The organism is Cytobacillus sp. NCCP-133 (genome assembly GCF_026011715.1).
Lineage (GTDB): Bacteria > Bacillota > Bacilli > Bacillales > Cytobacillaceae > Cytobacillus.
In genome coordinates, this window is record NZ_BRVM01000004.1 from 81,385 (window position 1) to 139,055 (window position 57,671).

Here is a 57,671-nt window from a genome sequence, read left to right on the forward strand (position 1 = left end):
AACTTTTTAAAGCTAATAAAAAAGCGGGAAAAAATCCCGCTTCTGTTGATTATCGACGTAAGCCAAGCTTATTGATTAACTCACGGTAACGCGCAACATTCTTGTTACGCAGGTAAGTCAATAGGTTACGACGCTTACCAACCATTTTCAAAAGACCGCGACGTGAATGGTGGTCTTTCTTGTGAGTACGTAAATGGTCGTTCAAATTGTTGATTTCTTCAGTAAGGACAGCGATTTGAACTTCTGGAGATCCAGTGTCGCTTTCATGAGTTTTGAACTCATTGATTAGCTCATTTTTACGTTCTTTCGTGATTGCCATCCGGTTCACCTCCTAAATTTCCAATCCCCTGTTACTGAGCAAGCGTCGGTGACTCGACTTGCCAAGCAAAGGTTCATTTGGTACGTTACTAAGAATACAACTATTTATGACAAAAAGCAAGGCTAAACCTTGTTTTTCTCAAAATATTGCTGTGCCTCCAGTTTATCTTTCCCGATTTGGTCAATGAGCTTCTGAATGCCGGAAAATTTTTGCTCACTTCTCAGATGCTTATGCCATTCAACGGTGACTTTTCTGCCATATATTTCTTCATCAAAATCAAATACATGGACTTCAATAGATGGCTTGTCTCCCTTTTCCTTATTGAAAGTAGGTTTGTGGCCAACATTGCAAACACCTTCATGCCACTTGCCATCGGTTAGAAGCCTTACGGAGTATACACCAAGCGGAGGGATGATGTATTCTTCCAAAAGGTCAATATTTGCGGTTGGAAAACCGATCGTTCTTCCTCTTTTATCCCCATGCACTACCAGTCCGGATGTTGTATAATGCCTTCCCAGCAGGTCCGGCAATTCATCTGTCTTCCCTTCCCGGATGTATTTCCTGATAAGCGTGGAGCTTATTTTTTCGTCTCCGTTTGAGAGCTTGTCAATGATAGAATATTCAAACTGGTTCCTTGAATGGAACAAAAGTGTTTCCATTGTACCCCGGCCCATACGTCCGTATGAATAGTCAAAGCCTGCGACAACATGCTTTGCATTAAGTCCAATTAAATATTGGTCAACAAATTCCTGCGGCAGGAGATTTGCAAACTCCCTCGTAAAACGGACAATAAACAAATAATCGATGCCCAAACTGGCCATAACGCTAATTTTATCCTGAGGAGGTGTTATATATTCTACATGCTGAACACTTTTTCCCAATACAACTGACGGATGGGGATCAAATGTCATCACAGCACTTTTTAAGCCCTTTTGTCCGGCAATTGCTTTTGCTTCTAATATGACTTTTTGATGGCCCCGATGAACTCCATCAAAATATCCAAGTGCTATTGCCATCTTGGGCATATCGTTTTTTTCTACTTCATGGGGATGAGATATATGAATTACTTCCATGCTATTATTTCACCTTTTCTCTACAGAGCCTAGACCTTTAAAAAAATAACAAAAAGAAAACCTTCTTTTTATATAAGTGTTTTATTGATCATTCCTTAATACTTTGACAGGCTTCATCAAACCTGGTTTTCGGGGATGATGTTCATATATAGCCAGCACCCGGCCTTCATTTGTCTCTACAGCAATCGGTCCTTTAGTATCAAGCAAATGGTCAGGGATAGTTAATACAGCCCCATTTTTTACTTTCTCTGCTACTTTATCACTTATTTGAAATTTCGGCAAATGAGAAAGCGCGGCTTCCATAGGAAGAAGAACATCTGCGATAGTACGTTGCTCCATCCTTTCTTCTATCTCCTCAAAAGTAAGGCAATCATCAAGTGTAAGAGAAGCTGATTTTATCCTGATAAGCTCTGACATATGTGCCGGGTAACCGAGTGCGCTTCCAATCATGACAGCAAGTGTCCGGATATACGTACCTTTACTGCAGGCTACACGGAAGCGGAATGTAATGTTTTCACCATTAAGAATTTCTCTGTCATCCAAAAGCTCAATCGAATAAATATGGACTTTCCTGGACGGCCTTTCTACTTCAATTCCCTGCCTGGCATACTCATATAACCGTTTGCCATTTACTTTTACTGCAGAAAACATCGGCGGAGTCTGGGTAATCTCACCGGTTAAGCTCTTTAATACACTTTCGATTTTTTTGCGTGTAATCGGCATAGTAACATCTTGCTTCTCAACAACTTCTCCTGAGGCATCTTCTGTCGTTGTAGAGAAGCCCAGTGTTACTTCCCCTTCATACGCTTTTCCTGACTCAGTTATATATTCAGCCACCTTTGTTGCCCTGCCGAGGCATATTGGCAGCACTCCCGTTACGTCAGGGTCAAGCGTGCCAGTATGGCCGATTTTTTTCATTCTCAAAATTTTGCGCAGCCTGAAAACACAATCATGGGATGTCATACCTCTTGGTTTAAATAGCGGTAAAATTCCTTCCATATTATGTACCACCTTATTTATTGTTTGGCTCTGTTAACCTTGCCTGTTTATTTCCGCTCCGGAGATCTCCTCAACAGGGTGCTACTAATCAACAACCAGTACTAACATAGCCTATGTTTAGAAAAAAATGGATAGACAATTGTGTCTATCCATTCAAGATTATTCTTTGTCAGTTGAACTGTCTTCATCCTTCGAACGGCCTTCATCCTGAATCTGATGAAGCAATGACTCAATGCGGTTTCCATAATCAATGGATTCATCAAATTCAAAAAGGATTTCCGGTGTTTTTCGAAGCCGGATTCTCTGGCCAATTTCAGACCGGATAAAGCCTTTCGCTTTAGCCAATCCGCGAAGTGTATTTTCCCTTTGTTCTTCATCTCCTAATACAGAGATAAATACAGTTGCCTGCTGGAGATCACCGGTTACTTGAACATCCGTTACAGTAACAAATCCTATACGCGGATCCTTGATTTTTCGGCCGATGATTTCGCCCAGTTCTTTTTTCATTTGTTCTCCAACTCGATTTGCTCTAAGGCTCATTTCTATTTCACCTCTTCTTAAAGCCACTCTAAATCAGTAATCGTACGTTCAATTTCGGGGAACGAATCGATCATTTTCAGCGCATTTTGCAGCTCATGTTCTGTTGAAACCTGGGTGGATGAAACAGTGACAATGGCAATTTTTGTTCTTTGCCAAAGATCCTGATAGTCCACCTCCGATACAGATATATTGTATCTCTGCTTCAAGCGGATTATGATACGCTGCAAAACAGCCCGCTTTTCTTTTAATGAATGTGTGTCATAAATGATGCATTCACAGGCAGCAAGGCCAATTACCATTAACGTTCCACTTCCTGCATTATATATGCTTCAATAACGTCGCCATCTTTTACGTCATTGAAGTTTTTAATGGTAATACCGCACTCATATCCCTGTGAAACTTCTTTAGCGTCATCTTTGAAACGCTTAAGGGCATCTACTTCCCCTTCAAAGATAACAACGCCGTCGCGGATTAGACGGACACCGCTGTCACGAGTGATTTTTCCATCTGTGACATACGACCCTGCAATCGTACCGATTTTGGAAACTTTGAAAGTTTGGCGGACTTCAGCTTGCCCGATGATTTTTTCTTCGAACTCTGGATCAAGCATGCCCTGCATCGCCAATTCAATTTCCTCAATCACTTTGTAAATAATGCGGTGCAAGCGGATATCTACGTCTTCTGCATCTGCTGCACGCTTCGCATTATTGTCAGGTCGGACGTTGAATCCAATTACAATGGCATTGAAGGCTGCAGCCAATGTGATATCGGACTCATTAATGGCACCCACACCTGTATGAAGGATACGAACATTTACGCCTTCTACATCGATTTTATTAAGGGCAGCTGTTAATGCTTCAGCTGAACCTTGAACATCGGCTTTTACAACGATGTTTAAGTCTTTCATTTCCCCTTGTTTCATGTGTTCAAACAAGTTATCAAGACTTACGCGCGTTTTTTCATTGCGCTGAGCCTGCAATGCCTGTGAAGCACGGGCTTCTCCTACTTGGCGGGCTGTCTTCTCATCTTCAAGAACAACGAATCGGTCTCCGGCTTGAGGAACATCGTTAAGACCTGTAATTTCTACTGGTGTTGAAGGTCCGGCGGTTTTAACACGGCGGCCTAGATCATTCACCATTGCGCGAACACGGCCAAATGTATTTCCGACAACGATTGGATCTCCAACTTTTAATGTACCGTTTTGGACAAGAAGTGTTGCAACGGAGCCTCGGCCTTTATCAAGCTGGGCTTCAATAACAGTACCTACTGCATTGCGGCCCGGGTTTGCTTTGTATTCTTCCACTTCACCTACAAGCAAAATCATTTCAAGAAGCTCATCAATTCCGTCGCCATTAATAGCTGAAATCGGAACAAAGATTGTTTCTCCGCCCCATGCTTCAGGTACAAGTCCATGCTCGGTCAATTCCTGCATAACGCGGTCCGGATTTGCTGCTTCTTTATCCATTTTGTTTACTGCGACGATGATTGGCACTTCGGCTGCTTTGGCATGGTTGATTGCTTCAACTGTTTGAGGCATTACACCGTCATCAGCTGCAACAACCAGAATTGTAATATCCGTGATTTTCGCACCGCGTGCACGCATTGTTGTAAAAGCGGCATGCCCTGGTGTATCAAGGAATGTAATTTTTTTGCCGTTTTCTTCAACCTGGTAAGCACCGATATGCTGAGTGATGCCGCCTGCCTCTCCAGCTGTTACCTTCGTATTGCGGATGGAGTCAAGCAAAGTTGTTTTACCGTGGTCAACGTGGCCCATGATTGTTACAATAGAAGGACGCTCGATTAAATTAGCATCATCATCTTCAGTAAAATACACTTCAAGATCAGTAGTATCCACTAATATTTCCTCTTCAACTTCAACACCATATTCACCGGCAATCAATTCGATCGCATCTTTGTCAAGATCCTGGTTGATGGTTGCCATAACCCCAAGCATGAATAGCTTTTTAATGATTTCAGAAGGTTCGCGGTGCAGCTTCTTTGCCAATTCCGCTACTGTCAGTGATTCGCTGAAAGTAATTTTTGAAGGAAGCTCCTTCACTTTCCTAGGAGCTGGGGCTGCCTGTGTCTGCTGCTGTTGTCTGCCTTTATTGTTCTTATTCTTATTGTTGTTTCGGTTATTGTTTCTGTTGTTATTGTTTCGATTGTTGTTATTGCCTCGATTATTGCCGGAGAAGCTTTTGCCTGGCTGGTTTCCCTGGCCTTGGCTTCTGTTTTCACCGGATTTTTGAGGCATGGCTTTAGGTCCTGAAGAATTTTTATCATCAGCCATATTAGCAGCCGGCTTTTGGTTCCCCTGTGGCTTTTGCTGATTTTGAGCTTTATTTTGCCTTTGAGTCTGCCCCTCATTCTTTGTGAAGATGCCGTCAAGCTTTTGAACAGCAGCCGGCTCTATCATTGTCATATGGTTTGAAACCTCAATATTCATATCTTTTAATTTTGTAATAACATCCTTGCTTGAGATGTTATGTTTTTTCGCATATTCATATACGCGCATTTTACTCATACTTTCACCCCCGCTAGTATTAATCGAGCAACGTTAACAGCTTCTTTGCAAATCCGACATCTAATACTGCCACAACAACGCGGGTTTCTTTTCCTATAGCCTGGCCGAGCAACTCCCGGTTTTCAATTAGCTTATAAGGAACCCCGAATGATTTACATTTATCTGTAACTTTTTTTGCCGTATTTGCGGATGCATCTGCAGACAGCAATACAAGCTTTGCTTTACCGTTTCTGATCTTTTTAACAGCAAGCTCTTCTCCCGAAGTAATTTTCCGTGCCCGATTGGCTAAGCCAAGCAATGACATCCATTGATTTGATTTCATTTGGATTGCCGTTTCTCCTTCTCTATTAACTCCAAGAGTTCTTCATAGATAGATTCATCTATAGAAACTTCTAAATGATTGGCTAAGACATTCTTCTTTTTAGCTAATAAAACTGCTTCCTTTTCCTTGGAAAGATAAGCGCCGCGCCCTGATTTCTTACCGGTCGGGTCAACAGAAACTTCTCCTTCTTTTGAGCGAACGATGCGAACGAGTTCTTTTTTTGGCTTCATTTCACCAGTAGCGACACATTTTCGCAAAGGAACTTTTTTACGATTGTTCACGATCATTCACCTCTTTCTCTATTCTTTTTCCTCTAAAAGTTCATCCTGAAAATCGAAGTCTGCATCATTGCCATACTCTTCGTCTTCATATTCATCATTGTCGAAGCTTAACAATGTTTCGTCACGCGGATAAATGCCGGAGTCACGGGCTTCCTTTTCTGACTTGATGTCAATCTTCCAGCCTGTTAGCTTAGCTGCCAGCCTTGCATTTTGACCACGCTTTCCAATTGCCAATGAAAGCTGATAGTCTGGGACAACAACCGTTGTCGCTTTATCCTCTTCATTTACAATAACATCAAGCACTTTTGAAGGGCTCAAAGCATTTGCAACGAAAACAACCGGATCTGCAGCCCACTTAACAATGTCAATTTTTTCTCCTTTAAGCTCATTTACTACAGCCTGGACACGAGTGCCCTTAGGCCCTACACATGAACCTACCGGATCCACCTCTTCATTGTCTGAGTGAACAGATATCTTAGAACGGTCTCCAGCTTCACGGGCAACAGATTTAATTTCAACAGTTCCATCATAGATTTCAGGAACTTCGATTTCAAACAATCTCTTCAGCAGGCCAGGATGTGTTCTGCTTACAAAAATCTGAGGTCCCTTTGTCGTCTTTTCTACTTTTGTGATGAAAACCTTAATGCGGTCATGGGGCTGATAATGCTCATTCGGCATTTGTTCGTTTGCAGGAAGGATCGCTTCAATCTTTCCAAGGCTCACATAAATGAACTTAGGATCTGTCCGCTGGACAATTCCGGTCATGATATCTTCTTCACGGTCGATAAATTCTGAATAAATGATGCCTCTTTCCGCTTCACGGACACGCTGTGTAACGACCTGCTTGGCAGTCTGTGCAGCAATGCGCCCAAAGTCCTTAGGTGTTACTTCCATTTCAACGACATCTTCCACATGGTAGTTCGGATTGATTCTTTGAGCATCCTCAACAGAAATTTCAAGGCGCGGATCAAACACTTCATCCACTACTTCTTTGCGTGCAAATACTCTCATCGTTCCATTGCCAAGGTTTAAATCAATACGCACATTTTGCGCCTGGTTAAAGTTTCTGCGGTAGGCTGATACCAATGCCGCTTCAATTGCTTCGATAATCACATCGCGAGAAATGCCTTTTTCTTTTTCAAGCAATGTCAGAGCATCCAAAAGTTCACTGCTCATGAGATTTATATCCCCCTTTGTTTCTCTTTTAAAAATGATCGGGAAAAGCCCCCATTGACCGAATGGCAAATTGCTTTGTTTAATAAAACAGCAAGTTTAAGTTTTAAACTTAGATATCTGTCTAGCTCCACAAGGAATACTTCGACAGCTTTAACATCGCACGACTAAAAGCGGTAGCTTTTAGGAGGAGCGCCTACCCCCTCGAGGTCACAATACGGTCCTCCCAAAAAGGCAAAGAGCGCCTTTTCGGAAGGCCCGTCTTGTGCTTTTCGGGGGTGGACAAGGCGCTTCCGCTTTTCTTAATAAGCAAGCCCGCAATGAGCCGTCATTAAAAAACAACGGCCAAACGGGCATTGGCTACCTTCTCATAAGGAATTTCCACATTTTTCTTTCTGGTTTTGACTTTCACTTCAACCGTAACGATTTCGCCGTCAAATTGTGTTAACACACCTTCGAACGTTTTTTCTCCATTAATCGGCTCATACGTTTTAATGAAAACATTCTTGCCGACTGCTTTTACAAAATCTTGATCTTTTTTTAGAGGGCGTTCAGCTCCCGGCGATGAAACTTCCAAGAAATAGTTGTAAGGAATCGGATCTGCAGCATCAAGCTTTTCACTTAGCCTTTCGCTGACAATTCCGCATTCCTCAATATCAACACCAGTTTCTTTATCAATAAATACGCGAAGGAACCAGTCTTTCCCTTCTTTTACATATTCAATGTCGACTAATTCTAAATGAAGCTCATCCACAATAGGGGTGACCAATTCTTCTACCGTTTCAGTCACTTTGCTCATTCATTTCCCTCCTTTTACTCGGATTGATAGCTCTTGTTTTTTCAGAAGTTTTATTTTGATATTCAGGAAAAAACCGTACACAACACGAAAGAGTGGGTTGCCCCACTCTTCCTTTTGCGAGAGTTATTCTTAGTATTTCCAATAAAACTATACCATATCCAATTTTTTTATGCAAATGGAAAGACTGTCAGCACAAGGGTTTGGAACATAATCAACCCTTTTTCCCCTTACATCCTAGAATAGAGACAGCTGGTTTTGCTCTGGTAGAGATTCCAGACAGCCGTGATTATCCAGATATTCGATAATCGTCTTAGATACTTTTCCGCGCTGCTGCAGATCTTCCTTCGAAAGAAATTCCCCTTGCTCTCTGGCTTTCACAATATTGAAGGCTGCGTTTGTTCCAAGCCCGGGGATGGAGTTGAAAGGAGGAATCAATGAGTTTCCATCAATAATAAACTCACTTGCGCTGGAGCGGTATAAGTCGACTTTTTGGAAGCTGAAGCCCCTCTCGTTCATTTCCAATGCAAGCTCCATTACTGTCAGCAGGTTCTTTTCTTTTGTCGAGGCATCAAGTCCCTTTGCATTTATTTCTTCAATGCAGGCCCTAATTGCCTGAGAGCCTTTCACCATTGCATCAACATCAAAATCCTCAGCGCGGACAGTGAAGTATGCTGCATAGTAAAGAAGCGGATGATGAACTTTAAAATACGCAATCCTGACTGCCATTAATACATAGGCTGCAGCATGGGCTTTGGGGAACATGTATTTGATCTTTTTGCAAGAATCAATATACCATTCCGGGACTTCGTTCTTTCTCATTTCCGCTTCCATTTCATCGCTTAAGCCTTTACCTTTACGGACTGATTCCATTATTTTAAATGCAAAAGCAGGTTCAAGACCTTGATAGATCAAATAAACCATAATATCATCACGGCACCCGATAACTTCACTCAAGTTACAAATGTTGTTATGGATTAATTCCTGGGCATTTCCGAGCCAAACATCGGTTCCATGAGAAAGACCAGAAATCTGAACAAGTTCTGAGAAGGTAGTAGGCTTTGTATCTTCAAGCATCTGGCGGACAAATCGCGTACCAAACTCAGGGATGCCCAGTGTCCCTGTTTTGCACATTATTTGTTCTTCAGTAACCCCAAGGGATTCCGGCCCGCTAAAAATCTTCATAACGACAGGATCATCTGTTGGGATGGTTTTTGGATCTATGCCGCTGAGATCCTGAAGCATCCTAATGACCGTCGGATCATCGTGGCCGAGAATATCCAGCTTTAGCAAATTATCATGAATGGAATGGAAATCAAAATGAGTGGTCTTCCATTCAGATGTCCTGTCATCAGCAGGGAACTGGATTGGCGTGAAATCGAAAATATCCATGTAATCAGGAACAACGATGATTCCGCCGGGGTGCTGTCCTGTAGTCCGTTTTACTCCTGTACAGCCGGAAGCCAGCCTATCAATTTCCGCCCCGCGAATTTGCAGGTTATTATCCTGCTGGTATGCTTTAACATAACCATAGGCCGTTTTATCGGCTACCGTGCCAATGGTACCCGCACGATACACATAATCTTCACCGAACAGAACTTTCGTATAATTATGGGCTCGAGGCTGATATTCACCCGAAAAGTTCAAGTCGATATCTGGAACTTTATCCCCTTTAAAGCCAAGAAACGTTTCGAAAGGAATATCATGTCCATCTTTTTTAAACTTTGCTCCGCAGTTCGGGCAATTCTTATCTGGCAAGTCAAAACCTGAACCAATAGATCCGTCATTGAAGAACTCGGAAGTCTTGCATTCCGGACAAACGTAATGCGGAGGCAGCGGGTTTACCTCAGTAATTTCCGTCATAGTGGCGACAAATGAGGATCCTACTGACCCACGTGAACCAACCAGGTAGCCGTCATCCAGCGATTTTTTTACGAGCTTATGAGAAATTAGGTAGATAACAGCAAAACCATGTCCGATAATACTCTTTAGCTCTTTTTCAAGGCGTGCTTCAACGATTTCAGGAAGCGGATCACCATATATTTTTCTGGCCATTCCATAACTCATGCTGCGCATTTCTTCATCTGCGCCTTCAATTTTAGGCGTATACAAATCATCCTTGATCGGTTTTATCTCATCAATCATATCCGCAATTTTATTGGTATTCTTAACAACTATTTCCTTGGCTATCTCTTTTCCGAGGAAAGAGAAGGCATCGAGCATTTCATTAGTTGTTCTGAAGTGAACATCAGGAAGCTTATGACGATTCAGCGGATTAGCGCCACCCTGGGAATTAACGAGAATCTTTCGGTAGATTTTATCATTAGGGTTCAGATAGTGTACATTGCCCGTGGCCACCACCGGAAGCTCGAGCTTTTCCCCAAGCTTAACAATATTGCCGATAATCTCCTCCAGGGCTTTTTCATCTCTTACAAGTTCCAGCTCCAAAAGATGCGCATATACTTCTTTCGGATGTACTTCAAGGTAATCATAGAATTGCGCTGTATCTTCCACTTCATCAGGTGATTTCTGCATCATGCCTTCAAATACTTCACCTTTGTCACATGCAGATCCAACCAAAATTCCTTCACGATGCTTTTGCAGCACAGATCTCGGAATACGGGGAACTCTGTAGAAGTACTCAAGATGAGCAATTGATACAAGCTTAAAAAGGTTTTTAAGGCCTGCTTCTGTTTGGGCAAGCAAAGTGCAATGATATGGTCTTGCACGCTGAAAAGCATTTCCCTGTCCCATATTATCATTAAGTTGATCATGGAATTCGATCCCTTTTTCGTCTGCATTCTTCAGCATTTTCAAAAGCAGATAACCGGTTGCTTCAGCATCGTAAATCGCACGGTGATGCTGGGTAAGTTCAACATCAAATTTTTTCGCAAGTGTATTCAGACGATGATTTTTCATATCTGGATATAAAAAGCGGGCAAGTTCGAGTGTATCAATAACCGGATTGGCCGCCTTCCCTATTCCGATCTTTTTATAGCCGACATTTAGGAAACCCATATCGAATGATGCGTTATGGGCTACCAAAACAGCGTCCCCGGTCCACTCATGGAATTTTTGCAGTACTTCTTCTACTTCCGGTGCATTTTCCACCAGTTCATCTGTAATTCCCGTTAAATTGATCGTCGTAGCCGACAGCTGATGATGCGGATTTGCAAAGGATTCGAAGCGGTCAATAATTTCGCCATCATGGATCTTCACTGCCGCAAGCTCGATAATGGTATCGTAAACAGCGGATAAACCTGTCGTTTCAACATCAAATACCACATAAGTATCTTTCGATAATTGGCGGTGGGCGTCATTATATGCAATCGGCACACCATCATCAACGAGGTTGGCTTCTAGGCCATAAAGAATCTTAATGTCATTCTTTTTGCCGGCACTGTACGCTTCTGGGAAGGATTGCGCCACGGCATGGTCAGTAATGGCAATAGCCTTATGCCCCCATTTTTTCGCCTGGGAAACAAGAGCGTTCACAGATGAAACTGCATCCATTTGGCTCATAGGGGTGTGAAGGTGCAGTTCAGTCCGTTTTTCATCGGTAGGAGCAGTATCTTGTCTCTGTATCGGTTTTATTTCATTTATATCGTTGCCGATCATTACCAGATCGCGGACAAACGTATCATTCTGTATGCTTCCTCTGACCTTAAGCCACATTCCTTTTTGAATGTGCTGATATAGGGCTGCATCTTCCTTGTCACGCGAAAACATCTTTACAAGAATGGAACTGGTGTAATCGGTAATTTTAAATGTTAACAGTGTCCTGCCGCTGCGGAGTTCTCTGGTTTCAGCAGCAAATACGTAACCCTCAATGGCTATGCGGCGCTCTTCATCCATAATATCAATCAATTTGCGATAATCTGCATCATCTTTAATTGTAAGACCGATCGTAAGAGGGCCTTGTGGAGCTGAAGGATCGGCTGATTCTGCTTCAGCTTCTTTCTTCTGCATTTCAATTGCGGCCTGGAGTCCACGCTCCTGATCTTCTTTGCGTTTAGCTTCCATGTATTTCTCATATTCTTCATTAGTTCCTTCTGCAGAAACTTCTGTATCAACTGTTAATGCCGGAAAGCCAAAAATTTGAAATACATCAGAAATGGTTCCTGCATACTTTTTCTTGATCGAAAGTCCTTCTAATTCATTTCGGACTTTAATGATAATCTTATTGCCCTGAACAGAAGGAACTTGCTCATTCAATAGTTTAATGAGCGGCGGCGCCATTCCATCCATCTCCTGAATGCAGCTTTGCCAGTATTCCAGAACAAGCTGTTCGGTAAAATCCTGATCTTTTACTGAAATGTTATAGGAGACTTCTGCAATATGGGAAAATGACTTTTCCAGTTGTTCAGTGAAGCGGCTATACACACTGCATGGCAAAATCCGTGTGAAAACAAAATAAAAATGCCATTTTCTTGACTGCCTTTCAACTACGACCCTTTCAATCTGGGCATCGTGAAAGTGCTGCACAAAGGCATCTTCTGTTAGCTGCATCTGCTGGAGCAAGAGCTGAAATCTAGAAGGTTCGCTCATCTTTCTCTCTCCCATCCAATTTTAATCTTGATCTCTATTTTTATGTGCAAATCTTATACTTTCCGTTAGTGGTTGATATATATTCAAAAAGACAGACAAACCTAATTATAACATATTGAGAAACCTGTTGATTGAAAAAACGGATCCCATTTTGGAATCCGCTTTCTCTTATACTTACAAAGAAACATTATTGGAACAGGCTTCACATGGGCCTGCAATGCCAAATTAGAGTTCTGACATTAACTCAGCAATCTTTTCAGGAAGCTGATCTTTATGAATTTCCTGCATATCACCAGTTTTTCTAACCTTTACTTCCACAATGCCTTCAGAAGCCTTTTTGCCAACTGTAATGCGGATAGGCAAACCAATTAGATCAGAATCCGCAAATTTGACACCTGGACGTTCCTGACGGTCATCCATCAGCACTTCATAGCGATTCTGCATCAATGTTGAATATAACTCTTCCGCAAGCGCAGCCTGGGCTTCATCCTTCATGTTAATCGGAACTAGGTGAAGGGCAAATGGCGCTAGAGCATTAGGCCAGAAAAATCCATTTTCATCATTGAATTGCTCAGCAACAGCAGCCATGGTCCGTGATACGCCTATGCCGTAGCAACCCATAATCATCGGCTGAGCTCTGCCGTTTTCATCCAAATAGGTCGCTTCCATCGCTTCACTATAACGTGTACCAAGCTTAAAGATATGGCCAACTTCAATTCCTTTGGCAAATTGAATAGTACCTTGTCCATCTGGGGAAGGATCTCCCTCTTGAATGAATCGCAGATCAGCATATTGGGTCACAATGAGATCGCGTTGAGGATTTACATTTATTAAATGATATCCTTCTTCATTTGCACCGCACACCCCATTAACAATCGCTTCTACTGCATGATCGGCAATAACCTCAATATCTTTCACGCCAACAGGTCCGAGTGAGCCCACAGCACAGCCCAGCACTTGCTTCGTCTCTTCAGCACCTGCAAGATCTATCGTAGCAGCCTCAAGCAGATTTTTTAGTTTGATGTCATTTACTTCATGATCTCCGCGCACAAGAACGAGAACATATTTATCATCCACTTTAAACAGCAGCGTCTTAATGCATTGCTTTGAAGACACATTCAGGAAAAATGATACCTCTTCAATTGTTTTTTGGTTATCTGTTTCAACTTTTTCAAGCTGCTTAACTTCTTCATCGCTTTTCTTATATTCAGCGATGACTGGAGCCATTTCGATGTTAGCTGCATAATCCGAAGTATCTGAATAGGCAATCGTATCTTCCCCCACATCTGAAAGAACCATGAATTCATGTGTATCTTTACCGCCCATTGCACCTGAGTCTGCAATAACAGCCCTGAAATTCAAGCCACAGCGTCTGAAGACATTTGAATAAGCAGTGTATAGCTTATCATACATCTCATCAAGGCTTTCAAATGAGGAATGGAATGAATATGCATCTTTCATGATAAACTCACGGCCCCGCAGAAGCCCGAAACGAGGCCGCTTTTCATCTCGGAATTTCGTCTGAATCTGATAAAGAGCTAAAGGCAATTTTTTGTAGGATTTTACAGCATCACGAACAAGGCTTGTAATTACTTCTTCATGGGTTGCACCCAAAGCGAACTCCCGCTCATGACGATCCTTCATCCTCATTAGTTCAGGTCCGTATGTATACCAACGTCCAGATTCCTGCCAAAGTTCTGCCTGCTGCAGAGCAGGCATTAGAAGTTCAGCAGCTCCCGCATTGTCCATTTCTTCTCTGATAATAGATTCTACCTTTTGCAGCACTTTTTTTGCCAGCGGCATATAGCTGTATATTCCGCTGGCGTTCTGACGAATAAAGCCTGCTCTCAACAGCAGCTGATGGCTTCGTATTTCTGCATCTGCTGGTACTTCTTTTAGGGTAGGGATAAGCGTCATGCTCTGTTTCATTTATTAGCACCTCTATTTTTATAATCAATTGTGTAATCTATCTGCCGCCTGAATAAAAGAAGGGTCATCCTGTCCTTCTAAAAAGCGTTCATTCCGCTTCCTGATGGCCGACCCTTCTTGAATGAAGCAATGTAGATTTTACAGGAAAAATCTTTGGATATCATTCCAGGTGACTACAAGCATCAGCAGCATCAAGAGGGCAAAACCGATAAAGTGAACCATTCCCTCTTTATGGCGGTCAATCGGCTTACCTCTTACTGCTTCAACAGCAAAGAACATTAATCTTCCCCCATCAAGAGCCGGTATCGGAAGCAAGTTCATAATGCCCAGATTGATGCTCAGAATCCCAGCCCATTTCATCAGGTAATAAATGCCTGATTTTGCTACAGTATCTGTTGAAACATAAATGCCTACTGGGCCTGATAATGCATCAATTGAAAACTGTCCAGTTACCAGCTTTCCTAGCATTACGAAAATTTCTTTTGTCCAGAAATAGGTTTCTTTAGCTCCATAAGCAATGGCTTTTAATGGAGATTTCTCCATTGGGCTATAAACGCCTATAATCCCAATTTTTTCCCCTTCCACTTCCTGAACCTTTGGCGTTACAGGGATGGATAGTTCCTGACCATTTCTGTCCACGGAAAATTCAAGTTCTTCATTAGGATTTTTGCGAATGATTTCAACTACATCAGACCAGCTTGAAATTTCAGCTCCATCCACACTATTGACAATATCACCTTCCTTTAGGCCAGCATCAAATGCAGCTCCCTCAGGTGTCAATTTCCCGAGAGCCGGTTCATTCGTTGGCATCCCCTGTAATAATGCGATTAAGACAAAAACGATAAAGGCGAGTACAAAGTTCATCATTGGCCCTGCGAATATCGCCATTGTTCTTTGGCTTAAGGTTTTTGATGCAAATTGGCGGTCATAAGGAGCAATAAGTGTTTCCGTTCCATTATCAATCAACACAGCGGATGGGCTAATTGTAAACACTTTTAGCTTTTCCTCTTCTTCACCCTCTACATATCCCTTAATAATAAGGTCATGCTCAATATCTGCATGTTCCACTTCAATGATTCTTGCTCCCGGGTATTTATCTTTATTATTTAAGATTATTTTACTTACTTCTTCATTATCATTCAAAATTAGCCCAATCCGGTAGCCTGGCTTAATTTCTATCATCTCAGGGTCTTCCCCAGCCATACGAACAAATCCGCCGATTGGCAATAGTCGGATCGTATAGACCGTTTCATCCTTTTTAAATGAAAATACTTTAGGCCCAAACCCAATAGCAAACTCCCGGCAAAGGATACCTGCTCTTTTAGCAAAAATTAAATGCCCCAGTTCATGGAAAAATACCAATGCCCCAAAAATAACAATAAAGGCTATTACTGTACTCAAGTTTTAACCACCTTTTTTTAGAGGTTGTTCAAATCATGCTGCGGACGCACCAGCCATCCTCGCCCTAAAAATCAAGAGCATATTTCAGCGTTTGAACTCAAGCTTTTAGAAGCGAGTTAACATATTTTCTCGTTTCCAAGTCAGTCTCCTGAATTTGGTCAAGACTCGGGTTTGAGATATTGTCATGGCTGCTTAATGCTCTTTCGATGAAGTCTTCTATTTGCAGGAATGTTATCTTTCCATCTAAGAAGGCAGCAACGGCAGCTTCATTGGCTGCATTAAGTACGGCTGGCATGGTACCACCTGCTTTACCTGCTTCATAAGCAAATTGAAGGCAACGGAAGCGCTCGAAATCCATTTTAGCAAAATGAAGCCTTCCTATTTCAGCAAGATTCAGCCGATTGGCTGAAGGCAGCGGCAGCCTATCAGGATAAGTTAATGCAAATTGAATGGGAACTCTCATATCCGGAGTGCCAAGCTGTGCAATTACACTGCTGTCATGGAACTCTACCATTGAATGAATTATGCTTTCCTTATGAAGCAAAACATCAATTTTGCTGTAGTCCATACCGAAAAGCCAATGGGCTTCAATTACTTCAAGCCCTTTATTCATCATTGTGGCAGAATCAATTGTAATTTTTGCTCCCATTGACCAATTCGGATGGTTAAGTGCTTCTTCAACAGTTACCGTTTCTAATTCCTTTCGGGAGCGATCTCTGAAGCTTCCTCCAGAAGCTGTCAAAATAAGCCTTTCAATATTTTTCTCTCTTTCTCCCTGCAAGGATTGGAAAATGGCGGAGTGTTCACTGTCAACAGGCAGAAGCTTAACACCATTCCGCTTTGCTGCCTCCATTACCAGATGGCCGGCTGTCACAAGTGTTTCCTTGTTTGCGATTGCTATGGTCTTTTTACCCTCAATCGCCTGCAATGTCGGTTGAAGACCTACACTTCCTAATACTGCGTTCACCAGAATCTCTGACTTTGGATAAACAGCCACTTCAATCAACCCATCATGTCCATATGTAAATGTTATGGCGGGAAATTCAGCTTTAAGTGTATCTGCAAAACTTTTTTCCGAAAGTGAAACAAGCTCTGGCTGAAAATCTCGGATAATTTTCCTGGCCAAATCAATATTTCTGCCTGCAGTCATTGCAACAAGCTTAAAATCCTGAGGATGTTCATTTATAATATCCAGGGTCTGTGTCCCGATGGATCCCGTTGCGCCCATTAAACTAATATATTTCATTGTCTTCCTCCTATAAGAAAATCGAAAGCGCCTTGCCCACCCCCGATAATCACAAGACGAGCCTCCCAAATAGGCGTTCTTTGCCTTTTTGAAAGGATTGCCCGAAAAGTGGAGGCGACTGCCCATTCAAGGAATGCAGTCTAAAAGCGCACGTTCTCCCAAAAGCTGCCGCTTTTGGTCGTGCGGTGATTATGCTTGCGAAACCTTCCTTGTCCTGCGGGCCTCAGGCATAGCATACGTCAGTTCCATTAAGAAGGTGTTTTTCCTTCTTAATGTTGCGGCTTAAACCTGAGAGTCCCTAGGACCGCAGCCTGACAAGTTTGTGACCTCGAGGAGCAGGCGCAATAGCTGGACAGTATTCAAAATTCAATGATATAAAATGTCCTTTTCACCTATCATTGATGAAAATGAAGTTAATCTATTATTACAGCAAATGAAAAAAATGGATCAGCGGCAGAACAAACAATAAACTGTCAAAACGGTCCAAAATGCCGCCATGGCCAGGCAGGATATTTCCAGAATCCTTAACATTGTAATGTCGTTTTAAAGCAGATTCCACCAAATCTCCTATTTGGCCAAACACAGAAAGGATTCCCGTAATAACTATCAGTCCGATTAAGGACTCATCTATATTTGTAAAAAGAATAAATAACACCGCTACTGCGAGAGCGCAAATTACTCCGCCAAGTGAACCTTCCACTGTCTTATTAGGACTTATTTCAGGCCATAGTTTTCTTTTCCCCATTGCCTTTCCTATAAAATAGGCACCCGAATCTGTTGCCCAGATGAGGAACAATGCGAAGAAAATATAGGTTAATCCTTCGTCTGCAAAGCGGGTTTCCATAAAGTAATAAAACCCAATTCCAACATATAAGGTAGACAGAATGGAGTATGCTACATCATCAAATGTAAACTTATTTTTTGTTGCGACTGTATAGGTTAGAAACAGAAGAACTCCAAACAAGGCCACTTCAATTTTTGTATATTTCAAGTTATCAAGGATGGACTGAAATTCTTTAGGTAAAAGGAAAATCCATAATAACAGCAAAGAGATCATTCCGGGAATAGAATATAAACTTAATTTCCTCATTTTCAATAATTCATACAGCGCAATCGACGCAAGCAAATATACCAGGATAATGATAGGCATTCCGCCATATATAATAATCGGCAGCAGGATCGCGCCAAATATAATTGCTGTAATAACACGTTGCTTCATTAAATTTTCAACACCTTTGTTATACTCCCCCAAAACGCCTCTGGCGGTTTTGGAATACTTCGATTGCTTCCAGCATCTGCTCTTCATTAAAATCAGGCCACAAAACATCCGTAAACCAGAATTCAGTGTAGGCTAGCTGCCAAAGCATAAAATTGCTCAGCCTGATTTCGCCGCTTGTACGAATTAACAAGTCTGGATCCTGAAGGCCGCTTGTCATAAGATACGATGAAAACTTTTCTTCATCCAGGTCATTTTCATCCATTATACCACTTTTACAATCATTTAAGACATGTTTGACTGCTTCAAGTATTTCTGCCCTGCTTCCATAGTTAAGTGCAAAGTTTAATACTAGCCCTGTATTATCTTTTGTATCTACCATTGCTTTAGCTACTGCATTGCGGGTATGTGCCGGCAGGTGGTCCATGTAGCCAATCATTCTCACCTGCACATTCTCTTCAACCAGTTCAGGAAGAAAAGTACCAAGGAACTCTTCAGGCAATTTCATAAGAAAATCAACTTCCCTTTTGGGCCTCTTCCAGTTTTCAGTTGAAAAAGCATACAATGTTAAAGTCTTCACACCGATTTCATTGGAGAATTTTGTGATTTTACGAACCACTTTCATTCCTTCATGGTGGCCCGCAACTCTTGGAAGAGCTCTCTTTTTAGCCCATCTGCCGTTCCCGTCCATTATGATGGCTACATGTTCAGGAATCTTTAATTCCTTTACTTTTTCTACTCTCTCTCGGAGATCGGAAGAACTGTTTTGGGACTTCCATAACTTCATTTTATCAAACATATGACTGCTCCTTTAAAATAGGTTAATCCTCCGATAAAAGATAAATCAGTTAGCGCACGTGCGCCCTGTACTTGACAACAGCCAAGCTTTAATAAGATTCTTTATATCTTTTAGAGATTATAATCAACTGGTAAAATTATGATATTTTCTAATTCCGCATGATAATATCATACCAAAAATAAAAAAATATATCTCTATAAAAGAGTATGTATTCAAAACAAAATTAAGACGGACACCTTCACATTTTAGAAGGTTCTCTGCTAGTCCCATCAAACAGGGAGCATTTCGTTAAGTATAATACTTTCCTTCTAAAAGTGTAAAAAAACCCCCTATTGATAGAGGGTTCACTTTATATATTAATTAAACCGCTAGAATTTCCTTTTCTTTCTCTTTTGTAATATCGTCAATCTTACTAATATGTTCATCAGTAAGTTTCTGAATATCATCAGAGTATCCGCGAAGATCATCTTCTGTGATTTCGCCATTTTTCTCCAGCTTCTTAAGGTCTTCATTTGCATCACGGCGAACATTGCGGATTGCTACTTTCGCTTCTTCTGATTCCTTTTTCACAACTTTTACAAGCTCTTTACGTCGCTCTTCTGTCAATTGAGGAATAGCAAGCCTAATTACACTGCCGTCATTGGAAGGATTTAATCCAATGTCTGATTTAAGTACAGCTTTTTCTATTTCGCCAAGGATTGACTTATCATATGGCGTAATGATTAAAAGGCGTGCCTCTGGAACAGAAACACCAGCAAGCTGGTTTATAGGTGTGGGAGCACCATAGTAATCTACAGTAATGCGGTCAAGCAGAGAAGCATTTGCTTTACCTGCACGGATGCTTGCAAGCTCACGCGAATAAGCTGATATTGCCTTAGTCATTCTTTCTTTTGCACCTGCAATAACTTGTTTTGGCATTATTTTTTCCCCCTAACGATTGTTCCGATTGTTTCACCCATTACAGCACGGTTAATATTGCCTTCTTCCATAATCGAGAATACAATTAATGGAATGTTGTTATCCATGCATAAAGAAGAAGCTGTAGAATCCATAACACCCAAACCTTCTTTTAGTACATCAAGATATGATAATTCATCATATTTCTTAGCATTCTTATCAATGCGCGGATCTGCTGAGTAGACGCCATCAACATTGTTTTTAGCCATTAAAATTACTTCTGCTTCAATTTCAGCTGCTCTTAAAGCGGCTGTTGTATCTGTAGAGAAGTAAGGATTTCCGGTTCCGGCAGCAAAGATTACAACCCGCTTTTTTTCAAGATGGCGAATCGCTCTTCTGCGGATGTATGGTTCAGCAACCTGTCTCATCTCAATGGATGTTTGCACCCTTGTTTCAACACCGAGATTTTCAAGGCTGTCCTGCAATGCCAATGAGTTCATGACTGTAGCCAGCATTCCCATATAATCGGCATTTGCCCTGTCCATTCCCATTTCTTCTCCGATCTTGCCGCGCCAGATGTTTCCGCCGCCGACAACAACAGCAACCTCCACACCTAATGCACGCAAATTCTTGACCTGGACAGCGATCGATTTAATCACAGATGGATTTATTCCGAAACCTTGCTCACCTGCTAAAGCTTCTCCACTTAATTTTAAGACCACGCGTTTGTATTTTGGGCTGCTCATAAGAACCTCCATATGTAAATTTAGAAAGGCGCAAGCACCTTTGGTCATCCCCGACACCTCGAGGGGGGAGGGGCTTCTCCTAAAGCTGACACTTTTAGCCGTGCGATGATATAACTGTCGAATCATCCATATGAAGCTAGACAGTTATTAGCTCAAGCACCTTCTGATGGCGCTAGGCTAGCTTAATTTAATCTTATCCTTGAAAAACAGGGAACACAAAGTGTTCCCTGAATCATACCTGTTATCACTGTTGTTATTAAAAATTACTTTTTAACCTGGTTCATTACTTCTTCTGCGAAGTTGTCCTCACGCTTCTCGATGCCTTCTCCAACTTCATAGCGAACGAACTCACGGATTTTTCCGCCTTTTGATTCAACGAATTTGCCTACTTTTTGATCAGGGTTTTTAACGAAAGCCTGATCGTTTACGCAAACATCTTCAAAATATTTCCCTAGGCGGCCTTCAACCATCTTAGCAACGATGTTTTCTGGCTTGCCTTCGTTAAGAGCTTGTTGAGTTAATACTTGGCGCTCACGCTCTACTTCATCTTGTGATACTTCATCACGAGAAATATATTTAGGGTTAAGAGCAGCAATATGCATAGCGACATCTTTCGCTGCAGCTTCATCAGTTGTTCCTTCAAGAACAGTTAAGACACCAATGCGTCCGCCCATGTGAAGGTACGCACCGAAAGCGTCATTATCAGTTTTTGATTTGATTTCGAAACGGCGAAGAGAAAGCTTTTCTCCGATCTTAGCTATTGCGCTGTTTATGTGAGATTCTAAAGTAGCACCGTTAGCCATTGTTTGGCCAGTTGCTTCTTCAACAGATGCTGGCTTGTTTGCAAGCAAATGCTCTGCGATTTCTTTTACAAGAGTTTGGAATCCTTCGTTCTTAGCAACGAAGTCTGTTTCAGAGTTTACTTCAAGAATAACTGCTTCGTTTCCGTCCACTTTAACAGAGCTAAGACCCTCTGCAGCAATACGGTCACCTTTCTTAGCAGCTTTAGCGATTCCTTTTTCACGAAGGAAGTCGATTGCTTTTTCCATATCGCCTTCTGTTTCCTGAAGCGCTTTTTTGCAGTCCATCATGCCTGCGCCTGTTTTTTCACGTAGTTCTTTAACCATTTGAGCAGTAATTGCCATTATGAAATCCTCCTTAAATGAGTTATGTAATAAATAATATCATTACCATATATAGCTGTGTAGAAAACTAAACTTTATCTTTTCTTTAAAAAAAGGTGATAAAGGGTGCTCCCTCTTATCACCTTCTTTAAAGAAAAGCACTCTAGAGCTGTCCAGCTCCAGCGCCTAGCCCCCTCGAGGTCACAAGCTTTTCTGGTTACGCAGTTGTAACTTCTTCACCTTGTTTAGCTTCAAGGATAGCATCAGCCATTTTGCCTGTTAGTAATTTTACAGCGCGGATAGCATCATCGTTTGCAGGGATTACAACATCAATTTCATCCGGATCACAGTTTGTATCAACGATACCAACGATAGGAATGTTTAATTTATGTGCTTCTGCAACAGCAATGCGCTCTTTGCGCGGGTCAATAATGAATAGAGCATCTGGAAGGCTCTTCATATCTTTGATTCCGCCTAAGAACTTCTCTAAGCGCTCTTGCTCTTTTTTCAATTGAACAACTTCTTTTTTAGGAAGAACTTCGAAAGTTCCGTCTTCAGACATTCTTTCAATATCCTTTAAACGCGTAATACGCTTTTGGATAGTTTCAAAGTTAGTTAAAGTTCCACCCAACCAGCGCTGGTTCACATAGAACATACCAGAACGGATTGCTTCATCTCTAACTGAATCTTGAGCTTGTTTCTTAGTACCTACGAAAAGGATTGTACCGCCGTTTCCAGCAAGTTCCTTAACGAAGTTGTAAGCTTCTTCTACCTTCTTAACAGTCTTTTGAAGGTCGATGATGTAGATGCCGTTACGCTCAGTGAAGATGTACTTCTTCATCTTAGGGTTCCAGCGGCGTGTTTGGTGCCCGAAGTGTACACCAGCTTCAAGCAATTGCTTCATTGAAATTACTGACATTTGTGTTTCCTCCTAATGGTTTTTATTTCCTCCGCTCATATCATTTTTAGCCGGCAACTGCATCTATACAGCACCATCCAGCTAAATCCAAAAGCGTGTGTATTAACACCATTTGTTAATATAGCATAAGTGTTTTTGACAATCAAGCTATTCTTGCTGATTGTGATGAAATTTAAGCATTAATGCAATTTCCGTTCTGCCTTTCCCGAGTGTTTTGGCAATTTCGTCTTCAGTCAACCCCTGTTGCTTCAGTAAAAGGACCCGTTCGATGAAGGATGGCTCATTATGCGGCATCCTCTGTGATGCATGGATTCCGATATCCTCTTCATTATGAAGTTCAGGCTTAGGAGGCTCTATTTCCTCTGCAGGCTGGATGACAGGCTGATAATTTTTTTGATAGGCCTTAACCGCATGGTATGCTGATGCATTTGCAATTTGAACATTCTTGCCTGACAGTTTTCGCTCCTTAACATTCACTTCCTTTTTTTCCTCCGCCTCATTTATTGAAGCCGATTCATTCACTTTTAACATTGAAATCCTGCTAATAAAATCATCATTTTCTTCCTTAACCTGTATCAGGTAAGAAGAAATGACCTCTTCCATTTCATTAAACATTTTCTCTTGTTTCTTTTCAGCCTCCAGCAGCTTGTTTTGCCGAAGAAAAAGCAAGATAATGGAAAAGATTGCAATGATATTCAATAATAGACTTAAAGATAATAGAATAGCAGTCATAAAATCCCTCTATCCGCTGTAATCAATAACTTTCCCTTTATAAGGGTGGTTTTGTTTCCTAGTGTTTCCCTGTTTTTGTTTGTCGTTGCGATCTTTCTCTTCCCTGCCCTTTTGATTGCTCCGATCATCATTTCCAAGTCTCACATTTTGTTTCTGTTCTTGTTTTATTACGGTTTGTCGATTTTTTTCTTCATCCCTGCGAGTACATTCTGCAGCAGCATCACCCATAGACTGCCCTCTTTGCTGCAGCTGTTCCTGTATCTTTCCCGCTTCAAGAGTCCTCGGCAGCGCAACCTGCAGCTCGATCGACTTTAAACTCATCTGGGGACACATCCTTTATGGAACGTCTCCTGTCTAAAAGATTCCACGCGTATCTCCCCTTCTGAAAAAGTGAATCTGACAGAGTTGCTCGTTTTCTTAATGACTGTTGAATATTTTCCAATGAGTAAAGAAGTGTTGGGGCATATTTTCTTATGGATAATAATAGACGCTTTCTCTTTGAGGACATTTCGAATGTTAAACTTCTCTTATTTCACCTTTTTCTCTATGTGGATTTCGTTCAGCAAATAGGAATCACTTCCATTTACCGCCGTTATCCCTTCAGCAATGGAGATAGGATATTGGCCTGCCATGGGGTTTTCACAAACCTTTTGAATTGCATCTTCCCTAATTCCCAAGATCACCTTTACCTCAGATAATCGTTTTTTAATGCCTTCGGGGGCGAAACCGGTTTTTTCAATGCCGTTCTATCAAGGGACTGCAGCATGGCATATAAGCGATTTTTCTCAATCAAAATTCGAAACTGAATTTCCATACCGAATCCTTCTTCCTGCAGAAAGCTGCTGAAAGAGGCTTATACGACCTTTTCAAGCGCCTGTCTAAGCTTAAAAATTGCTTTTGAATGAATCTGGGATATTCGGGAAGTAGACAATCCCATCACTTCGCCTATTTCTGTCAGTGTCAGTTCTTCTTTGTAAAACAAGCTGATTACTAGCTGTTCTTTTTCATTCAGCTGCGAAATTTTCACTTCCATTTCTTCCAGCATCTCATTTTTCAAAACCTTTTCTTCGGGAATAACAGCTTTATCATCTTTTATCGCAAACGAACCTCCTTCTTTCTCTTCAGAATCAGGCTGTTCATCAATTGACAATACGTTCGCATAAAAATGTTCATTCATTACTGAATAGACCTCTGCTTCACCCATCTCGACCTCTTCTGCAATCTCCATAGCTGTGGCATTGCGCATCAGCCGCTGTTCAAGTTTTTCTATTGCAGCTTCAATCTTCTTTGCTTTTTCCCTTGTACTTCTGGGCAGCCAATCTTCTTTTCTTAATCCGTCTAAAATGGCACCTCGAATTCGGAAGGAAGCGTATGTATCAAACTTTAAATCTCTTGAAGGATCAAATTTTTCCAAAGCGTCGTATAACCCCATCATACCCAGACTCCGAATATCATCCCTTGAAACACTTTTTGGAAGATTGACTGAAATTCGCTGCACATGATAGCTTACAAGAGGCATATACCTCTTCACAAGAAAGTTCCCCGCTTGAGCATCACGCGAGTCGACCCATTTAGCCCAGTATGTATTTTCTTCCATCAAAATCTCTGCCATGGCCATCCTCCTCAAATGTTACCATTTCTATCAATTATCGTTATTATAGCAAAATATTTCCTCTGATTATATAATATCCAGTTTTTCCCATATATTACTAACCTTCCAGGCTGAGAGGTTCTAGCGAATGGCATTCGGTAAGGGTGAAATTCTAGAAAACCCGGATTAATCGTATGTTGAGTTCCACTGCAGCACTCCATTTCTGCGCGTAACCCAACATTAGGAGTCCTGAGTTTGGGGAGCCTTATCGGGTACACGCTTGCCCGCAGGAAATTTAAGCCATTGACTGGTAGAGATCCTATGAAAGAAAAACAGATGCACTTTTTGGAAACTGGCAGCCCATCATTATCAATAAATTCGAAGGTTTTTTTAAATAATTCTCTCACCTTTATTTACTGTCCTAATCAATAACTTCCCTGTTTTCGGATCGAATTCAATCGTCCTTCCGCTGTTTCCTCCTACATCTTCTGCTGATATGGAAATCTTCAAAAAAGCTAGCTCTTTTTTGACAGCTTCCACATTTCTAGGTCCAATCCTCATTAAGTCACTGCCCGTTGAGAACTGAAACATCTGTGCTCCACCTGCTAACTTTGCTTTTAAACAAGTTGGCTTTGCACCGATAGCTAACATCCGGCTTACAAGCTCTTTAATTGCTGTATCTGCGAATTTCGCAGAATTAAAAGCTGATCCTTTAGCAAGTGATGAATCAGGCAGCATTACATGTGCAAGACCTGCGATGCCTGCACTCAGATCATACAGGACAACTCCCACACACGAACCCAACCCTGATGTCCTAATTAAATTAGGTGTCTTCACAAGGTTCATATCTGCTATCCCGACTTTTACGATTTCAAGCACTTTATTCATGAACCTGAACCCCTAAAGATTTAAAGATGATTTGAAATGAATCAGGGTCTGGAAGAAGGAAGAAATGTCCGTTTACAGAATCGCCAGATTGGCCTTCTTCATTCAAAGCTGTATCAATCACAATGGCAAAATCACTCGCTTGCGAAACCTCCAGCAAACCAGTTCCGATGATTGCCCCAGCCATATCAATGTTGAGCATAGGCACTGATGGAAATAGAGACAGATTCGTAAAGTCTGATAAAGAAGATAAATAAGACCCTGATAGGATATTTCCAAGCTCTTGCAAGGCTGATAAGGCTAGTTCATTGTATGGTGTTTCCAATGCATTGAAAACGATACTTCCAGGCAGTGCACGAATAAAGTTTTCGGCCTGTTTTAACGGAAGGACAAAGAACATACTGCCCGGTGCGTCCCCTTCAATTCTTAGAAAGACTCCGGCCACCACATTATCCGAGCCCCCTGCCATATCCATCATTTCATCAAAGGATACAACTCTGACATCCGGAACAGTCATATCAATTTTTTTATTCAGCAAAGTAGAAAGAGCTGTCGCAGCATGGCCAGCACCGATATTGCCGATTTCTTTAAGGATATCGAGATGCAGTGAACTGATATTTTTATTTAAATAAATCATCTTACATCCCTGCTGTTCCATTTAAAATTTCCTGTTCAACCGGATTGAGCACTTTCTCCAAATCTATTAATATCATTAATCTTTTATCTGCTTTTGTAACACCTTTAATAAAATCTGCCTCTTCAGCACCGACAACTTCAGGAGGGGGTTCAACCGATTCATGGTGTACATCGATGACATCATTGGCAGAATCAACGATAAGACCCACTTCCATATCATCCAAAGCAGCGATAATGACACGGGTATAGTCGCTGTATTCTGCCTCCTCCAGATTAAATCTGCTTCTTAGGCTGATGATCGGCGTAACAACTCCCCTCAGATTTATGACCCCTTTTACAAAACCGGCTGTTCCAGGAACTCTTGTAATATGCTCCACTTTTTCAATAGAACGCACCTGACTTACAGGAATGGCATACTCTTTATCTTTTAGTTGAAACACAATCAATTTTAAGTCGGCCGCTGTTGCCTCTGTCATACTGGTCACTCCCTTATTAACTTTTCATAATTGGCAAAACTATGGAGGTTCAAGTTTATTTGCCTATTTAATCAATGCATTGCAATCAGCGATTAGGGCAACCTGTCCATCGCCAAGGATTGTTGCTCCGGAAATCGCAAAAACATTGGTTAGATAGTTTCCAAGTGACTTTAGAACAACTTCCTGCTGTCCGATAAAGGAATCAACAACAAGACCAGCCATTTTATCGCCTTTTCTGACGATGACAACAGACAGGAACTCACTTTCCTGTTGATCTGAAGGGATATCAAAGATATCTTTCAACGACAGAAGCGGAACAACTTTCCCTCTGAAATCAATCACTTTCTGGTTGTGCGCTCTCATTATATCACCTTTTTTAATTATGGCCGTTTCAATGATGGATGATAAAGGAATAGCGTATTTTTCTTCCTCAATCTCCACGAGCATAACTGAAATGATAGAAAGTGTAAGCGGGAGCTGAATTGAGAAAATAGACCCCTGGCCAACTTTGGAATCAATCGTTACTGAACCGCCCAATGATTCGATGGTATTTTTCACAACATCGAGCCCAACTCCGCGCCCGGAAACATCTGATATTTTTTCAGCCGTAGAGAACCCGGATGCGAAGATGAGATCATAAGCCTGTTTATCGGAAAGAACGGAAGCTGTCTGTTCCGTGATAATGCCTTTTTTAATAGCTTTGCTGATCACCTTTTCTTTATTGATGCCTGAACCATCATCTGCTATTTCAATAAAAACATGATTGCCGCTGTGATAAGCTTTTAAGATTACATTTCCTTCCTCATTTTTCCCGTTGGCTTTTCGAACCTCAGGAGTTTCCACTCCATGGTCAAGTGCATTGCGGATTAAATGAACAAGCGGATCGCCAATCTCATCAATAACTGTTCTATCCAGTTCAGTGTCTGCTCCAATAATCTCCAGGTTAATCTTTTTATTCAGATCCCTTGCCAATTGTCTGACCATTCTAGGAAAACGGTTAAATACCGTTTCGATGGGAACCATACGCATATTCAGGATAATGTTTTGCAAATCACCCGATATCCTTGACATGTGTTCCACAGTCTCATGAAGCTCCTGGTTGTTTAATTCACGTGAGATCTGCTCAAGTCTCCCTCGATCTATAACCAATTCCTCAAACAAATTCATCAGAATATCCAATCTCTCAATGTTTACCCTAATCGTCTTGTTGCTTGTCTGCTTAGCCGCCTGAGCTTTCTTTTCATGCTTTGGCTGGTTTTCCGCTAGGAGAGTTTCTGCTTCAGAAGATGAAGAGACTGCTTCCGTTTCAGTTTCCTGTTCATGCTGACGGAGTTCCTCCAATAACAGAGAAGAAACTTTTGCTTTCTCCACTTCAGACACCTTCAAAAGCTTTTGTTCCACATCTTCTTTAGGTTCGTGGGTCACGATTGTAACTGAGAACTCCTGATCGAATTGTTCTTCTTCTAACTGCTCTACAGAAGGAGTAGATTTTATGACCTCTCCTATTTTTTCCAGAACCTCAAATACCATATAAACTCTGGCTGCTTTTAGCAAGCAGTCTCCCCGCAAAGCAATTGTTATTTCATATGTTTCAAATCCTTGCTCCTTTGATTGCTGGATAACTGTCCATTCAAATTCATCATATGTACTTTTCATAGCAGGGGAAGGTCCTGCCAGTGCAGCAGCTGTCTCTGTTTTTGTTTCGAACTGAATTGGACTCTGCCCTTTTTCAATCAGTTTTAATTTTGAAACAGCTGCGGAAACATCTCTCTTTCCGTCTCCGCCTTCCGCAATTGAAAGGACCATCGCTTCAAGGTCGTCAACTGCTAAAAAAACAACATCCAGTATTTCTGCATTAACTTTAATTTTCTGATTCCTAATGGCATCAAGAACATTTTCCATCTGGTGGGTAAGATTTGCGAGATCCTCATACCCCATAGTTGCAGACATGCCTTTTAATGTATGAGCGGATCGAAAAATTTCATTAACGATCTTTATATCCTCTGGATTTTTCTCCAATTCCAGAAGCTGCTCATTGCACGCCTGCAAATGCTCCTTGCTTTCTTCTATAAATACCTCTAAATATTGGTTCATCTCCATGCGCTTCACCCCTCGGACTTAAACAAATTTCAAAATGGATTCTGCAATTCGTTCAACATTTTGTATTTCATCTATTAATCCTGCCTCAATAGCAGCTCTCGGCATACCGAAAACAATGGAAGTTTCCTTGGATTCTGCAATGGCTTTTACTTCCCCGTTTTTTTTAATAGCCGCTAGCCCCTCTCTTCCGTCTGATCCCATTCCAGTCATTATGACTGCAATTTTCCGATATTCTTTCAGCCTGCTCAAAGAATCGAACATGACATCCACCGAAGGACGGTGCCCATTTTTGGGAGGCGACTCATCCAGATGGAGAATCAGGTCCTGCCCCTTTCTCCCCGCCTTGAGATGGAAGCCCCCAGGAGCAATGTAAGCAGTGCCGTTCTCAAGGATATCACCTTCCTCTGCTTCTTTAACTGTCATGTCGGACAAACCATTAAGCCTGCTGGCCAAAGATTTTGTAAATCCTGGCGGCATGTGTTGAACAATAAGGACTGGCGCTTTTATATTTCCCGGAATAGCTGTCAGGACTTTTTGAAGAGCTCTCGGACCTCCTGTAGAGGTGCCAATGCAAACAATTTGCTTGCTTTGAGAACCAGTTGAGCTTGCATAACCATTTGATAGAACAATTGATTCATTTAGTTCTATTTTACTATAATTTCGTTCGACTTTCGTATTATTTTTTCCATCTGAAGAAGATTTGCCCAAATGATTAATATTTACTTTACTGGCAAGAACAACTTTTTCTATTAAATCTGCTTTTATCTTATGCAAATCAAGTGATATAGAGCCTGAAGGCTTCTCTATAAAATCCACGGCACCATATTCCATTGCGGCGATCGTATTTTCTGCGCCATCCTTTGTTGTGCTTGAAAGCATCACCACAGGCATGGGCTGGGAACTCATAAGGACCTTTAACGTTTCAAGACCATTAAGGACTGGCATTTCGACGTCCATTGTAACCACATCGGGTTTTAATTCTTTGATCTTTATCAAACCGTCTTCGCCATTTCTTGCTGTGCCTACTACAATCAGGCTGGAATCTTCAGATAGAAAGTCGGCAATCAGTTTTCTCATAAAAGCCGAATCATCTATAATAAGAACACGGATTTTCTTCATGCTGATTCACTTCCTTTTAAGAAAAGTGCAAAGCGCCCGCCTAACTGCCATAAGCATAAGACAAGCCGGCTGAAAGGCTGTTCTTTAACCACTTAGCAGGATTGGCTTAGACCAGTGAGCCGATAACCCCTGGAGCTAGACAGTGATCTGCGTTCAAAACTTTATTTCTTATTTTTCAAAAAGAAATTCTTCAGCTTAGAAATAAACTCGGATGATTGCTGGTTTCCTATTAACCGATCATCTTGGCTATTACTTAATGTAAAAGCCATTTGACGAATAGCTTTAGAAGCTGATGATTTTTCCTGGAAAAGGACAAAGGGTATTTGCCTTTTTACAGCCTGCTGGATGCCGCAGTCATCAGGAAGAACGCCAAGCAAATTAGAATCTCTTCCGAGGAACCTCTTTAAAACAGCAGAGATTCTTTTAAATGTTTCCTGACCTTCTTTTTCACTTTGAGTCCTATTAATAACTAAATAAAATGGGATTCTTTCATTCAATAGATGTATTTGCTTCATAGCGGAATAGGCATCTGTAATGGACGTAGGTTCGGGTGTTGTGATTACCGCAATTTTCTGGACAGAAAGGATGAATTTAGCTGACTCCTCTGTTATCCCTGCTCCCATATCAAAAATCATATAATCATAGTTAGCCATGAGGACATCGAGTTGCTCCATAAAGCTGGCAAGTTTTTCTTCTTTCAATTTCACTATATGCGAAAGTCCAGTTCCCCCTGCAATATAACTAAGTCCATGAGGACCTTTCGATACGATCTGTTTTAATGAAATACACTGATCAAAAAAATCTGCAATCGAATAAAGGGAAGTTCTGCCCATAAGGATATCTAGATTCCCCATTCCAATATCCATATCGAACAACAAAACTCTTTCCCCCTTTTTGCATAAGGAAATAGCTAAGTTCAGGGAAAAATTAGATTTACCCACACCTCCCTTTCCACTGACAACAGCTAATGTTTTTGCCATGTGCTGCAGGCTGCTCTTCTCAAGCAGCCTGGATCTGAGTTTTTCTGCCTGATCATTCATTTCTTCGTCCCCACCAGCTGCTCTGCAATCATTTCTTTCTTTGCATCAAGAATATCATCTGGGACATCTTGGCCGTTTGTTACATATGCAACACCTTTTTTATATTTATGGACGATGTTATACATCGCTCCAAATGTTGAGGTTTCATCTGCCTTCGTAAAGATCAGCTTCTCAATATCCAGGATGGAAAACTGTTTGCAGATATCCTCCATATCCTTTTGTTTCGATGTAAGGGAAAGGACTAGAAAGGTTTCCATATCCTTTTCAAAATCGATAATATTTCGCAAATCCTCCACATATTGTTTATTTCTAAAGTTCCGGCCTGCGGTATCAATTAATATCAGATCTGCATCGCTGAGCTTCTCCGCTGCCTGCCTGAAGTCTTCTACTGTATAGCAAACCTCTAAAGGAACATTTAGTATCTTTGCATAAGTTTTTAATTGATCGATTGCTGCAATCCTGTACGTATCAGTTGTTATAAATGCTACCCTTTTTTTATGCTTTATCACACATTCTGCTGCCATTTTGGCGAGAGTTGTAGTCTTGCCAACTCCTGTAGGCCCTGCCACATTGATATATTTCTTAGTAAAAGAAATTCCTCCGAAGGTTATTCCTTCTAGTCCATTTACAAGTTCTTCTTCAAGCCATGTTATAACTTCAGATTCCTCTGCATCAGCCCCGCTCAAATACCATTTTTCAAGTAATGAAGAAAGCAAATGATCCTCTACGTTTCTATCCAGCTCTTGCTCTTTAAGAAGAAGCTGAATTTTTTTGATTGGTTTTGGAAAGACGGGACCATTTTGCTGGCTGCCGGCGAAATTATCCATCACCTGCTTTAACTCGTTAATTTCCTTTATCAGTCCCTCAGAAGGTTTCACTTCTGATACACTTCCAGTTTCTCTGAACTTATACTCTGCCATTCCTTGCACTTGGCTTGCTGAAGGACCTTTCCGGCTGGAAGCAGGCTTTGTTATAGGCTTCAGTGCTGTCTCCTGTTTTGGATCAACTGCTGCCATAACTTCGATGCTTCTTTTTTTAAAGAAACCAAGTACTCCGCCAGTATGAACAACTCTGGAATTTAAAATGACAGCCTCATTTCCAAGTTCGGCACGAATTTGCTTCATTGCTTCTGGCATGGAAGGAGCTATATACTTTTTCACCTTCACTCGACATTCACCACCCCGACACTTTGGACTTCCGCTTTTGCTTCAAGCTCGTTATAAGAAATAATCGGTATTTGCGGAAAATACCTTTCTGTTAATTGTCTAATATACATTCTCACCGCTGGAGAGCATAGCACAATCGGCGTCTGATCCATCAGCGAAAGCTGTTCGACCTGTGAAGCAATGGACTCCAGGATATTTTGTGAAATAGCAGGATCCATGGATAAATAATTTCCGTGCTCAGTCTGTTGTATGCCCTCCGCAACCAACTTTTCAACCTTCCCGGAAAGAGTTACGACTTTAATGGAGTCCCCCTGCTGTGAAAACTGGTTCGTTATCTGCATGGCAAGAGCCTGACGGGCATATTCTGTCAGCAAGTCTGTATCACTTGTTGTTTTGGCAAAATCAGCTAGCGTTTCAAAAATCACTGGCAGGTTGCGGATTGAGACATTTTCTCTTAAAAGCTTGGCCAATACCTTTTGCACCTCACCTACAGACATTGGATTGGGGGTAACTTCTTCCACAAGGATCGGGTAGCTTTCTTTTACATGGTCAATCAGCTGTTTCGTTTCCTGACGGCCCAATAAATCGTGTGCATTGCTTTTGATCAATTCTGTAATATGTGTAGAAACAACTGAAGGAGGATCTACTACCGTATAGCCAAAAATTTCAGCCTGTTCCTTCATTTCTTCTGTTATCCATTTGGCGGGAAGACCGAAAGAAGGCTCTATTGTATCGATCCCTTCAATGCTGTCATCCTCGATTCCCGGGCTCATTGCCAAATAGTGATCAAGCAAAAGCTCTCCTCGAGCCATTTCATTCCCTTTAATTTTCAGCCTGTATTCGTTCGGCTGAAGCTGAATATTATCTCGTATCCTCACAACAGGAATCACAAGGCCCAGTTCGATAGCCAGCTGTCTTCTAATCATAACAATTCTATCAAGTAGATCACCGCCCTGATTGGCATCTGCGAGAGGTATGAGCCCATAGCCAAACTCGAATTCTATCGGATCAACATTCAAAAGATTTACCACACTTTCAGGACTTTTCATCTCATCTGTTTCAAGCTCTTCTTCCATTTCCAGCAATTGCTCTTTGTCAGGCTCTGGTGTCCGGGCTATCATATAGCCTCCGAATATCAGCAGGCCGCCGATCGGCAATGTAAGAACAAAACCTATAGGTGTGAGCAATCCTAATAGGATAATCGTTCCCCCAGTTACATAAAGCATTTTGGGATAGGCAAATAGCTGTGAAGTGATATCTTTTCCTATGTTTCCATCAGATGCTGCCCTTGTTACAACAATACCTGTTGCAGTTGAGATTAAGAGTGCGGGAATCTGGCTTACAATTCCATCTCCGACTGTGAGCATCGAATACTTTACTGCTGCCTCTGCAATAGGAAGACCCTGCTGCATCATACCAATAACAATTCCGAACATAAGATTAATTAACGTAATGATAATCCCTGCAATGGCATCGCCTTTCACAAACTTGCTCGCACCATCCATGGAACCATAAAAATCTGATTCGCGGCTGATTTTTTCCCGACGTTCACGAGCTTCATGCTCTGAAATCATGCCAGCATTCAAGTCCGCATCAATACTCATTTGTTTACCAGGCATAGCGTCCAATGTAAAACGCGCGGCAACTTCCGAAACCCTCTCAGATCCCTTTGTAATGACAACAAATTGAATAATGACAAGGATTAGGAATACAACAAGACCAACAATTATATTACCACCAGTAACGAAGGAACCAAATGTTTCAACAACCTTTCCCGCTTCCCCTTCAGAAAGAATAGAACGCGTCGTAGATACGTTCAAACCTAATCGGAATAGTGTCATTAACAAAATCAGAGAAGGAAAAATCGAAAACTCAAGCGCTTCCTTCATGTTCATGGCTGTCAATAAAACCATGAGCGCAAGAGCAATATTTATGATGATCAACACACTTAAAAGCCAAGGCGGGAACGGAATGATAAGCATGGCTACTATTAAAATTACACTCATCAAAACTGATAAGTCTCTTACTGGCATGGTTATTCTCTCCTTACTAGAAAAGCGGAAGCGCCTTGGCAGCCTATTTTCATGCTTCCTAAGACAAGCTATTAATTAGAAATAATAGTTAAATTAAATTTTGCTTTTAGTTCTATATACAAAAGCAAGAATCTCAGCGACCGCTTTAAAAAACTCTTCAGGAATAGCATCCCCTATATCCGCCTGGCTGTATAGCGCCCTTACTAGCGGCCTGTTTTCTACGGCAATCACTTCGTGTTCTTTTGCTATCAATTTGATTTTCTGAGCAACGAAGTCTACTCCTTTAGCGACAACAATGGGTGCATCGCCTTTTGATTCATCGTAGCTTAAGGCGATGGCATAATGCGTAGGATTAGTAATTACAACATCCGCTTTGGGGACTTCCTGCATCATTCTTCTCATCGCCATTTCCCGCTGCCTTTGTTTAATCTTTGATTTTATGAGAGGATCTCCCTCAATGTTTTTGTATTCATCCTTTACATCCTGTTTGGACATGCGGATGTTTTTTTCAAAGTCGTACTTCTGATATAGGTAATCAAGCACTGACAAAAACAGCAGGGAAGCGGAAGCGATTAATCCCATTTGTACTGTTAGGCTGGCTATTGTAGCCAGCGCTGCTCCAACTGATTTTTGAGATAGAATTAGAATTTCATCTATTCTAATCCATAGAATAGTGAAAGCAGCCAGCCCTACAAATGCTATTTTCAATATTGATTTCAGGAGTTCTACAATTGCCCTCATGGAAAAAATACGTTTAAATCCTTTTATCGGATCAAGCTTCTCTAATTTAGGCTGTATTGCCTCTGTAGAAAATAGCACACCAACCTGCATAAAATTACCTGCTACCCCGGCAGCCATAGCAATCAGCATAATCGGCCCAAGAAATAGCACCAGTTCTTTTAAAATATCAAGAAAAATCACCTGGATATTAGACTCTGTCAAAGGCATCATCATATAATCGTTAAAGGAATGCGTAAAAATATATAGAATAATATCATTTAAATAAGAGCCAGCAAACAGCATAAAAAGGAAAACTGCCAGTAATACAAATGCTGTGTTGACATCCTGGCTTTTCGCCACCTGCCCTTTCTTCCTGGAGTCCTGCCTCTTTTTTGGCGTCGCTTTTTCTGTTTTTTCCCCCGCAAACTTTTGGAGATCCAAAGATAGCAATAACTTCATAACATCATGAACCTCCCATAAGAGCCATTAGCCCTCTCATCGTGTTAAGCATCGTTTCAAACAGCTGTGATACCGCAAACAGCAGAACACTCATGACAGCAATTAAAACAATGAAACTTACACCTATTTTCAAGGGAAGGCCCACAACGAATACATTCAGCTGCGGAACTGTTCTCGCTACGATCCCAAGCGCAACATCAACAAGGAAGAGACTTCCAACAACAGGTATGGACATCTGGAAAGCAACGATGAACATGCTATTTAACGCCCTAATGACATATTCAACCATGTTTTCATTCCCAAAAGAAATCCATGGCTGCTCCATCGGTATGAACGTGTAGCTGTAAAATACTCCATCCAGCATGAGATGATGGCCATTCACAGTTAATAAAAAGAAAAGGCCTATAGTATATAAATATTGTCCCATTAGAGGGCTTTGGGCACCCGTTTGCGGGTCAATCACATTTGCAATGGCAAATCCCATCTGGAAATCAATAAAGCCACCCGCAATTTGAATCGCTGAAAGCATTAAGTAAGCAACAAAACCAATCATCAGCCCAACTAATGCTTCTTTAATGATTAAAAGAAAATAAGCTCCGCTGATATCCAGCACAGGCACTTCCAATCCCAAAAACATGATCCATGAGAGGAAGAAACCCAATCCTATTTTATGAGATGCCGGTATGGAACGGTATGAAAATAGTGGCATCATCAAAAAGAACGATGTCACTCTTACAAATATAAGTAAAAAGGCAGGAAAAGCAGGTAAAAAATCTAGCATGCCATCAACCTACAAACCTGGTCAAATTAGAGAAAATCTCATTTGCATAGGAAAGCATATGGCTTAGCATCCACGGGCCAAAAAAAACGACGCCCACAAGGACTGCCACAATCTTCGGAATGAATGCCAATGTCTGTTCCTGAATTTGAGTTGTAGCCTGAAAGATACTGACCACCAAACCGACCACCAGGGCCAGAATAAGCAAAGGCCCGCAAATCATAAGGACGGTAATGATTCCTCTTTCTGCAATTGATATTACTGTTTCTGGAGTCATTCTGAATGTTCACCTGCTTAGAAGCTTTGTAAAAGAGATTTAACAACAAGATACCAGCCGTCAACCAGGACAAATAACAGGATTTTAAACGGCAATGAAATCATCACTGGAGGGAGCATCATCATCCCCATAGACATTAGGACGCTTGCAACCACCATATCAATCACAAGAAACGGTATAAAAATCATAAACCCAATTTGAAAAGCTGTTTTAATTTCACTTATGGCAAAAGCCGGCACAAGAGCAGTCAAGGGGATATCTTCAATGGAAGATGGCGCCTCTGCATGAGAATATTCAAGAAATAATGCAAGATCTTTCTGTCTTGTATGTGCACTCATAAACTCTTTGAAAGGCATTGAGGCTCTTTCATATGCTTCTTCCAAATTAATTTCTTCATTAAATAAAGGTGTAAGAGCCTGCTCGTTAACTTCTTGAAAAGTGGGTGCCATAATAAAAAATGACAGGAACAAAGATAAACCGATCAGGACTTGATTTGGCGGCATTTGCTGTGTGGCGAGCGCCGTTCTGACAAAGGAAAGAACAATCACGATTCTTGTAAAACTGGTCATTAAGATCAGAATACTAGGTGCAAGGGAAAGAACTGTCAGCAGTAAAAACAGCTTCACTGAGGTTGAGACATTCTCTGGAGAACTGTTATTAAAAAATTCCATAAATTCATTCATTGTTCTTTTTGCCCTTTCTTTCCAACTCATCAAAGAGCTCTCGTCTGCCCTTTTTAATTTCGTCTAGCTGCTGTCCGAGCATTGCACTAAACTTTGGGCTGCCTGAAAGGTCCCCGTCAGGTTGCTTCGTTCTTTTCATCACCTTTGTCACAATATCGCTTGGGCGGATAAGCTGTTCCATTTTGTCATTGTGCTCTGTGATGAGTTGACTGTATTCTTCCGAATCGTCAATTTCCTTTAACAGCTGTATATCTTCTCCTACCCCCACGACAAGAATCCGCTTTCCAACTTTGATCAGCTGCACTGACCTGTTGCCTCCCAAAGCCGTTCCGCCTATGTTTTCAACAATCTGTGAACGGGTGTATACTTTGCTTTTCTTATTGATGAATTTTAAAAGTACATAGAGAAGGCCCACAGTGAAAATAGTAGCCAGAATCATCTTAAAGAAATCCCAGAAAGTCAGGCCGACTCTGCTTCCATCTTCCTGTGCAGTTACATCTTCTCCTTTACCTATTCCTTCTTCCCCGCAATTCTCCGAGTTTTCTATGCACTCTTTTACACTATTATTTAATTGTTCTGCATGAGTCCTTGGCTGCATGCCCAGCAGAACAATTAATAAAATTAGAAGAAATGCAATCATTTTTCTAACATCCAGCACGTTTTTGCACCCTCTAAAAAAGATAATCACTAGCCCAAGGTTTTCCCGATTGCTTCTAATACTCTATCTGCCTGGAATGGTTTAACAATAAAATCCTTAGCGCCTGCCTGAATGGCATCAATGACCATCGCCTGCTGTCCCATGGCCGAACACATGATAACCTTAGCATTCGGATTTATTTTTTTTATCTCCTTCAATGCTGTTATGCCATCCATTTCAGGCATGGTGATATCCATTGTAACCAAATCCGGCTGAGTTTCTTTATACTTTTCAACAGCTTGTGCGCCATCAGCTGCCTCTCCAACAATTTCATAGCCATTTTTTGATAAGATATCTTTAATCATCATTCGCATGAAAGCTGCGTCGTCTACAATTAGAATTTTGTGTGCCATAATTTTTTTACCCCCAAATATTATCTAAGTTTTTTAATACGGTCGCTCTGACTTAAAATTTCCGTAACACGGACACCGAAGTTTTCATCAATCACTACTACCTCACCCTGTGCGATTAACCGGTTATTCACAAGTATATCCACCGGTTCACCAGCAAGTTTGTCTAGTTCTATGATGGACCCCGAGGACAATTCAAGTATTTCCTTAACGGAGCGTTTTGTTCTGCCAAGCTCAACGGTAATTTGAAGAGGAATATCCAAAAGCATATCCAGATTTCTCGTTTCTGTTCCCTGCATTTGATACGGCTCGAAGCTTGAAAATACCGCTGGCTGGACATTCGGCTGCTCTCCACCCTGGTATGTACTTCCAAAGTGTTGCGGCCCCGTTTGCTGTGCCGTCTTTTGCATAGCTGCTTGATGCTGTATAATAGGTTCCTGTTTCATTGGATGTCCGGTATAGTGTGACGGTTCTGCTGGCGGTCCAGCTTGTGCATATGCTGGCTCATAGCCTGAGTTGGTGTCCGGCTGTTTCACAAAATCTTGATAACGCTGATTGGCTTCAGAGTTAGTTTTTTGCAGCGACTGAGTTTCATGAATATGATCTTCATCTGCATTTTCTTCCCCCTGTCCCGGATTCAGCAATTCATTTACCAGACTCTTTCCGAAATCAAAAGGAAGAAGCTGCATAATATTAGAATCTATTAAGCTGCCGATCCTTAATCGGAAAGAAATCCTTACAAGCATGTCTTCTGACGGAAGCCGCTCAGTGCCTTCTCCTTGCGGCACGTCTAGGATATCAATAGCAGGAGGTGAAATATCCACTTTTTTCCCAAATATCGTCGACATTGACGTAGCGGCTGAACCCATCATTTGATTCATAGCCTCCTGAACAGCGCTTAGCTGGATTTCTCCCATAAGTTCAGATGGATTTGTCCCATCTCCTCCAAGCATTAGGTCCGCAATGATTGCTGCATCTGATTGTTTAATCACCAAGAGATTGCTTCCATAAAATCCTTCGGTGTAATTTACCTGAATGGCAACATAAGGATGCGGGAACTCTTCGGATAATTTACCGCGCAGAACAATTGAGACGGCTGGTGTAGTAATTTCTACCTTCTGGTTTAATAAAGTTGATAAAGCCGTTGCTGAACTTCCAAAAGAAATGTTGCCGATTTCCCCTAAAGCGTCCTGTTCCATAGGGGACAGGTAATCTTCCGTTTGGAAAAACTCCTCTTTATAACTGGCTGGTTTCTCATTATCATCATTTACAGCTCCTCTTAAAAGAGCGTCAATTTCATCTTGCGAAAGCATATCATCATTCATCATCCCCATCTCCCCCTTTCTCCGTTTCCAAAATTTGTATTGCGAGTTTTTTGTTCATTTTCCCAGGCTGCCCCAAGAATTTTGGAATATCGCCAATCTTAATGACAAGAGGTTCGTCAATTGCTTGTGTTAATTCAATGACATCACCTTCATCGAGGGATAAGAAATCCTGAATATCAATATTAGAACTGCCAAGCTCACAAATGATAGGCACTTCTGCTTTGTGGATATTCCGCTCAATTTTGGCGATTAGTTCAGGTTCTCTTTCCTTCTTATCTGTCTGCATCCAATAATGGACTGAGAGCTTAGGAATAATAGGCTCGAGTACAACATGCGGTATACAGATATTGATCATCCCGCTTGTTTCCCCAATCGTTGTATTTAAAGATATGACTACTACTGTTTCATTTGGAGATACCATTTGCAAAAATTGCGGGTTTACCTCAAAATCTGCCAATAGCGGGTCAATATCGGCAATCGTGCTCCAGGCTTCCCTAAGATTCTCAAAAGCCCTTTCAAACGTAGCTGACATAATCTTTGTTTCTATTTCAGTTAAATTGTCCACCTTGTTTATACTTGAGCCACGCCCCCCCATTAACCTGTCCATCATGGCATAGGCAACATTGGGGTTTATCTCCATCAGAATTCTTCCATCAAGGGGCGGCACTTCAAAAACATTCAAAATCGTCATTTTGGGTATGGACCTGATAAATTCTTCATATGGAATTTGATCCGCTGAAGCGACTGAAATTTGCACAAAAGTTCTTAGCTGTGCTGAAAAAAAGGTTGTTAAAAGACGAGCAAAATTCTCATGGATTCTTGTTAAACTACGAATCTGATCCTTTGAAAACCTTAATGCCCGCTTAAAATCATAAGCTTTTACTTTTTTCTCTGATTGCTCTTTCTTCAGCTCATCCGCATCCATTTCGCCGGTTGACAGAGCTGAAAGCAGCGCATCAATTTCACTTTGCGATAAAACCTCACCTGACATGAATCCTCACCTCCGTCAATTGCAGTTTCTAATTTTGGCATCATTGGAGGAGAGATTCGGTAATATATACCTTTATGATCTTTCCTTCTTGCATAAGGCCGTTAATTTTGTTTTTCAAATCTTCCTGCAGCTTGATTTGGCCTTCTTTCCCTTGAATATCTTCAGCATTCATTTCAGCCAATTCCTGAATGATCAGGTTTTTAACCTGAAAATCTCTTTTTTCCAGTTCCTCTTTGGCTTTTTTGCTTTCTGTTTGGATTTTGAATGAGATCCTGATATAATTATCGCTAGCCAAATTCGCTGTAACTTGCGGGATATCAACAGAAGCCTCAAGTACTTCATCAATAGTCGGCTCCTTCGTCCCTTCCTCGCCCGTAAACTTCATCACCACAACAAGGGCAATTGCGCCAACCAGGGTAATCGCAACAATCATCATTACCATGATCATTAACAGCTTATTATTCTTCATCTTCATTTCCCTCCAACAGCTGCTGCCCCAGAAGATTGACAGATTGATAGAATCCTATTATCGATTTCATTACTTGATCTTGAGATTCCTTTACAACATACTTTTTTCCGTTCGTGAGCGTAATCGTCGTATCTGGAAAAGACTCCACCGTTTCTATGTATAAAGCATTTAAAATAAATCTTTTGCCATTCAGGCGAGATACTTTAATCAATGTCTTATTCAGGGCTGAAAGCCTAATCCTATCAGCCCTGTCCCTCCCTTAACTTATCGTTTTAAATTAACAAGTTCCTGCAGGATTTCATCAGATGTTGTAATGATTCGTGTATTAGCCTGGAAACCACGCTGTGCTGTGATCATTTCTGTGAACTCTTCTGATAGGTCTACATTGGACATTTCTAAAGTTCCAGAAACAAGCACTCCTGCACCACTTTCGCCTGGATTTAGTTCTGTTGCGTCTCCAGAGTTGACAGTGTTTTTGTATAGATTATCTCCGATTTTTTCTAAGCCGCCATTGTTATTGAAACGTGCTATACCGATGGGGCCTTTTTCTTGTAATGTATCATCGCCATCAATTAAATAATTTATCGTTCCATCATTGGCTATGCTTAAACTCTTTATCTTTGTAGCATCCCCTAAATTAATTGGATTTTCAGCCTTATCGAGGACCAAATCACCAGAAGCAGTAACAAGGTTAGCTGAATCATCAAGGTAGAGATTTCCCGCTCTGGTGTAGTATGTTGTATCTCCTCTTGAAACCATTAGGTAGCCATCACCTTGAATTCCAACATCCAAAACACGGCCAGTTGTCTGCAAACTCCCTTGTGTATCTATGGTATCTATAGAAGATAATTGTGATCCAAGACCAACCTGCTTGGGATTGATACCACCTGTGTTATCACCGCTACCAGTTGCACCAGAAATTGTCTGGCTTACCATATCCTTAAAATTAACCCGGCCCTTCTTATACCCAAACGTGTTCACATTCGCTATATTATTCCCAATCACATCGAGCTTTGTTTGAAAATTCTTCATTCCGCTGATTCCTGAGTACATTGAACGTAGCATTATTTTTTGCTCCTCTCGTATCTGCTGCTTCTGTCAGTCTGCAGCTTTGGCCTCCTGTTAAGGTCCAGCCTGTTCATTTTATAAATCCAAAATAATAGTTCCATTAATATTTGTGAATATTTGTGTGCCTGCTTCTTCCCGATCCATAGCCGTAATCACTGTATTATTTTTTGCACTGACGATAAGCGCTGCGTCATTCAGCAATACTAGAGATTCCTTTACACCCATCTTCTTAGCTTCATGTATCTTTGATTCAATTTGCTGCCACCGTTCCTCATTTATATGAATTTCTCTCTGTTCAAGCCTCTGCTTGGCATGTTTGCTGACAGTGAGCTTTCCATCGGCCTTCAATGCTGTTTGCAGGTGGGCAGAGAATGAAGAAATTGCTTGTTTTCCACCTGGAACCTCTTTAGTCTTTGGAGTGATTACCGGCTGAGTGTGAATCGGACGAAATAACATTTTATCCATCCAATCGCTTCCTTTTTCTATTCATTCACTTGAGAGATATTTGCCGGTTCCAATTTTGTTCCGTCTTCGAGAATAAAGATTGCTGAATTATTCTTATACTGGATGGATACAACTCTGCCAGTTCCTTCTTCAATGGCGGAAGCCTGTTCGGAATCACTTGCTTCAGCCAGTTTGTGCCAGGTTACATTCTTGCCCAAGAACTGATTGAATGACATGAGCTGGCTTTGCTCTTGAAATGCCAATAATTTCTCCATGGTATTATTCATATTGGTCACTTGCTCCAAGGATGAAAAGGTAGCCATTTGCGCAATAAAGTCCTTGTCTTGCATTGGATTCATCGGATCCTGGTTTTGGAGCTGGATCATTAATATTTTCAGGAAATCATCTTTGCCTAATATATCTGAGCCAGTTTTTCGGCTTTGATTTTGATAGTTTGAAAGCAGCAAAGATGAATCTATTGTGTTCGCCATTCCTATCACTCCTATACTTCGGCATTGAGAAGCGCTTCTTCAAAAGTGCTATTAAATTTGCTCTCATTCTTCTGCTTTTCTTCTTTTTGCTGCTGGCCTTCCCCCTGATGCTGATGATCTTTATTGAATGGACGGTCCTGCTGGGTCATTTGCTGTGATACTTCAATTCTCTCAACCTGAATGTTTTGGGAACTGAATGCGTGCTTTAGTCCATTAATTTGTGAATCCAGCATTTCTTTTGCTGAGGCAGTTGATGTAAGGATTCTTGCGATCATTATGGAATCCTTTTGGATTAGTTCAACACGAAGAGCTCCAAGATGATCCGGGTTTAGCTTAATAAGCAGCTTTTGGGATCCACCGGACTTTAGGAAACTGCTTTTCGATAGTATGTTTTCAAATTGCTGCATTAATTGGCCGGCGTTTAATGGCCTTCCTTGCTTGTTCATCATTTGCATCTGTTCGGGCTTTGACAGTGTTTGAATCTGGAAATGCCCCTGCATTCCAGTATCGAGCCTGAAGATCTTGCCAGGAACAGACTCAAATAAATATTCATTTCCTGCAGATTTTCGCTGTTTAAATGTGTTTAACTCATTTGCCAGCGGGATAATAACTTTCTGCAGTGTACTTTCTTTGTCAAACGCTGTACCGGTTTTTAAAAGCTCCTTAAGACTTTCTTGAACTTTGCCCAAGAAAGTTTTCAAATCAATTTTATTGCCTAATAAATCATGCTTAGCTGACAACAGGTCATAAAGTTTTAAAATTTTAAAAGCTTGTCCCAAGTCTTTCTGCGGCCATTTAGTCACTTCTTTAATCTCAAGGGCTGAAATAGACTGGATTAAACCTTCTATATGATTATTCTCATTAGCAAAACCAACATCCAATTTGATATAAGAAAGGGCATTGTCATTTAAGCTCTTCAGCAGCGTTTTCAATACTTGATGTAACTCTTCCATTGAAAGATTCATATGTTCAGCAATAATGTCAATAATGTTTGTACCAGTTTGGAATGCAGCCTTCTCAAAAAGCCCCGTGCCGCTCTCTAATTGTGATAGATCATTTGCTTCAAGAAACTCAAGCAATTCTTCCAATTCCTTCATTGATTCACTTTCATCATCAGGTTCAGCTGTTAACCGATTAGTTTCACCTGTATGGTTTTGAATCAAATTTGAAAAAAGACTGGCAAAGGAGCTCATTTCTTCTCCTGTAAGTATATCTTTACTCCCAGAAGCATTTTTTGATTGGATTACTCCAAGTCCGCTGATATGCACTTTTACACCTCCTTTCAGGATAAAACCTTAATTATTTTCTTGAGCTGCTGTAAGAAGGGCAGTAAATCGAGCTGCATCTTCAGGATTCATTTTCTCCATAATCGATGCCAGTGTTTCCGCATTCACATTTGATAGTATTTTAATCGCATCTTCATCTTTCATTTCAGTAAGAATGGGTGCAGCTTTTTTGGCTGATATTGATTCATAAGTTCTCACTATATCTTTGAATGCACGTTTATTTTCTTCCTTTATTGCTGTCAGCTCATCAATTTCCTGTTCCAGGCGCTGTTTCTCCAATCCTGCCCTTTCAATTTCGAGGTCTTTGCTTTCAAGCTGCCCCTCAAGCTGGGAAATCCTAGCTTCACGATCTTTGATTTCCGCTTCCAGCCCAATAAGCTTCGTTTCCATCACTTCTTGTGATCGTGAACTTTCCTCATCAAACAAAGAAGATAGGAATGGAACCTTCTGGCTGTATTCCTTTGCTGTTTCAAAAATATTATTTCCAGATAATATAAATACCAGCAGCGCAACAGTTATTGCCAATAAAACAGAAATAAAAAAAGCGAATAAAAACCATCGGTGCCTGCTTGTTTTTTGCGATTCAAGTTCTTCTGGCATTTTTTCCATTTAACCACCTAATTTCCCCGATTCATATAAAGCTGAATCGAGATATCATCCATTTGCCTGCCTTCTTTTTGCTTTATGTCTTCCATAAAACTAGCCAAATCTTTTTCTTTCATTTTTTCATACTTTTTTACTTCCATATTTTTTTCCATCAGTTTATCCTGCTGAAAATTCATTTGGCTCCTTGCATTCGCAACCATTTTTTGATAATAATCAATCGTTTTTTCAAGGCCGTTAACAAAATGCTGATGATGCCTGATTTCTTGGACTGGCAGCCCCTTTATCAGCCTTGATTGCTGATATGCTTCCATATCTTCTTTTTTCTTTAGAAGCGCGTACAACTTCCCAGCGGATTCTTCAAAACGCTTCACTGCCTGATTGTATACATCAAATGCCTGATCCTTTTCTCTTTCCTTTATATGAAGGATTTTGTTAAATTTAAATTCGTAATGCATTCCATTATTCTCCTCTTCCAGCTATTCCTTTTAATTGGCCAATGCTTTCCAAGATAGAAATTTTCTCATCCGTTCCTTGCTTCATGAAAGAGATAATCGAAGGATATAACCTAATGGCCTCATCAATCTCCACAGAAGACCCGCGCTTATAGGCACCGATATTAATTAAATCCTCGGAATTTATATAGGTACTGAGCATTTCTCTTACTTTTTCAGCAGATTTGATGTGTTCTGCATCAGCAATGTGATTCATGACCCTGCTGACACTCTTAAGGACATTTATGGCTGGAAACTGCCCTTTATTGGCAAGTGCCCGATCTAAAACAAAATGCCCATCAAGGATTCCCCTGACTGTATCTGCGATCGGCTCATTCATATCATCACCATCAACCAGGACAGTATAGAATGCCGTAATCGATCCATGCTGATTTGTTCCTGTTCTTTCCAGCAGTTTAGGGAGGACCGAAAATACAGAAGGAGTATACCCTTTAGTTGTCGGGGGTTCGCCAACGGCCAGTCCAACCTCCCGCTGCGCCATTGCCACACGTGTTACGGAGTCCATCATTAGCAAGACATTCATCCCTTTATCCCGAAAGTACTCTGCAATTGCAGTTGCTGTGGATGCACCCTTAATCCTCATTAAAGCCGGCTGGTCAGATGTAGCTACAACAACGATCGATCTCTTCAAACCTTCCGGGCCCAAATCCCTCTCAATAAATTCACGTACCTCTCTGCCCCGCTCCCCAATCAGCGCTATAACATTCAAATCAGCATTAGTATTGCGTGCAATCATTCCAAGAAGTGTACTTTTCCCTACACCGCTGCCGGCAAATATCCCCACTCTTTGCCCAATGCCTACGGTCAAAAGACTATCAATCAACCGTACCCCTGCTTCAATAGGTTCCGAGATTGGCGGCCTGCTCAAAGGATTGGGAGGTGACTGTTCAGTTAATACAGGTGTAAGGCCTTTAGGCAGCTGAGAGCCATCAAGGGGACGCCCAATTGAGTCAATCACCTGTCCGATCAATGCAGGACCAATTTTAATTTCCAGGGGCTTGGATGTTGCCTCCACAATACAGCCTGGAGAAATATCCTGAACATCTGTGTATGGCATTAGGATGACATTTTCATCTTTAAAGCCGACTACTTCGGCTTGTATCTTTCTGGTTCGGCCTTTGCCGATATGGATACAGCAAACATCTCCCACTGAGCTTTCAGGGCCCTGTGATTCTATCATCAGCCCCACGACTCTCTTAACTCTCCCAAACCTCTTATAGCTGTCAATTTGGTCTATTTGCTTTATTAAGTCCTCAAGCTTCATTCCTCTTCACTCTCCAGCAGTTCGAAAAGCCTTCTCTTTATCTCTTCAAGCTGGCTATCCACGCCGGCCTCAATTCGCCCATTGGCGGATTGGATTATACAGCTTGTATTACTGAGTTCCTCGTCAGGATAAATATATAAATCTGTTTCCTTTGGAAAGACCCTATTTAGCTCTTCTTTATGGGATAACAGCAGATGATAATGAACAGGGTTTACATGAAGCTGTATTTCCCTATATTCCCTTGCTTCTTTAAGGGCCCTTTTGACTATAGAGAGAAATTCCTCATTATTCTGATCAAGAACCTGCCCAAGAATCTTCCCTGCAGCTTTTAGCCCTAGATTTAAAATTGTATGCTCAGACGACTCAATATGCATTTGATAATCATTCTTAGCAGTATTAATAATCTCTTTTGCAGACTGGATTAATTCCGAATATTCTTTTACACTGCTTTGCTTTCCCTCTTTCACTCCTGCAGCGTAGCCTTGCTTGCGCGCTTCGTCAAAAACAGCTTTTCTTTCCTGTTCAAGTTCGTCCCTTTGCTGCTTCATTTGCTGATAGATTTTTTCTGCATCTAATTTTGCAGTCTCCACAATGGCTTCCGCTTCTAGGCGTGCTCCTTGCAGCATCTCTTCCAACTGAGCTTCTGAATGGCTAAAATTTTGCTCAGGCTCATGCTCTGCTTTTATATGACTATCAAGCATTCTAATAGAGATGATTTTCTTTTCCTCTTGTAATTGGCTGGCAGAGATCGATTTTATTAATCTAGACAATAATATCATCTCCCCCGCCGCGGGCGACGATAATCTCACCTGACTCTTCCAGTCTGCGGATGATGCCTACAATTCTTGATTGTGCTTCTTCAACATCCCTTAGCCTTACTGGTCCCATGTATTCCATTTCATCCTTAAAGGTTTCCACCATTCTTGAGGACATATTTTTAAATACAATTTCTTTCACTTCATCACTGGATACCTTCAGTGAAAGCATAAGATCCTCGCTTTCACAATCCCTGATTACACGCTGGATTGCACGGCTATCCAATGTAACAATGTCTTCAAATACAAACATTCTCTTTTTAATTTCCTCAGCAAGTTCCGGATCTTGAATTTCCAATGCATCGAGTATGGTTCGTTCAGTAGAACGGTCAACGCCATTCAGAACATCGACAACTGATTCGATGCCGCCCGTTTGTGTATAATCCTGAGTTACTGTAGATGAAAGCTTCCTCTCAAGTATCTGTTCCACTTCGTTAATAATTTCAGGAGACGTGCTATCCATTACGGCAATTCTTCTGGCGATATCTGCCTGCATCTCCTGTGGCAGTTCGGATAAAATTTGACCTGCCTGGGGTGGATCCAAATAAGACAAAATTAAGGAAATCGTTTGCGGATGTTCATTTTGAATGAAATTTAAGATTTGAGCAGGATCCGCTTTTCGGGCAAAGTCAAATGGCCTTACTTGGAGTGAAGATGTAAGCCTATTGATAATGGCAGACGCCTGCTCAATTCCAAGGGCTCTTTCAAGGACAGTTTTCGCATACCCGATTCCGCCTTGAGAAATATAATCCTGTGCAAGTGCAATTTGGTGAAATTCTTCAAGCACATCTTCTTTCGCAAAGGAATCCACTTTGCGGACTCCTGAAATTTCTAATGTTAATTTTTCAATTTCCTCTTCACTTAAATGCTTATAAACGGAGGAGGCTACATCAGGACCAAGCGAGATTAGAAGAATAGCTGCCTTTTGTTTGCCTGATAACTCTTTTTGTTCTTTTTTTGGCATTTTCCCTTCCTCCTTAGTCATCAGCAATCCAAGTCCGCAATAACTTTGCAAAGTCCTCCGGCTTTTCTTTTGCCATTTTTTCAAGTTGCTTGCGCCTCATCGTACTTTCTGTTTCATGTTCTTCATTAACATCAGGTACATTAAAGGTTTCTTGGACTTTGGCTGCTGTTTCTTCCTCTTTTTGCTTTTGTTTCTTCCTGGCTTTTGCAATAAGGAATATTAATAAAGCAATGATTATTAAAAGAACTCCCCCCACTGCATAGATCCACCATGGCAGAACCGGGACAGTTTCATTAGGAAATTCAACCTTGCCGTTAAACGGCTGGACAGAGACAACAATCTTATCCTGTATAGCCTCATCAGTTAAATCAGCATCCGCAGCATCCTTATTTATCGTTGTGCGGACAATGGTTCCAAGAATTTGGGTGATATCATTGATTCTTTCCTGCGGAAGCGAAGCGGGATCATCTGCTGCAGGCGGTTCGACCATTACCTGGATACCGAGATCTCTAACCTTATATGGACTTTCGACTATTTCTTTGCGGATTTTGTTCACTTCATTATTAATTGTTTCTTCTATTCGTTCATAGTCACCGTTAGCAGCACCGTTTTCCAGATATTCAGGTGCATCTGTTCCAGCGGGTTCATCATTTCCTCCAGCTGGCGTAAATCCGCCGGCAGCTTCTCCGTTTCCTGTAAAGGTTTCGGTAATTTTCTGTGCACTAATTGCAATACCTTCCATATTTTCTTCATCAACTGGAGCTACAAGGTTTTCCTCTCTATTTTCTTGAGTAAAATCAATGTCAGCAGTTACAGAAACAACGACCTTGTCATGTCCCATTAAGGTGCCCAGCATATTTTGTACTTGCCGCTGCACATCTCTTTCAATTTCCTTTTTTATTTCATGCTGGGCAGCAAATGTGCTTCCAGGTGAAGAATTTTGATTGCTTTTTAAATCAAAGTACTCAAAAAACTGATTGGTAATGACGATATTATCTGTAGGAAGATTTGGAATGCTTTTCGCCACTAGATGATATAAGGCCTGTATCTGGGATTCTTCAAATTGATACCCTGCTTTGGTGTTGAGCACAATGGAGGCGGAGGCTTCTTCAGAAAGGTCATTGACAAAAATACCCTTTTCCGGAAGATTAATCATCACTTTCGCGTCATTGACTCCGTCGATTCCCTTCATCAAATTGGCGAGCTCCGTTTGCATGGCATCCAATTTCAAAACATTAAATTCGTTTTCCGTCATTCCAATACCAGCGTTTTGGCTAAAGAAAGAGTAATCAATACTCCCTGATTTAGGAATGCCCTCGGCTGCAAGCTCAACTTTCAAAGTATCCACTACTTCTTCCGGTACTTTAATCGTTGTACCTCCGTCTGTAATTTCAGATTGTATTCCCCTGCTGTCCAGGCTCTCTTTTATCGTGCCTGTTTCAGATGGCGTCAAATTGCTGTATAAAGGTAAAAGAGTTGTTCGGGTTGCCAGCACTGAAGCAAGGATTACCAGCAAAATAAAGAAGGCAACGGAACCAATTATGATCGTTTTCTGTTTTTTTGTCCTGCAGGCCCAATATTCCTTTATTCTTACTAAATATCTTTGAAACGACTCATTCATCACAATCCTCCGGTTATTCTGTCTAAGCTAATAACCGTAATTCACAAGTTTTTAGCTTTAATCGTGTGCAATACATTAAAAAATTGAAAAGCACGCTCTTGAAATATGGTTCGTCAGCTTTTCAATTTGGCATTATGGCATTTAAAAAAGAATGCAGTTTCTGCTTGCTATTAAACTTGCATTCTCATTGTTTCCTGGTAAGCTTCAATCACCTTATTACGAACTTCCAGTGCAGCCTGCATTGTAATACTGGCTTTTTGGGACGTTATCATAACTTGATGGAGATCAATATTCTCGCCCCTTGCCAGTTTTTCCGTCATGGCATCTGACTGGATTTGTGATTCATTTATTTTTTCAATTGATTGCTTTAATACCGACGAAAAACTTTTCTGAGCTTCGTATGCTGTATGTGTATGGGTCTTTGCGTTTTCAGCCGGTTTTAAAGAAAGCACCGGCATAAAAGTAATTTTATTCATTTAAAAACTTCTCCCTATTTGCCTATTTCTAACGCTTTCATCATCATGCCTTTTGTGGCATTAAAAACGGTTACATTCGCTTCATATGATCTTGTTGCACTTATTAAATCCACCATTTCCCTAAGCGGGTCAACGTTTGGCATTTCAACAAATCCATTTGCATCTGCATCCGCATGCGCAGGATCATACACCATTTTTGTCGGTGTTTCCTTATCCTCTACAATTCTGGAAACCTTCACCCCGCTGCCGACTGAGCCGCTTCCTTTGCCCATTGCTTTGTTTAAATAGGATGAAAACTGGCTCTCTTTCGGCTCTAAAACAACTGACTTTCTTCTGTATGGCCCGTCTCCGTTTACACTCCTGGCAGAATCTGCATTTGCTAAGTTAGATGATATCACATCCATCCGCAGTCTTTGTGCAGTGAGGGCAGAGGCGGTATTGTTCATACTATGAAAAATCGTCATGCCTATTTCCCTCCTCTAATGACATTTTGCAGACTGGAAAACTTCCCGCTCATTCTTTCAATCATTGCATGATAGTAAATTTGGTTTGTCGCAAGATCCGACATTTCTTTATCTAAATCTACACTGTTTCCATTATGGTTATATGAAACATTCTTTTTTGTCACTACACCCTGCAAGGAAGATGGTCCGCCATTAAAATCATAGTGTCTGGTATCACTTTTATTGGCTTCGAGCGGGCCATGAACCACCTGCTGAAAAACCTCTTTAAAGCTTACATCTTTAGCTCTATAGTTTGGTGTATCCACATTGGCGATATTTTGTGAAATAACTTTTTGCTTTAATGAAGAGTAATCTAAAGCACGTTCAATTGTGGAAATCGTTCCTGAAAACATTTTCAAAACTCACACCTCATATTTTCACATCTCACTACCTGGTAATTCTTGTAGAATTTTGGTGATAATGGACAAATTATGTCATCATAAACATTATTGTAATGAATATGAAATAATATGTCTATGTACATCATGTAAATATTAATGATTCTTTAGTCCTATTTTCGACAAATATTTAAAATGTGCTGAAAGTTTCACTTTTTATTTGGTTTTTTTTGTAAAATTTTATATTCCTTTTATGTTAGCAATTCATCTTTATATGTAATCTCCCTTATCATAAGTCTTTATGCCTAACAGTTGAATCACCTATAAAAAATAGATAAGGAAATAAGCATTTCTACCTTATCATTTTTTTACTAATTACATATATTTACCAATAAACTTTGTAATAAATCTGTAAGAAAATCGCAAGGCAGCCGCCTATCGGATACAAGCGCATAAGTCAATCCCTGTAAGAAGATGGTTTTTCTTTCTAAACGATAAAGGCTTAGACCCGAGAGGCGAGAAGTCTGGAGCCAGACAGTTCTCTAAGTTCAAAAGGATATAAATTCTGATAGCACAAAAGAAACCCGTCATTTTGACGGGTTTCAGCTTAGTTGGACTTAAGTTTTTCTAGCTCAACTAAGAATTTATCGTTCAGAACTTTTATATATGTTCCTTTCATTCCAAGTGAGCGGGATTCTATTACACCGGCACTTTCAAGTTTTCGCAGGGCATTTACGATAACCGAACGTGTGATGCCAACACGGTCGGCAATTTTTGATGCAACAAGCAGCCCCTCGTTGCCGTTAAGCTCTTCAAAAATATGTTCAATTGCTTCAAGCTCACTATAAGATAAGGAACTGATTGCCATTTGTACAACAGCCTTGCTTCGCGCTTCTTCTTCGATTTCTTCCGCTTTTTCACGCAGAATTTCCATACCTACAACCGTTGCGCCGTATTCAGCAAGAATTAGGTCATCATCATGGAATTGCTCCTGCAATCTCGCAAGGATTAGCGTTCCAAGGCGCTCACCGCCGCCAATAATAGGGACAATTGTCGTTAAACCATTAGCGAAAAGATCCTTGTTTTCGATAGGGAACGCTGTGTATTCGCTTTCCACATCCAGGTTTGAAGAGGTTTCCTGAATGTTGAAAAGGTTCTTCGTATATTGTTCAGGAAATTGACGATCAGCCAGCATTTGTTTCATCCGCTCATTCTCAATCTGCTGGTTTACTGCAAAACCAAGAAGTTTTCCTCGGCGGCTTACTACGAAAATGTTCGCTTCGATTACATCACTTAATGTTTCCGCCATTTCTTTAAAGTTAACCGGTTTACCGGCTGCTCTTTGAAGCATTGCATTAATTTTTCTTGTTTTTGTTAATAAATCCATTCTACTTCCTCCTATTTACTACAGCCCATTACATATATTTTGTTAAGATTAAATATCTTATTTCTATTAAGAGCTTTTACTCCAATGTAGGATTCTTTTTTTCGTCTACCCTTTAAGGTGGACATTCAAACAAATGCTACCATTAAAGAATAAACTGGCTTAAATCCTTATTGCGTGAAATGGCCCCGAGTTTTTCCTCAACATACTGAGGTGTGATCGTAATTTTTTCCAATGTTATATCTGGTGCTTCAAAGGATAAATCCTCAAGAAGTTTTTCCATAATTGTATGGAGTCGTCTTGCTCCAATGTTATCAGTATTTTGATTTACATCGAATGCAAATTCAGCAATCCTACGAATAGCATCGTCAGAAAATTCAATTTGTATACCTTCCGTTACCAACAATGCTTCATATTGTTTTATTAGAGCATTATCAGGCTCTACTAAAATTTTATAAAAGTCTTCCACTGTAAGCTTAGTAAGCTCAACCCGAATTGGAAAACGCCCTTGCAATTCAGGAATAAGATCAGAAGGTTTTGCCATGTGAAATGCGCCTGCTGCAATAAATAAGACATGGTCTGTTTTAACCGAACCGTATTTAGTCACTACAGTTGAACCTTCCACAACCGGAAGGATATCTCTTTGAACACCTTCCCTTGAAACATCTGCCGAAGAACCTCCGGTGTTTTTGCTGGCAATTTTATCGATTTCATCAATAAATATTATTCCAGACTGTTCTGCACGGCGGACTGCTTCCTGGCTGACTTCATCCATATCAATCAGCTTCTGGGCTTCCTCATTTGTTAAGACCTTTCTTGCTTCACGCACAGTTAGCTTTCTCTTTTTTCTGCGCTTGGGCATCAGGCTGCCAAGAGCATCCTGCATATTCATGCCCATCTGCTCCATCCCGGACCCCTGTAGCATATCAAACATAGATGGCTGCTGTTCTTCTACTTCTACCATGATAATCTCATTTTCCAGTTCTCCAAGCACAAGTTTTTCTTTTACAATCTGGCGCTTTTCCTGAAGATTTAAATCTTCTGTTTGGTACGTGTCCTGCTGCTGCTGATCATTTCCTCCTCCAAATAGCATCTCTAGAGGATTTTTATAATTAGCTGACTTTTTAGCGCCTGGTACAAGCAGTTCGAGAATACGGCCATTAGCACTTTCTTCGGCTCTTTCTTTAACACTCGACATTTTTTCTTCTTTCACCAGCCGGACGGATGTTTCCACAAGATCTCTGACCATTGATTCAACATCTCTGCCGACATAGCCGACTTCAGTAAACTTAGTTGCTTCTATCTTGATAAACGGGGCACCAACCAATTTTGCCATACGGCGAGCGATTTCCGTCTTCCCTACACCAGTAGGACCAATCATTAAAATATTTTTCGGATTAATTTCATCACGCAGTTCTTCTTCAAGTAAACTGCGGCGGTATCGATTTCTAAGAGCAACAGCTACCGCTTTTTTCGCATCTTTTTGTCCTATGATAAATTGGTCCAGCCGTTCGACAATCTGGCGGGGCGTTAAATTTGTCCCATTACCCATGTAACAGCACTCCTTTTGTTAGAGTTCTTCTACAATGATATTATTGTTTGTGTATACACATATTTCAGCAGCCATTTCCAGCGAAGCCTTTGCTATTTCTCTGGCTGATAGATGTTCACCCGCAAACCTCTTTAATGAGCGCCCAGCTGCCAGTGCATAATTGCCCCCTGATCCAATAGCCAGAATCCCATCATCCGGTTCTATAACTTCACCCGTACCTGAAACCAGCAGAAGACTTTCTGTGTTCATAACGATTAACATTGCTTCAAGCTTGCGTAAAACTTTATCGCTTCTCCATTGTTTTGCCAGCTCTACTGCAGCTCTCTCAAGGTTCCCATTGTATTCTTCCAGCTTTCCTTCAAACATTTCAAATAAGGTAAATGCATCGGCTACTGAGCCCGCAAACCCAGCTAGTACCTTTCCATTAAATAGCTTTCTTACTTTTCTTGCAGTGTGTTTCATCACAACCGCATTGCCAAAGGTAACTTGGCCATCCCCGGACATCGCGCATTTCCCATTATGATGTACAGCAAATATCGTAGTAGCATGAAATTCAGACATGAAAGACTCCTCCTTTGGAGCATTAGCTATTAACTTTAGCTCTGTTAAACTTAATACGTTTGATGTTAAGCCCTAGGATGGTGGGCCATATATGTTTTCTTTAAATATTCATTAGTTACATGTGTATATACCTGGGTCGAAGATAAAAACGCATGTCCCAGTAGTTCCTGGACTGTTCTCATATCAGCTCCATTTGCCATTAGGTGTGTAGCAAATGTATGGCGCAGCATATGAGGGTGAATCTTCCCGGTTAAAGTAGAATTTTCAATTAGCTTATTGAGAATTCCCCTGATGCCTCTTGCTGTCAGAGGCCCTCCGCGCGCATTAAGAAATAAGTTTTCTGAAGCAATGCCTTTAGTCAATAACTCTTTTCGCCCATCTTCTATGTAATTTTCAAGTGCATCCTGTGCAAAACTTCCAAATGGGATATAGCGTTCCTTGCTGCCCTTGCCGCGCACTAGAACCGTAGATAAGTACATATCTAAATCTTTCAGGCGAATTTGACTGCATTCACTTACACGCATACCTGTTGCATATAAGAGTTCAAGCACTGCTTTATTTCTTTGTCCAAGCGGATTGGTTCCATTACAAGCTTCAAAAAGCTGCTGCAATTCCTCTTCATAGAAAAATTCAGGAAGCTTTTTTTCTGCTTTTGGGATCGAGACAAGGGAAAAAGGATTTTCAGCTACAAGTTCTTCTCTTTGTAAAAATCTATAAAAGCTTCTTAAGCTTGAGATTTTCCGGGCCACTGATTTTCTGGCCATCTTCTTTTCAAAGAGAATGGTTAGAAAAACCCTGATATCCTGATATTCAACAGTCCTCAAATCCGGTATAGCTTGTTCAGACATGAACATAAAGAATTCACTAATATCATGGTGATAATGTTCAATTGTATATTGTGAATAGTTTTTTTCAATTTGTAAATATTCAATAAACATCTTTAAAAAAACGTTCACATTTTCGGTCATTATTTATTCACCTCGCAAGGGCTTCTAAATAGTATCACAATTCGATAGACCATGCAATATAATTTACAAATTTTTCACAAAGTTCTGAATTGTTTCCAAAGCTCTATTTGCATGCTGTTCATTTCTTTCTATTTTTCCTTTAATTTTTACAGGAAGATCCGGGAATAGGCCAAAGTTAGCGTTCATCGGCTGGAAATTTTTAGGGTTAGCAGTTGTGATATACCGGGCCATACTGCCTATCGCGGTTTCGAAAGGAAACTCAACCGGCTCTTCGCCTTTTATAAGCCTTGCCGCGTTAATGCCGGCAACAAGTCCGCTTGCTGCAGATTCCACATAGCCTTCAACCCCAGTCATTTGGCCTGCAAAGAAAAGATCATCACGATTTTTAAACTGGTAGGTTGCACGCAGAACCTTTGGAGAGTTAATAAAAGTATTGCGGTGCATGACACCGTACCGAACAATTTCTGCATTTTCAAGACCAGGTATTAGGCGGATTACTTCCTTTTGCGGCCCCCATTTTAAATGAGTTTGAAATCCGACAATATTATAAAGCGTTCCTGCAGCATCATCCTGGCGGAGCTGTACTACAGCATAAGGTCTTTTTCCTGTTTTTGGATCTTCTAAACCTACCGGCTTCATCGGGCCAAAGAGCATCGTCTTCTTCCCCCGATTTGCCATAACCTCTATTGGCATACAGCCTTCAAAGAATACTTCCTTTTCAAACGCTTTTAATGGCACTGTTTCAGCAGAAGTCAGCGCTTCATAAAACCGCCCAAACTCTTCCTCTGTCATTGGACAGTTTAAGTATGCAGCTTCACCTTTGTCATATCGTGATTTCAGGTAGACTTTATCCAAATCAATCGAGTCTTTTTCAATAATTGGGGCAGCAGCATCATAAAAATATAAATAATCTTCCCCCGAGAGTTCCTTTAATTTTCCCGATAAAGCTTCACTTGTAAGCGGGCCTGTGGCAATAACAGTCGGATCTTCTGGTATATCTGAGACTTCTTCATTAATTACAGTAACATTTGGATGCTGTTTAACCTGATCTGTTACGCGCGCTGCGAAGTCATGGCGGTCAACCGCAAGCGCTCCGCCAGCCGGAACCGCACTTCTATCAGCCGAATGGATAATGACTGAGTTCAGCTTGCGCATTTCTTCCTTTAGCACCCCAACAGCGTTCGTTAATGTGTTGGCACGGAGTGAGTTACTGCAAACCAGTTCTGCAAATTTATCTGTGTGATGGGCTGGAGTCTGCTTGACAGGCCTCATTTCATACAAGTTTACCTTGATACCCCTGCTCGCTAGCTGCCATGCGGCCTCACTTCCTGCAAGTCCCGCACCGATTACGTTTACTGCTTTATCTGCCATAATACGAACCTCCGTCTATACTTATGATCATAATGATCGCTTTATATAAAAACAGTCTCTCTTACTTT

The 57,671-nt window shown here is 41.1% G+C and carries 61 protein-coding genes; all 61 read right to left on the reverse strand.

Features of this window, described 5'->3' with window-relative positions:
* Window positions 1–49: 49 nt before the first annotated feature.
* The gene (rpsO, locus tag NCCP133_RS07430; RefSeq protein WP_264804294.1) at window positions 50–319 is read right to left on the reverse strand and encodes a 30S ribosomal protein S15; all 270 of its coding nucleotides are present in this window, start codon (window positions 317–319) and stop codon (window positions 50–52) included.
* 122 nt (window positions 320–441) lie between these two features.
* On the reverse strand, window positions 442–1,392 hold the full coding sequence (gene ribF, locus NCCP133_RS07435; RefSeq protein ID WP_264804295.1) for a bifunctional riboflavin kinase/FAD synthetase: 951 nt from the start codon (window positions 1,390–1,392) through the stop codon (window positions 442–444).
* 81 nt (window positions 1,393–1,473) lie between these two features.
* Window positions 1,474–2,391, reverse strand: coding sequence for a tRNA pseudouridine(55) synthase TruB (gene truB, locus NCCP133_RS07440; RefSeq protein ID WP_264804296.1), 918 nt, complete (start codon window positions 2,389–2,391; stop codon window positions 1,474–1,476).
* 159 nt (window positions 2,392–2,550) lie between these two features.
* A complete protein-coding gene (rbfA, locus tag NCCP133_RS07445) occupies window positions 2,551–2,931 on the reverse strand; it encodes a 30S ribosome-binding factor RbfA (protein ID WP_264804297.1) in 381 nt (126 codons plus the stop codon).
* 17 nt (window positions 2,932–2,948) lie between these two features.
* The gene (locus tag NCCP133_RS07450) at window positions 2,949–3,230 is read right to left on the reverse strand and encodes a DUF503 domain-containing protein (RefSeq protein ID WP_264804298.1); all 282 of its coding nucleotides are present in this window, start codon (window positions 3,228–3,230) and stop codon (window positions 2,949–2,951) included.
* Window positions 3,230–5,455 carry a translation initiation factor IF-2 gene (gene infB / locus NCCP133_RS07455; RefSeq protein WP_264804299.1) on the reverse strand — a complete coding sequence of 742 codons (2,226 nt, stop codon included), beginning with the start codon at window positions 5,453–5,455 and terminating at the stop codon, window positions 3,230–3,232. The genes NCCP133_RS07450 and infB overlap by 1 nt, the downstream gene beginning before the upstream one ends.
* 19 nt (window positions 5,456–5,474) lie before the next feature.
* Window positions 5,475–5,777, reverse strand: coding sequence for a YlxQ family RNA-binding protein (locus NCCP133_RS07460; RefSeq protein ID WP_264804300.1), 303 nt, complete (start codon window positions 5,775–5,777; stop codon window positions 5,475–5,477).
* A complete protein-coding gene (rnpM, locus tag NCCP133_RS07465; protein ID WP_264804301.1) occupies window positions 5,774–6,058 on the reverse strand; it encodes an RNase P modulator RnpM in 285 nt (94 codons plus the stop codon). Before rnpM ends, NCCP133_RS07460 begins: the two co-directional genes overlap by 4 nt.
* An 18-nt stretch (window positions 6,059–6,076) precedes the next feature.
* Window positions 6,077–7,234 carry a transcription termination factor NusA gene (gene nusA, locus NCCP133_RS07470; RefSeq protein WP_264804302.1) on the reverse strand — a complete coding sequence of 386 codons (1,158 nt, stop codon included), beginning with the start codon at window positions 7,232–7,234 and terminating at the stop codon, window positions 6,077–6,079.
* A gap of 328 nt (window positions 7,235–7,562) precedes the next feature.
* The gene (gene rimP / locus NCCP133_RS07475; protein WP_264804303.1) at window positions 7,563–8,030 is read right to left on the reverse strand and encodes a ribosome maturation factor RimP; all 468 of its coding nucleotides are present in this window, start codon (window positions 8,028–8,030) and stop codon (window positions 7,563–7,565) included.
* 234 nt (window positions 8,031–8,264) lie between these two features.
* Entirely contained in the window at window positions 8,265–12,575 is a 4,311-nt protein-coding gene (locus NCCP133_RS07480) for a PolC-type DNA polymerase III (RefSeq protein ID WP_264804304.1), read from the reverse strand.
* Window positions 12,576–12,800: 225 nt separating this feature from the next.
* Window positions 12,801–14,504, reverse strand: a complete 1,704-nt coding sequence (locus tag NCCP133_RS07485; RefSeq protein ID WP_264804305.1) for a proline--tRNA ligase — start codon at window positions 14,502–14,504, stop codon at window positions 12,801–12,803.
* Window positions 14,505–14,642: 138 nt separating this feature from the next.
* On the reverse strand, window positions 14,643–15,905 hold the full coding sequence (gene rseP / locus NCCP133_RS07490; protein WP_264804306.1) for an RIP metalloprotease RseP: 1,263 nt from the start codon (window positions 15,903–15,905) through the stop codon (window positions 14,643–14,645).
* A 97-nt stretch (window positions 15,906–16,002) separates the two neighbouring features.
* A complete protein-coding gene (locus NCCP133_RS07495; protein ID WP_264804307.1) occupies window positions 16,003–17,151 on the reverse strand; it encodes a 1-deoxy-D-xylulose-5-phosphate reductoisomerase in 1,149 nt (382 codons plus the stop codon).
* Window positions 17,152–17,575: 424 nt separating this feature from the next.
* A complete protein-coding gene (locus NCCP133_RS07500; RefSeq protein WP_264804308.1) occupies window positions 17,576–18,370 on the reverse strand; it encodes a phosphatidate cytidylyltransferase in 795 nt (264 codons plus the stop codon).
* A gap of 19 nt (window positions 18,371–18,389) precedes the next feature.
* Window positions 18,390–19,166: an isoprenyl transferase gene (locus NCCP133_RS07505; protein ID WP_264804309.1), complete on the reverse strand. Its 777-nt coding sequence runs from the start codon at window positions 19,164–19,166 to the stop codon at window positions 18,390–18,392.
* 360 nt (window positions 19,167–19,526) lie between these two features.
* Window positions 19,527–20,084: a ribosome recycling factor gene (frr, locus tag NCCP133_RS07510; protein WP_264804310.1), complete on the reverse strand. Its 558-nt coding sequence runs from the start codon at window positions 20,082–20,084 to the stop codon at window positions 19,527–19,529.
* Window positions 20,084–20,809 carry a UMP kinase gene (gene pyrH, locus NCCP133_RS07515; RefSeq protein WP_264804311.1) on the reverse strand — a complete coding sequence of 242 codons (726 nt, stop codon included), beginning with the start codon at window positions 20,807–20,809 and terminating at the stop codon, window positions 20,084–20,086. The genes frr and pyrH overlap by 1 nt, the downstream gene beginning before the upstream one ends.
* A 263-nt stretch (window positions 20,810–21,072) precedes the next feature.
* A complete protein-coding gene (tsf, locus tag NCCP133_RS07520; RefSeq protein WP_264804312.1) occupies window positions 21,073–21,954 on the reverse strand; it encodes a translation elongation factor Ts in 882 nt (293 codons plus the stop codon).
* Between the two features lie 196 nt (window positions 21,955–22,150).
* On the reverse strand, window positions 22,151–22,852 hold the full coding sequence (gene rpsB, locus NCCP133_RS07525; RefSeq protein WP_264804313.1) for a 30S ribosomal protein S2: 702 nt from the start codon (window positions 22,850–22,852) through the stop codon (window positions 22,151–22,153).
* Window positions 22,853–22,999: 147 nt separating this feature from the next.
* Complete coding sequence (locus NCCP133_RS07530) at window positions 23,000–23,584, reverse strand: DUF6115 domain-containing protein (protein ID WP_264804314.1); 585 nt, start codon at window positions 23,582–23,584, stop codon at window positions 23,000–23,002.
* 9 nt (window positions 23,585–23,593) lie between these two features.
* Complete coding sequence (locus NCCP133_RS07535; protein WP_264804315.1) at window positions 23,594–23,905, reverse strand: hypothetical protein; 312 nt, start codon at window positions 23,903–23,905, stop codon at window positions 23,594–23,596.
* A 206-nt stretch (window positions 23,906–24,111) separates the two neighbouring features.
* A complete protein-coding gene (locus tag NCCP133_RS07540; protein WP_264804316.1) occupies window positions 24,112–24,261 on the reverse strand; it encodes a FapA family protein in 150 nt (49 codons plus the stop codon).
* A gap of 8 nt (window positions 24,262–24,269) precedes the next feature.
* Window positions 24,270–24,398, reverse strand: coding sequence for a hypothetical protein (locus NCCP133_RS07545; RefSeq protein WP_264804317.1), 129 nt, complete (start codon window positions 24,396–24,398; stop codon window positions 24,270–24,272).
* 39 nt (window positions 24,399–24,437) lie between these two features.
* Complete coding sequence (locus NCCP133_RS07550; RefSeq protein WP_264804318.1) at window positions 24,438–25,196, reverse strand: FliA/WhiG family RNA polymerase sigma factor; 759 nt, start codon at window positions 25,194–25,196, stop codon at window positions 24,438–24,440.
* A 369-nt stretch (window positions 25,197–25,565) separates the two neighbouring features.
* Window positions 25,566–26,063, reverse strand: coding sequence for a chemotaxis protein CheD (locus NCCP133_RS07555; protein WP_264804319.1), 498 nt, complete (start codon window positions 26,061–26,063; stop codon window positions 25,566–25,568).
* Window positions 26,056–26,697, reverse strand: coding sequence for a chemotaxis protein CheC (locus tag NCCP133_RS07560; protein WP_264804320.1), 642 nt, complete (start codon window positions 26,695–26,697; stop codon window positions 26,056–26,058). The genes NCCP133_RS07555 and NCCP133_RS07560 overlap by 8 nt, the downstream gene beginning before the upstream one ends.
* Before the next feature lies 1 nt (window position 26,698).
* The gene (locus NCCP133_RS07565) at window positions 26,699–27,172 is read right to left on the reverse strand and encodes a chemotaxis protein CheW (RefSeq protein WP_264804321.1); all 474 of its coding nucleotides are present in this window, start codon (window positions 27,170–27,172) and stop codon (window positions 26,699–26,701) included.
* Window positions 27,173–27,235: 63 nt separating this feature from the next.
* Complete coding sequence (locus NCCP133_RS07570) at window positions 27,236–29,272, reverse strand: chemotaxis protein CheA (protein WP_264804322.1); 2,037 nt, start codon at window positions 29,270–29,272, stop codon at window positions 27,236–27,238.
* Window positions 29,273–29,290: 18 nt separating this feature from the next.
* Window positions 29,291–30,391 (reverse strand): protein-glutamate methylesterase/protein-glutamine glutaminase, encoded by a 1,101-nt coding sequence (locus NCCP133_RS07575; RefSeq protein WP_264804323.1) that lies wholly within the window; start codon window positions 30,389–30,391, stop codon window positions 29,291–29,293.
* Window positions 30,392–30,552: 161 nt separating this feature from the next.
* On the reverse strand, window positions 30,553–31,431 hold the full coding sequence (locus NCCP133_RS07580; protein WP_264804324.1) for a MinD/ParA family protein: 879 nt from the start codon (window positions 31,429–31,431) through the stop codon (window positions 30,553–30,555).
* Window positions 31,428–32,597, reverse strand: a complete 1,170-nt coding sequence (gene flhF, locus NCCP133_RS07585) for a flagellar biosynthesis protein FlhF (RefSeq protein WP_264804325.1) — start codon at window positions 32,595–32,597, stop codon at window positions 31,428–31,430. Before flhF ends, NCCP133_RS07580 begins: the two co-directional genes overlap by 4 nt.
* Window positions 32,594–34,630: a flagellar biosynthesis protein FlhA gene (flhA, locus tag NCCP133_RS07590; protein ID WP_264804326.1), complete on the reverse strand. Its 2,037-nt coding sequence runs from the start codon at window positions 34,628–34,630 to the stop codon at window positions 32,594–32,596. Before flhA ends, flhF begins: the two co-directional genes overlap by 4 nt.
* Window positions 34,631–34,723: 93 nt before the next feature.
* Complete coding sequence (gene flhB / locus NCCP133_RS07595) at window positions 34,724–35,809, reverse strand: flagellar biosynthesis protein FlhB (RefSeq protein WP_264804327.1); 1,086 nt, start codon at window positions 35,807–35,809, stop codon at window positions 34,724–34,726.
* Between the two features lie 4 nt (window positions 35,810–35,813).
* Entirely contained in the window at window positions 35,814–36,590 is a 777-nt protein-coding gene (gene fliR, locus NCCP133_RS07600; protein WP_264804328.1) for a flagellar biosynthetic protein FliR, read from the reverse strand.
* Window positions 36,591–36,594: 4 nt separating this feature from the next.
* A complete protein-coding gene (fliQ, locus tag NCCP133_RS07605) occupies window positions 36,595–36,864 on the reverse strand; it encodes a flagellar biosynthesis protein FliQ (RefSeq protein WP_009330744.1) in 270 nt (89 codons plus the stop codon).
* A gap of 17 nt (window positions 36,865–36,881) precedes the next feature.
* The gene (gene fliP, locus NCCP133_RS07610) at window positions 36,882–37,547 is read right to left on the reverse strand and encodes a flagellar type III secretion system pore protein FliP (protein ID WP_264804408.1); all 666 of its coding nucleotides are present in this window, start codon (window positions 37,545–37,547) and stop codon (window positions 36,882–36,884) included.
* The gene (locus tag NCCP133_RS07615) at window positions 37,540–38,205 is read right to left on the reverse strand and encodes a flagellar biosynthetic protein FliO (protein WP_264804329.1); all 666 of its coding nucleotides are present in this window, start codon (window positions 38,203–38,205) and stop codon (window positions 37,540–37,542) included. Before NCCP133_RS07615 ends, fliP begins: the two co-directional genes overlap by 8 nt.
* Before the next feature lie 29 nt (window positions 38,206–38,234).
* Entirely contained in the window at window positions 38,235–38,597 is a 363-nt protein-coding gene (locus NCCP133_RS07620; protein WP_264804330.1) for a response regulator, read from the reverse strand.
* Between the two features lie 20 nt (window positions 38,598–38,617).
* Window positions 38,618–39,922 (reverse strand): flagellar motor switch phosphatase FliY, encoded by a 1,305-nt coding sequence (gene fliY, locus NCCP133_RS07625; RefSeq protein WP_264804331.1) that lies wholly within the window; start codon window positions 39,920–39,922, stop codon window positions 38,618–38,620.
* A complete protein-coding gene (fliM, locus tag NCCP133_RS07630) occupies window positions 39,912–40,910 on the reverse strand; it encodes a flagellar motor switch protein FliM (RefSeq protein ID WP_264804332.1) in 999 nt (332 codons plus the stop codon). The genes fliY and fliM overlap by 11 nt, the downstream gene beginning before the upstream one ends.
* 40 nt (window positions 40,911–40,950) lie before the next feature.
* Window positions 40,951–41,379: a flagellar basal body-associated protein FliL gene (gene fliL, locus NCCP133_RS07635; protein ID WP_264804333.1), complete on the reverse strand. Its 429-nt coding sequence runs from the start codon at window positions 41,377–41,379 to the stop codon at window positions 40,951–40,953.
* Window positions 41,369–41,590, reverse strand: coding sequence for a flagellar FlbD family protein (locus NCCP133_RS07640; protein WP_264804334.1), 222 nt, complete (start codon window positions 41,588–41,590; stop codon window positions 41,369–41,371). The genes fliL and NCCP133_RS07640 overlap by 11 nt, the downstream gene beginning before the upstream one ends.
* Window positions 41,591–41,643: 53 nt before the next feature.
* Complete coding sequence (flgG, locus tag NCCP133_RS07645) at window positions 41,644–42,444, reverse strand: flagellar basal body rod protein FlgG (protein ID WP_264804335.1); 801 nt, start codon at window positions 42,442–42,444, stop codon at window positions 41,644–41,646.
* 78 nt (window positions 42,445–42,522) lie between these two features.
* A complete protein-coding gene (locus NCCP133_RS07650; protein ID WP_264804336.1) occupies window positions 42,523–42,912 on the reverse strand; it encodes a TIGR02530 family flagellar biosynthesis protein in 390 nt (129 codons plus the stop codon).
* Window positions 42,913–42,929: 17 nt separating this feature from the next.
* A complete protein-coding gene (gene flgD / locus NCCP133_RS07655; protein WP_264804337.1) occupies window positions 42,930–43,382 on the reverse strand; it encodes a flagellar hook assembly protein FlgD in 453 nt (150 codons plus the stop codon).
* Between the two features lie 11 nt (window positions 43,383–43,393).
* Window positions 43,394–44,650: a flagellar hook-length control protein FliK gene (locus NCCP133_RS07660; protein WP_264804338.1), complete on the reverse strand. Its 1,257-nt coding sequence runs from the start codon at window positions 44,648–44,650 to the stop codon at window positions 43,394–43,396.
* Between the two features lie 27 nt (window positions 44,651–44,677).
* Window positions 44,678–45,277 (reverse strand): MotE family protein, encoded by a 600-nt coding sequence (locus tag NCCP133_RS07665; RefSeq protein WP_264804339.1) that lies wholly within the window; start codon window positions 45,275–45,277, stop codon window positions 44,678–44,680.
* 8 nt (window positions 45,278–45,285) lie between these two features.
* Window positions 45,286–45,729 (reverse strand): flagellar export protein FliJ, encoded by a 444-nt coding sequence (gene fliJ / locus NCCP133_RS07670; protein WP_264804340.1) that lies wholly within the window; start codon window positions 45,727–45,729, stop codon window positions 45,286–45,288.
* A 4-nt stretch (window positions 45,730–45,733) separates the two neighbouring features.
* Window positions 45,734–47,050: a flagellar protein export ATPase FliI gene (fliI, locus tag NCCP133_RS07675; RefSeq protein WP_264804341.1), complete on the reverse strand. Its 1,317-nt coding sequence runs from the start codon at window positions 47,048–47,050 to the stop codon at window positions 45,734–45,736.
* Entirely contained in the window at window positions 47,047–47,829 is a 783-nt protein-coding gene (gene fliH / locus NCCP133_RS07680) for a flagellar assembly protein FliH (protein ID WP_309298046.1), read from the reverse strand. The genes fliI and fliH overlap by 4 nt, the downstream gene beginning before the upstream one ends.
* Entirely contained in the window at window positions 47,813–48,829 is a 1,017-nt protein-coding gene (gene fliG, locus NCCP133_RS07685; protein WP_264804343.1) for a flagellar motor switch protein FliG, read from the reverse strand. Before fliG ends, fliH begins: the two co-directional genes overlap by 17 nt.
* 13 nt (window positions 48,830–48,842) lie before the next feature.
* Window positions 48,843–50,450: a flagellar basal-body MS-ring/collar protein FliF gene (gene fliF / locus NCCP133_RS07690; RefSeq protein WP_264804344.1), complete on the reverse strand. Its 1,608-nt coding sequence runs from the start codon at window positions 50,448–50,450 to the stop codon at window positions 48,843–48,845.
* 170 nt (window positions 50,451–50,620) lie between these two features.
* Window positions 50,621–50,926: a flagellar hook-basal body complex protein FliE gene (gene fliE, locus NCCP133_RS07695; protein WP_264804345.1), complete on the reverse strand. Its 306-nt coding sequence runs from the start codon at window positions 50,924–50,926 to the stop codon at window positions 50,621–50,623.
* Window positions 50,927–50,940: 14 nt separating this feature from the next.
* The gene (flgC, locus tag NCCP133_RS07700) at window positions 50,941–51,390 is read right to left on the reverse strand and encodes a flagellar basal body rod protein FlgC (RefSeq protein WP_264804346.1); all 450 of its coding nucleotides are present in this window, start codon (window positions 51,388–51,390) and stop codon (window positions 50,941–50,943) included.
* Window positions 51,391–51,392: 2 nt separating this feature from the next.
* The gene (gene flgB / locus NCCP133_RS07705) at window positions 51,393–51,788 is read right to left on the reverse strand and encodes a flagellar basal body rod protein FlgB (protein WP_264804347.1); all 396 of its coding nucleotides are present in this window, start codon (window positions 51,786–51,788) and stop codon (window positions 51,393–51,395) included.
* 586 nt (window positions 51,789–52,374) lie between these two features.
* Window positions 52,375–53,154 carry a GTP-sensing pleiotropic transcriptional regulator CodY gene (gene codY, locus NCCP133_RS07710; RefSeq protein WP_264804348.1) on the reverse strand — a complete coding sequence of 260 codons (780 nt, stop codon included), beginning with the start codon at window positions 53,152–53,154 and terminating at the stop codon, window positions 52,375–52,377.
* 142 nt (window positions 53,155–53,296) lie between these two features.
* The gene (hslU, locus tag NCCP133_RS07715) at window positions 53,297–54,703 is read right to left on the reverse strand and encodes an HslU--HslV peptidase ATPase subunit (RefSeq protein ID WP_264804349.1); all 1,407 of its coding nucleotides are present in this window, start codon (window positions 54,701–54,703) and stop codon (window positions 53,297–53,299) included.
* A gap of 18 nt (window positions 54,704–54,721) precedes the next feature.
* Window positions 54,722–55,264 (reverse strand): ATP-dependent protease subunit HslV, encoded by a 543-nt coding sequence (gene hslV, locus NCCP133_RS07720; protein ID WP_264804350.1) that lies wholly within the window; start codon window positions 55,262–55,264, stop codon window positions 54,722–54,724.
* A gap of 65 nt (window positions 55,265–55,329) precedes the next feature.
* Entirely contained in the window at window positions 55,330–56,232 is a 903-nt protein-coding gene (gene xerC, locus NCCP133_RS07725; protein ID WP_264804351.1) for a tyrosine recombinase XerC, read from the reverse strand.
* A gap of 63 nt (window positions 56,233–56,295) precedes the next feature.
* Window positions 56,296–57,603 (reverse strand): FADH(2)-oxidizing methylenetetrahydrofolate--tRNA-(uracil(54)-C(5))-methyltransferase TrmFO, encoded by a 1,308-nt coding sequence (gene trmFO, locus NCCP133_RS07730; protein ID WP_264804352.1) that lies wholly within the window; start codon window positions 57,601–57,603, stop codon window positions 56,296–56,298.
* Window positions 57,604–57,671 lie beyond the last annotated feature (68 nt).

Excerpts from the sequence above, each read along its gene's own strand:
- rpsO (WP_264804294.1), bottom strand. The coding sequence starts at position 319 with ATGGCAATCACGAAAGAACGTAAAAATGAGCTAATCAATGAGTTCAAA.
- ribF (WP_264804295.1), bottom strand. The coding sequence starts at position 1,392 with ATGGAAGTAATTCATATATCTCATCCCCATGAAGTAGAAAAAAACGAT.
- truB (WP_264804296.1), bottom strand. The coding sequence starts at position 2,391 with ATGGAAGGAATTTTACCGCTATTTAAACCAAGAGGTATGACATCCCAT.
- rbfA (WP_264804297.1), bottom strand. The coding sequence starts at position 2,931 with ATGAGCCTTAGAGCAAATCGAGTTGGAGAACAAATGAAAAAAGAACTG.
- NCCP133_RS07450 (WP_264804298.1), bottom strand. The coding sequence starts at position 3,230 with ATGGTAATTGGCCTTGCTGCCTGTGAATGCATCATTTATGACACACAT.
- infB (WP_264804299.1), bottom strand. The coding sequence starts at position 5,455 with ATGAGTAAAATGCGCGTATATGAATATGCGAAAAAACATAACATCTCA.
- NCCP133_RS07460 (WP_264804300.1), bottom strand. The coding sequence starts at position 5,777 with ATGAAATCAAATCAATGGATGTCATTGCTTGGCTTAGCCAATCGGGCA.
- nusA (WP_264804302.1), bottom strand. The coding sequence starts at position 7,234 with ATGAGCAGTGAACTTTTGGATGCTCTGACATTGCTTGAAAAAGAAAAA.
- rimP (WP_264804303.1), bottom strand. The coding sequence starts at position 8,030 with ATGAGCAAAGTGACTGAAACGGTAGAAGAATTGGTCACCCCTATTGTG.
- NCCP133_RS07480 (WP_264804304.1), bottom strand. The coding sequence starts at position 12,575 with ATGAGCGAACCTTCTAGATTTCAGCTCTTGCTCCAGCAGATGCAGCTA.
- NCCP133_RS07485 (WP_264804305.1), bottom strand. The coding sequence starts at position 14,504 with ATGAAACAGAGCATGACGCTTATCCCTACCCTAAAAGAAGTACCAGCA.
- NCCP133_RS07495 (WP_264804307.1), bottom strand. The coding sequence starts at position 17,151 with ATGAAATATATTAGTTTAATGGGCGCAACGGGATCCATCGGGACACAG.
- NCCP133_RS07500 (WP_264804308.1), bottom strand. The coding sequence starts at position 18,370 with ATGAAGCAACGTGTTATTACAGCAATTATATTTGGCGCGATCCTGCTG.
- NCCP133_RS07505 (WP_264804309.1), bottom strand. The coding sequence starts at position 19,166 with ATGTTTGATAAAATGAAGTTATGGAAGTCCCAAAACAGTTCTTCCGAT.
- frr (WP_264804310.1), bottom strand. The coding sequence starts at position 20,084 with ATGCCAAAACAAGTTATTGCAGGTGCAAAAGAAAGAATGACTAAGGCA.
- pyrH (WP_264804311.1), bottom strand. The coding sequence starts at position 20,809 with ATGAGCAGCCCAAAATACAAACGCGTGGTCTTAAAATTAAGTGGAGAA.
- tsf (WP_264804312.1), bottom strand. The coding sequence starts at position 21,954 with ATGGCAATTACTGCTCAAATGGTTAAAGAACTACGTGAAAAAACAGGC.
- rpsB (WP_264804313.1), bottom strand. The coding sequence starts at position 22,852 with ATGTCAGTAATTTCAATGAAGCAATTGCTTGAAGCTGGTGTACACTTC.
- NCCP133_RS07530 (WP_264804314.1), bottom strand. The coding sequence starts at position 23,584 with ATGACTGCTATTCTATTATCTTTAAGTCTATTATTGAATATCATTGCA.
- NCCP133_RS07535 (WP_264804315.1), bottom strand. The coding sequence starts at position 23,905 with ATGAGTTTAAAGTCGATCGAGCTGCAGGTTGCGCTGCCGAGGACTCTT.
- NCCP133_RS07545 (WP_264804317.1), bottom strand. The coding sequence starts at position 24,398 with ATGGAAATTCAGTTTCGAATTTTGATTGAGAAAAATCGCTTATATGCC.
- NCCP133_RS07550 (WP_264804318.1), bottom strand. The coding sequence starts at position 25,196 with ATGGCAGAGATTTTGATGGAAGAAAATACATACTGGGCTAAATGGGTC.
- NCCP133_RS07555 (WP_264804319.1), bottom strand. The coding sequence starts at position 26,063 with ATGAATAAAGTGCTTGAAATCGTAAAAGTCGGGATAGCAGATATGAAC.
- NCCP133_RS07560 (WP_264804320.1), bottom strand. The coding sequence starts at position 26,697 with ATGATTTATTTAAATAAAAATATCAGTTCACTGCATCTCGATATCCTT.
- NCCP133_RS07565 (WP_264804321.1), bottom strand. The coding sequence starts at position 27,172 with ATGACAGAGGCAACAGCGGCCGACTTAAAATTGATTGTGTTTCAACTA.
- NCCP133_RS07570 (WP_264804322.1), bottom strand. The coding sequence starts at position 29,272 with ATGGAGATGAACCAATATTTAGAGGTATTTATAGAAGAAAGCAAGGAG.
- NCCP133_RS07575 (WP_264804323.1), bottom strand. The coding sequence starts at position 30,391 with ATGAAGAAAATCCGTGTTCTTATTATAGATGATTCGGCTTTTATGAGA.
- NCCP133_RS07580 (WP_264804324.1), bottom strand. The coding sequence starts at position 31,431 with ATGAATGATCAGGCAGAAAAACTCAGATCCAGGCTGCTTGAGAAGAGC.
- flhA (WP_264804326.1), bottom strand. The coding sequence starts at position 34,630 with ATGCCAGTAAGAGACTTATCAGTTTTGATGAGTGTAATTTTAATAGTA.
- flhB (WP_264804327.1), bottom strand. The coding sequence starts at position 35,809 with ATGAAGTTATTGCTATCTTTGGATCTCCAAAAGTTTGCGGGGGAAAAA.
- fliR (WP_264804328.1), bottom strand. The coding sequence starts at position 36,590 with ATGCTAGATTTTTTACCTGCTTTTCCTGCCTTTTTACTTATATTTGTA.
- fliQ (WP_009330744.1), bottom strand. The coding sequence starts at position 36,864 with ATGACTCCAGAAACAGTAATATCAATTGCAGAAAGAGGAATCATTACC.
- fliP (WP_264804408.1), bottom strand. The coding sequence starts at position 37,547 with ATGAATGAATTTATGGAATTTTTTAATAACAGTTCTCCAGAGAATGTC.
- NCCP133_RS07620 (WP_264804330.1), bottom strand. The coding sequence starts at position 38,597 with ATGGCACACAAAATTCTAATTGTAGACGACGCAGCTTTCATGCGAATG.
- fliY (WP_264804331.1), bottom strand. The coding sequence starts at position 39,922 with ATGATGAATGATGATATGCTTTCGCAAGATGAAATTGACGCTCTTTTA.
- fliM (WP_264804332.1), bottom strand. The coding sequence starts at position 40,910 with ATGTCAGGTGAGGTTTTATCGCAAAGTGAAATTGATGCGCTGCTTTCA.
- fliL (WP_264804333.1), bottom strand. The coding sequence starts at position 41,379 with ATGAAGAATAATAAGCTGTTAATGATCATGGTAATGATGATTGTTGCG.
- flgG (WP_264804335.1), bottom strand. The coding sequence starts at position 42,444 with ATGCTACGTTCAATGTACTCAGGAATCAGCGGAATGAAGAATTTTCAA.
- NCCP133_RS07650 (WP_264804336.1), bottom strand. The coding sequence starts at position 42,912 with ATGGATAAAATGTTATTTCGTCCGATTCACACTCAGCCGGTAATCACT.
- flgD (WP_264804337.1), bottom strand. The coding sequence starts at position 43,382 with ATGGCGAACACAATAGATTCATCTTTGCTGCTTTCAAACTATCAAAAT.
- NCCP133_RS07665 (WP_264804339.1), bottom strand. The coding sequence starts at position 45,277 with ATGGAAAAAATGCCAGAAGAACTTGAATCGCAAAAAACAAGCAGGCAC.
- fliJ (WP_264804340.1), bottom strand. The coding sequence starts at position 45,729 with ATGCATTACGAATTTAAATTTAACAAAATCCTTCATATAAAGGAAAGA.
- fliI (WP_264804341.1), bottom strand. The coding sequence starts at position 47,050 with ATGAAGCTTGAGGACTTAATAAAGCAAATAGACCAAATTGACAGCTAT.
- fliH (WP_309298046.1), bottom strand. The coding sequence starts at position 47,829 with ATGATATTATTGTCTAGATTAATAAAATCGATCTCTGCCAGCCAATTA.
- fliG (WP_264804343.1), bottom strand. The coding sequence starts at position 48,829 with ATGCCAAAAAAAGAACAAAAAGAGTTATCAGGCAAACAAAAGGCAGCT.
- fliF (WP_264804344.1), bottom strand. The coding sequence starts at position 50,450 with ATGAATGAGTCGTTTCAAAGATATTTAGTAAGAATAAAGGAATATTGG.
- fliE (WP_264804345.1), bottom strand. The coding sequence starts at position 50,926 with ATGAATAAAATTACTTTTATGCCGGTGCTTTCTTTAAAACCGGCTGAA.
- flgC (WP_264804346.1), bottom strand. The coding sequence starts at position 51,390 with ATGACGATTTTTCATAGTATGAACAATACCGCCTCTGCCCTCACTGCA.
- codY (WP_264804348.1), bottom strand. The coding sequence starts at position 53,154 with ATGGATTTATTAACAAAAACAAGAAAAATTAATGCAATGCTTCAAAGA.
- hslU (WP_264804349.1), bottom strand. The coding sequence starts at position 54,703 with ATGGGTAATGGGACAAATTTAACGCCCCGCCAGATTGTCGAACGGCTG.
- hslV (WP_264804350.1), bottom strand. The coding sequence starts at position 55,264 with ATGTCTGAATTTCATGCTACTACGATATTTGCTGTACATCATAATGGG.
- xerC (WP_264804351.1), bottom strand. The coding sequence starts at position 56,232 with ATGACCGAAAATGTGAACGTTTTTTTAAAGATGTTTATTGAATATTTA.
- trmFO (WP_264804352.1), bottom strand. The coding sequence starts at position 57,603 with ATGGCAGATAAAGCAGTAAACGTAATCGGTGCGGGACTTGCAGGAAGT.